The organism is Lutibacter oricola (assembly GCF_900106565.1).
Taxonomy (GTDB): Bacteria; Bacteroidota; Bacteroidia; order Flavobacteriales; family Flavobacteriaceae; genus Lutibacter; species Lutibacter oricola.
In genome coordinates this window covers 57,672-115,342 of sequence record NZ_FNNJ01000001.1, presented here as the reverse complement: position 1 = coordinate 115,342, position 57,671 = coordinate 57,672, and the positions used below count along the sequence as shown (strand labels likewise).

Annotated in this window: 54 protein-coding genes (1 of these 54 only partly in view); 19 read left to right on the top strand and 35 right to left on the bottom strand. The window is 28.5% G+C overall.

The features are described from left to right. The 5 genes from BLU40_RS00470 to dinB form a co-directional block, all read right to left on the bottom strand. On the bottom strand, positions 1 to 379 hold the 5' portion of the coding sequence (locus BLU40_RS00470) for a zinc-dependent alcohol dehydrogenase family protein (RefSeq protein WP_090118613.1). It extends 608 nt beyond the left edge of the window; 379 of the gene's 987 nt are visible here — the first part of the coding sequence; it begins with the start codon at positions 377 to 379; the stop codon falls past the left edge of the window. 170 nt (positions 380 to 549) lie between these two features. Beyond that, positions 550 to 1,398 (bottom strand): enoyl-CoA hydratase/isomerase family protein, encoded by an 849-nt coding sequence (locus tag BLU40_RS00465; RefSeq protein WP_090118611.1) that lies wholly within the window; start codon positions 1,396 to 1,398, stop codon positions 550 to 552. Between the two features lie 121 nt (positions 1,399 to 1,519). Then, positions 1,520 to 2,380: an AraC family transcriptional regulator gene (locus BLU40_RS00460; protein WP_090118609.1), complete on the bottom strand. Its 861-nt coding sequence runs from the start codon at positions 2,378 to 2,380 to the stop codon at positions 1,520 to 1,522. Between the two features lie 51 nt (positions 2,381 to 2,431). Next, a complete protein-coding gene (locus tag BLU40_RS00455; RefSeq protein WP_090118607.1) occupies positions 2,432 to 3,739 on the bottom strand; it encodes a hypothetical protein in 1,308 nt (435 codons plus the stop codon). A gap of 97 nt (positions 3,740 to 3,836) precedes the next feature. Next, positions 3,837 to 4,931, bottom strand: coding sequence for a DNA polymerase IV (dinB, locus tag BLU40_RS00450; protein ID WP_090118606.1), 1,095 nt, complete (start codon positions 4,929 to 4,931; stop codon positions 3,837 to 3,839). 77 nt (positions 4,932 to 5,008) lie between these two features. Between dinB and BLU40_RS00445 the strand changes: the two genes are divergently transcribed. Both BLU40_RS00445 and BLU40_RS00440 read left to right on the top strand, forming a co-directional pair. After that, positions 5,009 to 6,313 carry a M18 family aminopeptidase gene (locus BLU40_RS00445; RefSeq protein ID WP_090118604.1) on the top strand — a complete coding sequence of 435 codons (1,305 nt, stop codon included), beginning with the start codon at positions 5,009 to 5,011 and terminating at the stop codon, positions 6,311 to 6,313. A 91-nt stretch (positions 6,314 to 6,404) separates the two neighbouring features. Further along, the gene (locus BLU40_RS00440; RefSeq protein WP_090118602.1) at positions 6,405 to 8,294 is read left to right on the top strand and encodes a hypothetical protein; all 1,890 of its coding nucleotides are present in this window, start codon (positions 6,405 to 6,407) and stop codon (positions 8,292 to 8,294) included. A 95-nt stretch (positions 8,295 to 8,389) separates the two neighbouring features. Here BLU40_RS00440 and gdhA (BLU40_RS00435) read toward each other — a convergent pair whose 3' ends face one another. From gdhA (BLU40_RS00435) to gdhA (BLU40_RS00425), 3 genes are all read right to left on the bottom strand, one after another. Continuing rightward, the gene (gene gdhA, locus BLU40_RS00435; protein ID WP_090118600.1) at positions 8,390 to 9,727 is read right to left on the bottom strand and encodes an NADP-specific glutamate dehydrogenase; all 1,338 of its coding nucleotides are present in this window, start codon (positions 9,725 to 9,727) and stop codon (positions 8,390 to 8,392) included. Positions 9,728 to 9,855: 128 nt separating this feature from the next. Next, positions 9,856 to 12,888: a PEP/pyruvate-binding domain-containing protein gene (locus BLU40_RS00430; protein WP_090118598.1), complete on the bottom strand. Its 3,033-nt coding sequence runs from the start codon at positions 12,886 to 12,888 to the stop codon at positions 9,856 to 9,858. A 117-nt stretch (positions 12,889 to 13,005) separates the two neighbouring features. Continuing rightward, the gene (gene gdhA, locus BLU40_RS00425) at positions 13,006 to 14,349 is read right to left on the bottom strand and encodes an NADP-specific glutamate dehydrogenase (protein ID WP_090118596.1); all 1,344 of its coding nucleotides are present in this window, start codon (positions 14,347 to 14,349) and stop codon (positions 13,006 to 13,008) included. Positions 14,350 to 14,609: 260 nt separating this feature from the next. Here gdhA (BLU40_RS00425) and pheS point away from each other — a divergent pair, with 260 nt between their 5' ends. Next, positions 14,610 to 15,629 carry a phenylalanine--tRNA ligase subunit alpha gene (gene pheS, locus BLU40_RS00420; RefSeq protein WP_090118594.1) on the top strand — a complete coding sequence of 340 codons (1,020 nt, stop codon included), beginning with the start codon at positions 14,610 to 14,612 and terminating at the stop codon, positions 15,627 to 15,629. A 46-nt stretch (positions 15,630 to 15,675) separates the two neighbouring features. Then, on the top strand, positions 15,676 to 16,077 hold the full coding sequence (locus BLU40_RS00415; RefSeq protein ID WP_090118592.1) for a hypothetical protein: 402 nt from the start codon (positions 15,676 to 15,678) through the stop codon (positions 16,075 to 16,077). Positions 16,078 to 16,084: 7 nt separating this feature from the next. Here the strand turns inward: BLU40_RS00415 and BLU40_RS00410 are convergent, their stop codons facing one another. Then, entirely contained in the window at positions 16,085 to 19,837 is a 3,753-nt protein-coding gene (locus tag BLU40_RS00410) for a PAS domain S-box protein (protein ID WP_090118590.1), read from the bottom strand. Positions 19,838 to 19,971: 134 nt separating this feature from the next. Between BLU40_RS00410 and BLU40_RS00405 the strand changes: the two genes are divergently transcribed. Then, a complete protein-coding gene (locus BLU40_RS00405; RefSeq protein ID WP_090118588.1) occupies positions 19,972 to 21,033 on the top strand; it encodes a lactonase family protein in 1,062 nt (353 codons plus the stop codon). Here the strand turns inward: BLU40_RS00405 and hemG are convergent. The 4 genes from hemG to BLU40_RS00385 form a co-directional block, all read right to left on the bottom strand. Next, positions 21,022 to 21,549: a menaquinone-dependent protoporphyrinogen IX dehydrogenase gene (gene hemG, locus BLU40_RS00400; protein WP_090118586.1), complete on the bottom strand. Its 528-nt coding sequence runs from the start codon at positions 21,547 to 21,549 to the stop codon at positions 21,022 to 21,024. The two genes, BLU40_RS00405 and hemG, sit on opposite strands and share 12 nt — an antisense overlap. A 116-nt stretch (positions 21,550 to 21,665) precedes the next feature. Then, positions 21,666 to 21,857 (bottom strand): cold-shock protein, encoded by a 192-nt coding sequence (locus BLU40_RS00395; RefSeq protein ID WP_090118584.1) that lies wholly within the window; start codon positions 21,855 to 21,857, stop codon positions 21,666 to 21,668. Positions 21,858 to 21,921: 64 nt separating this feature from the next. Beyond that, complete coding sequence (locus tag BLU40_RS00390) at positions 21,922 to 22,917, bottom strand: NAD(P)H-dependent glycerol-3-phosphate dehydrogenase (RefSeq protein WP_090118582.1); 996 nt, start codon at positions 22,915 to 22,917, stop codon at positions 21,922 to 21,924. Between the two features lie 51 nt (positions 22,918 to 22,968). Beyond that, positions 22,969 to 23,838 (bottom strand): fructosamine kinase family protein, encoded by an 870-nt coding sequence (locus tag BLU40_RS00385; RefSeq protein ID WP_090118581.1) that lies wholly within the window; start codon positions 23,836 to 23,838, stop codon positions 22,969 to 22,971. 78 nt (positions 23,839 to 23,916) lie between these two features. On the opposite strand from BLU40_RS00385, the gene BLU40_RS00380 reads away from it, so the two are divergent. The 4 genes from BLU40_RS00380 to dut are packed head-to-tail and all read left to right on the top strand — an operon-like array spanning position 23,917 to position 26,643. Continuing rightward, entirely contained in the window at positions 23,917 to 25,374 is a 1,458-nt protein-coding gene (locus tag BLU40_RS00380; RefSeq protein WP_090118579.1) for a lipopolysaccharide biosynthesis protein, read from the top strand. Then, positions 25,334 to 25,753, top strand: coding sequence for a hypothetical protein (locus tag BLU40_RS00375; RefSeq protein ID WP_090118577.1), 420 nt, complete (start codon positions 25,334 to 25,336; stop codon positions 25,751 to 25,753). The genes BLU40_RS00380 and BLU40_RS00375 overlap by 41 nt, the downstream gene beginning before the upstream one ends. An 11-nt stretch (positions 25,754 to 25,764) precedes the next feature. After that, the gene (locus BLU40_RS00370) at positions 25,765 to 26,199 is read left to right on the top strand and encodes an SRPBCC family protein (protein ID WP_090118575.1); all 435 of its coding nucleotides are present in this window, start codon (positions 25,765 to 25,767) and stop codon (positions 26,197 to 26,199) included. 12 nt (positions 26,200 to 26,211) lie between these two features. Then, a complete protein-coding gene (dut, locus tag BLU40_RS00365) occupies positions 26,212 to 26,643 on the top strand; it encodes a dUTP diphosphatase (RefSeq protein ID WP_090118574.1) in 432 nt (143 codons plus the stop codon). Between the two features lie 47 nt (positions 26,644 to 26,690). Here dut and BLU40_RS00360 read toward each other — a convergent pair whose 3' ends face one another. After that, the gene (locus BLU40_RS00360; protein ID WP_090118572.1) at positions 26,691 to 28,070 is read right to left on the bottom strand and encodes a glycoside hydrolase family 30 protein; all 1,380 of its coding nucleotides are present in this window, start codon (positions 28,068 to 28,070) and stop codon (positions 26,691 to 26,693) included. Positions 28,071 to 28,252: 182 nt separating this feature from the next. On the opposite strand from BLU40_RS00360, the gene BLU40_RS00355 reads away from it, so the two are divergent. Continuing rightward, complete coding sequence (locus BLU40_RS00355; RefSeq protein WP_090118570.1) at positions 28,253 to 29,746, top strand: helix-turn-helix transcriptional regulator; 1,494 nt, start codon at positions 28,253 to 28,255, stop codon at positions 29,744 to 29,746. Here the strand turns inward: BLU40_RS00355 and BLU40_RS00350 are convergent. From BLU40_RS00350 to recA, 3 genes are all read right to left on the bottom strand, one after another. Next, positions 29,743 to 30,669, bottom strand: a complete 927-nt coding sequence (locus BLU40_RS00350; protein WP_090118568.1) for an ABC transporter ATP-binding protein — start codon at positions 30,667 to 30,669, stop codon at positions 29,743 to 29,745. The genes BLU40_RS00355 and BLU40_RS00350 overlap by 4 nt on opposite strands. Positions 30,670 to 30,733: 64 nt before the next feature. After that, a complete protein-coding gene (locus BLU40_RS00345; RefSeq protein ID WP_090118566.1) occupies positions 30,734 to 31,153 on the bottom strand; it encodes a hypothetical protein in 420 nt (139 codons plus the stop codon). Then, the gene (gene recA, locus BLU40_RS00340; protein WP_090118564.1) at positions 31,154 to 32,161 is read right to left on the bottom strand and encodes a recombinase RecA; all 1,008 of its coding nucleotides are present in this window, start codon (positions 32,159 to 32,161) and stop codon (positions 31,154 to 31,156) included. 94 nt (positions 32,162 to 32,255) lie between these two features. Here recA and BLU40_RS00335 point away from each other — a divergent pair, with 94 nt between their 5' ends. Both BLU40_RS00335 and BLU40_RS00330 read left to right on the top strand, forming a co-directional pair. Continuing rightward, complete coding sequence (locus BLU40_RS00335; protein ID WP_245729868.1) at positions 32,256 to 32,771, top strand: DinB family protein; 516 nt, start codon at positions 32,256 to 32,258, stop codon at positions 32,769 to 32,771. Positions 32,772 to 32,877: 106 nt separating this feature from the next. After that, complete coding sequence (locus tag BLU40_RS00330; protein ID WP_090118562.1) at positions 32,878 to 35,304, top strand: ATP-binding protein; 2,427 nt, start codon at positions 32,878 to 32,880, stop codon at positions 35,302 to 35,304. 75 nt (positions 35,305 to 35,379) lie between these two features. On the opposite strand, the gene BLU40_RS00325 is transcribed toward BLU40_RS00330, so the two are convergent. The 12 genes from BLU40_RS00325 to rpiB all read right to left on the bottom strand — a co-directional run bounded on the left by BLU40_RS00325 (position 35,380) and on the right by rpiB (position 43,201). After that, positions 35,380 to 36,093 (bottom strand): 3-ketoacyl-ACP reductase, encoded by a 714-nt coding sequence (locus BLU40_RS00325; protein WP_090118559.1) that lies wholly within the window; start codon positions 36,091 to 36,093, stop codon positions 35,380 to 35,382. Between the two features lie 131 nt (positions 36,094 to 36,224). Next, positions 36,225 to 36,893, bottom strand: a complete 669-nt coding sequence (locus BLU40_RS00320; RefSeq protein WP_090118558.1) for a haloacid dehalogenase type II — start codon at positions 36,891 to 36,893, stop codon at positions 36,225 to 36,227. A 10-nt stretch (positions 36,894 to 36,903) separates the two neighbouring features. Beyond that, positions 36,904 to 37,347: a DUF2798 domain-containing protein gene (locus BLU40_RS00315; protein ID WP_175454716.1), complete on the bottom strand. Its 444-nt coding sequence runs from the start codon at positions 37,345 to 37,347 to the stop codon at positions 36,904 to 36,906. A 6-nt stretch (positions 37,348 to 37,353) separates the two neighbouring features. Then, positions 37,354 to 38,007, bottom strand: a complete 654-nt coding sequence (locus tag BLU40_RS00310; RefSeq protein ID WP_090118554.1) for a DsbA family oxidoreductase — start codon at positions 38,005 to 38,007, stop codon at positions 37,354 to 37,356. An 81-nt stretch (positions 38,008 to 38,088) separates the two neighbouring features. Continuing rightward, a complete protein-coding gene (locus BLU40_RS00305; RefSeq protein ID WP_090118551.1) occupies positions 38,089 to 38,823 on the bottom strand; it encodes an SDR family oxidoreductase in 735 nt (244 codons plus the stop codon). A 19-nt stretch (positions 38,824 to 38,842) separates the two neighbouring features. Then, the gene (locus BLU40_RS00300) at positions 38,843 to 39,460 is read right to left on the bottom strand and encodes a carboxymuconolactone decarboxylase family protein (protein ID WP_090118550.1); all 618 of its coding nucleotides are present in this window, start codon (positions 39,458 to 39,460) and stop codon (positions 38,843 to 38,845) included. 64 nt (positions 39,461 to 39,524) lie between these two features. After that, positions 39,525 to 39,938: a hypothetical protein gene (locus BLU40_RS00295; protein ID WP_090118548.1), complete on the bottom strand. Its 414-nt coding sequence runs from the start codon at positions 39,936 to 39,938 to the stop codon at positions 39,525 to 39,527. A 54-nt stretch (positions 39,939 to 39,992) separates the two neighbouring features. Beyond that, entirely contained in the window at positions 39,993 to 40,556 is a 564-nt protein-coding gene (locus tag BLU40_RS00290; RefSeq protein ID WP_090118546.1) for a TetR/AcrR family transcriptional regulator, read from the bottom strand. Between the two features lie 110 nt (positions 40,557 to 40,666). Further along, positions 40,667 to 41,248, bottom strand: a complete 582-nt coding sequence (locus tag BLU40_RS00285) for an NUDIX domain-containing protein (RefSeq protein WP_090118544.1) — start codon at positions 41,246 to 41,248, stop codon at positions 40,667 to 40,669. Between the two features lie 68 nt (positions 41,249 to 41,316). After that, on the bottom strand, positions 41,317 to 41,760 hold the full coding sequence (locus BLU40_RS00280) for a GNAT family N-acetyltransferase (protein WP_090118542.1): 444 nt from the start codon (positions 41,758 to 41,760) through the stop codon (positions 41,317 to 41,319). Next, on the bottom strand, positions 41,761 to 42,669 hold the full coding sequence (locus tag BLU40_RS00275; RefSeq protein ID WP_090118540.1) for a cation diffusion facilitator family transporter: 909 nt from the start codon (positions 42,667 to 42,669) through the stop codon (positions 41,761 to 41,763). A 94-nt stretch (positions 42,670 to 42,763) separates the two neighbouring features. Continuing rightward, positions 42,764 to 43,201 carry a ribose 5-phosphate isomerase B gene (gene rpiB / locus BLU40_RS00270; protein ID WP_090118538.1) on the bottom strand — a complete coding sequence of 146 codons (438 nt, stop codon included), beginning with the start codon at positions 43,199 to 43,201 and terminating at the stop codon, positions 42,764 to 42,766. A 603-nt stretch (positions 43,202 to 43,804) separates the two neighbouring features. Here rpiB and BLU40_RS00265 point away from each other — a divergent pair. After that, positions 43,805 to 45,304 carry a T9SS type A sorting domain-containing protein gene (locus tag BLU40_RS00265; RefSeq protein ID WP_090118535.1) on the top strand — a complete coding sequence of 500 codons (1,500 nt, stop codon included), beginning with the start codon at positions 43,805 to 43,807 and terminating at the stop codon, positions 45,302 to 45,304. A 238-nt stretch (positions 45,305 to 45,542) separates the two neighbouring features. Here the strand turns inward: BLU40_RS00265 and BLU40_RS00260 are convergent, their stop codons facing one another. Then, a complete protein-coding gene (locus tag BLU40_RS00260) occupies positions 45,543 to 46,463 on the bottom strand; it encodes a diacylglycerol/lipid kinase family protein (RefSeq protein ID WP_090118533.1) in 921 nt (306 codons plus the stop codon). A gap of 100 nt (positions 46,464 to 46,563) precedes the next feature. Between BLU40_RS00260 and rnr the strand changes: the two genes are divergently transcribed. The 4 genes from rnr to BLU40_RS00240 all read left to right on the top strand — a co-directional run bounded on the left by rnr (position 46,564) and on the right by BLU40_RS00240 (position 52,613). Then, positions 46,564 to 48,777, top strand: coding sequence for a ribonuclease R (rnr, locus tag BLU40_RS00255; RefSeq protein ID WP_090118531.1), 2,214 nt, complete (start codon positions 46,564 to 46,566; stop codon positions 48,775 to 48,777). A gap of 63 nt (positions 48,778 to 48,840) precedes the next feature. After that, on the top strand, positions 48,841 to 49,515 hold the full coding sequence (locus BLU40_RS00250) for a head GIN domain-containing protein (protein WP_090118529.1): 675 nt from the start codon (positions 48,841 to 48,843) through the stop codon (positions 49,513 to 49,515). 42 nt (positions 49,516 to 49,557) lie between these two features. Beyond that, positions 49,558 to 49,752: a twin-arginine translocase TatA/TatE family subunit gene (tatA, locus tag BLU40_RS00245; protein ID WP_090118527.1), complete on the top strand. Its 195-nt coding sequence runs from the start codon at positions 49,558 to 49,560 to the stop codon at positions 49,750 to 49,752. Between the two features lie 287 nt (positions 49,753 to 50,039). Beyond that, entirely contained in the window at positions 50,040 to 52,613 is a 2,574-nt protein-coding gene (locus BLU40_RS00240; protein WP_090118525.1) for a TonB-dependent receptor, read from the top strand. 152 nt (positions 52,614 to 52,765) lie between these two features. Here the strand turns inward: BLU40_RS00240 and BLU40_RS00235 are convergent, their stop codons facing one another. Further along, positions 52,766 to 53,083 (bottom strand): heavy metal-binding domain-containing protein, encoded by a 318-nt coding sequence (locus BLU40_RS00235; protein ID WP_090118523.1) that lies wholly within the window; start codon positions 53,081 to 53,083, stop codon positions 52,766 to 52,768. A 1-nt stretch (position 53,084) separates the two neighbouring features. After that, positions 53,085 to 54,008 (bottom strand): SPFH domain-containing protein, encoded by a 924-nt coding sequence (locus tag BLU40_RS00230; RefSeq protein ID WP_090118521.1) that lies wholly within the window; start codon positions 54,006 to 54,008, stop codon positions 53,085 to 53,087. A 175-nt stretch (positions 54,009 to 54,183) separates the two neighbouring features. Between BLU40_RS00230 and BLU40_RS00225 the strand changes: the two genes are divergently transcribed. Together BLU40_RS00225 and BLU40_RS00220 are read left to right on the top strand one after the other, a co-directional pair. Further along, positions 54,184 to 54,531 (top strand): 6-phosphogluconate dehydrogenase, encoded by a 348-nt coding sequence (locus BLU40_RS00225; protein WP_090118519.1) that lies wholly within the window; start codon positions 54,184 to 54,186, stop codon positions 54,529 to 54,531. Between the two features lie 5 nt (positions 54,532 to 54,536). Further along, positions 54,537 to 55,082, top strand: a complete 546-nt coding sequence (locus tag BLU40_RS00220; protein ID WP_090118517.1) for an acyl-CoA thioesterase — start codon at positions 54,537 to 54,539, stop codon at positions 55,080 to 55,082. 133 nt (positions 55,083 to 55,215) lie between these two features. Here the strand turns inward: BLU40_RS00220 and BLU40_RS17500 are convergent, their stop codons facing one another. From BLU40_RS17500 to BLU40_RS17495, 3 genes are all read right to left on the bottom strand, one after another. Next, on the bottom strand, positions 55,216 to 55,392 hold the full coding sequence (locus BLU40_RS17500; protein WP_175454715.1) for a hypothetical protein: 177 nt from the start codon (positions 55,390 to 55,392) through the stop codon (positions 55,216 to 55,218). Between the two features lie 317 nt (positions 55,393 to 55,709). Then, positions 55,710 to 57,233 carry a glutamate--tRNA ligase gene (gltX, locus tag BLU40_RS00215; RefSeq protein WP_090118515.1) on the bottom strand — a complete coding sequence of 508 codons (1,524 nt, stop codon included), beginning with the start codon at positions 57,231 to 57,233 and terminating at the stop codon, positions 55,710 to 55,712. A gap of 188 nt (positions 57,234 to 57,421) precedes the next feature. After that, on the bottom strand, positions 57,422 to 57,577 hold the full coding sequence (locus BLU40_RS17495; RefSeq protein WP_175454714.1) for a hypothetical protein: 156 nt from the start codon (positions 57,575 to 57,577) through the stop codon (positions 57,422 to 57,424). Positions 57,578 to 57,671 lie beyond the last annotated feature (94 nt).

The following is a 57,671-nucleotide window of genomic DNA, read 5'->3' as shown; positions in this document are numbered from 1 at the left end:
ATGCTGCAGCTTCTTTTATAGAAAGGTTTTTTGGTTTGTGTGCAATTAATTGAACATCTGCAACCACATACTCAGCTAAAGTTCCTTGTAAATCTGCCAATCCACCAACACAACCATAAACATCATCGCCTACTGAAAAACCTTCAACAGTTTCATCTACAGACTCAATTGTTCCGGCAAAATCCATTCCTAGAATTGCTGGAGCGGCTGGTGATAATGGTAAATCCGAACCCATTTGTCTAATCATAGTATCTACTGTGTTAATACTTGATGCTGCTATTTTAATTAGTACGTGCCCTGGTTTTAGGGTTGGTTTTTCAACTTGGGTGTATTCGAATACTGAGTTTTCTCCGTATTCATTTAATATCATTGCTTTCATTTGTTTTTTATTTTATTGTTGTTGTGTTTTGCGTTAGGGATTGAAGCGGCATCCTTTTTTATTTTTTTTAAAAAAGATATAGCGAAAAGCCCGACCCTTGTGGTAACGCCCAAATAGTTGTTTTTTAAGAGAATACAATTACAATTTATAACCGTATTCTCTTTTAGGTTTTAATTTTGAATTTCTTGTAAATCGATTAACATGTTTTCCCAATTCTTTTGGTTGTTGTGATCGAATTGTGCTCCGTTTTCATCGGCAATTGTAAAACGCTTAATTGCTGGAGTTTTGCTTGTTGCTTGGAATAATTGATATGCTTCTTCTTTTAAAGCATCGGCAATTGGCAAGTCTATTGATGCATAAACGGCGCGTTTACAAGCTTCGATAGATTCTGCTGGGAATTTTGAAATACGCTCAGCTAAAGCATCTACATATGGTCCAATTTCATCGGCATCTAGAGCTTTGTTTATGGTTCCAAATTTTTCTGCCTCATCTGCATCCCAATCTCTTGCTCCTAAAATAATTTCTAGTGCTTTACCTAAACCTGCTTGGCGAGCCATACGCGATGCTCCACCACCACAAGGTAAAATTCCCATACCTACTTCCATTTGCATAAATTTGGCTTTTTCACGTGCTGCAAAACGCATATCTAAAGCCAATGCCATTTCGTGTCCTCCTCCGCGTGCAAAACCTTCTATTTTTGCAATTGTTGCTTGTGGCAGGTTACTTAATCTTTCTAAAACAGACTGTAAATCCAATAATTTAACTTCGTTTCTTGGTACTGCTTCTTGAGACATGTCTCTTAGTAAATTTGTATCGTAATGACATACCCAATAACCTGGATTTGATGATTCAAATACAACAACTTTTACGCTTCTGTCTCGTTCTAATCTTAATGCTAAACTGCTTAAATCTGCTAACATTTCTTGTCCTTGAACGTTTACTGGTCCAAAGTTGATATCAACTGTTAATACTCCACCGTTTTGTTTTGCTGTAAATGTTTGAAAATTTTTGTAATCCATAATATTTGATTTAATAATTTATTTATCGTTTTAATTATGGTACAAAGGTATATCCTCAACCAAGGTTAGGTTGAGTAAAAAACAAAGCTATAGTAGTAAAAAATGAAGTTTTGGGTACTTTTTAAGCTAAATTGGCTTTAAAGGAGCCTAAAGTAAGGCCTTTATACGCTAAAAAGGTTTTGTTTAAATGACTAGAATCGGTAAATCCAAATTCTGAAGCTATTTCAGAAAAATGTAAATCGGTGTATTTTAAGCGGTTTTCTACTAACTTTAATTTATAATTAAGCTTATACTTTTTAATACTCATATCTATATTTTTTTTAAAATATTGATTGAGATAGTTTTCTGAAATAAAAAACTTTTCGGCAATGGCTTTATTTGTTAGTAGCTCTGGTTGGTAAATATTTTGGTGTATGTAATTAATAATTTCTTGAATTTTAGAAGATTTAGATGCTGTTTCTTTTTCTGAAACTATTACACGCATATTTCTGGCAATAATTTGTAAAATTATAGAAAGTGTGTTTTCAATAATTAGTAAATTGTTAGATTGTTTGTTTGAGTATTCTTTTTGTACAATGCCAATTAATGAAGCTAGACTTATTTTATCTACATCTGATTGAAATTCTAAAGCTCTTAATTGATGATTTTCATTACAAAGTATTCCTTCAATATTTCTAAACCAATTATTTACCGGTAAATTACTGTTGTTTTTTGATGATCCATTAAAAAAACTTTTTAAAAACTTAATGGCTGTAGTTGTTGTTGGTGTTTTGGCTTCAACTATATAAATATCATCTGGTACAAAGATGAACAAACAATTTGGGCGATAATTTATTTCATTACCGTTTACTTTAATTGTTCCTTCTCCTTCTTCAAAATGAAGAATTTCAAAAAATCGAATACTTGTATATTGACAGAACTCAAAAGCAGTCATTTTTTCATAACGAAGAATTACTATGTTCTCTATAATGGTTCTTGCCATAGTTTTTAACTTTTAATGTAAAAATACGAATTTAAGAATTGTTGAATTTGCTTATTCTTCAAAATAATAAAAAGGAATTTCCCATTCAGTTGAATCGCTACTATTATAATCTTTTTTAACCGTTAAAGTGTTTACACCTTCTTTAAGGTTAGTTATTTTAAAATGAGTTATTAAGCCAAATTGCTTTGTTCTTGGATGGTTATATTTCATAAAAACAACTTCTTCCTTTTTTCCGTTTACTAATACTTTATGGTATTTACGATAACATTTTAACAATCTAACTCTTGCCTCTTTTTTAGATTCGTCTGAGTTTTTTAAATTTTCAGTATCACAAATTTCTTTCCTCATTTTTCTTTCGTGATTGAATACAGGAATAAACAGTTTTATTGATTTTTCTTTAATCTTATCCGAATTAATTTCTGGAGCTAATAAAAAGGTATTTGTTTTGTTTTCATTATTGTAATACTCTGAATATACACGACTTCCATCAAAATAATCATTATAGTTTATCATATATGGAATATTGGTTTTTAGCATTTGAGAAATAGAAATAAATGAACCTGAAATTAAAAATGCAAAAAGTAAATAAACAATAGATTTCTTTTTTTTGAAATTTGAACCAAAAATCATAGACACCTGTAAAATGGACTTATACAAAGGTCCATACGCTATTTTTGAAACTGTTTTAACTAATTTAAAGCTTAAAATTTGCAACCATTTTTTTTCTTTATTTACTTTTAAATTAGCGATTATTGAAACAATTGCTTGAAATGTAAACATTACTATAAACAGAACCAACGGAATTAAAAGTATTGTAGAATTTATATAATTAGAAAGTAAATTAAAAAGAAGTAAGTATATGCTTGACGAAATTGCCATATACATGTAGATAAGTAAAAAAGTAAAAGCAGCGGAAAAAATAACACTACACAATTCATCTACTTTATGAATAGAACTTTTTAGTTTAGGTAACATAGAAAGAATTTTTTCTGTATAAATTTTAGAATACACACTGTCTTTAACACTGTAATCCGGAAAAACAGAATTTAACCCTACTAAACCTACCCAATAAGCTCTAAGAAAAAAATGTATAACAAACATTCCTATTAAAATACTAATGGCTAAAAGCCCAAAAAAAACTATAAAATAGCCCACAAGATATTGGTTGGGAGGTAAAATATCAATAAAACTATTTGTTGCCCATTTAATTAAACCAAATAGTTGAAATGTACCAAAAATGGAAATTGTAGAAACTAATAATTCAGCTTCCCAACTTTCGTCTTTTAAACGTTGTAACCAACTTTTATTAGAGCTTGAAGTAGTATTTACATTTTTTTTAGTAGGAAAAGTTTTCTTCATAATTTCATAGCTTTACGAATAAATTCAAATATACAAAAACCAAAAATTAATAATTGTTTAAAGTTTATTCAACAATAAATATTACAAAATGAGCAATTTAAAACTCGAATTTTAATTGAATGTCTATAGGTTTTTCAACAGTTTTTTTTGAATGAATATTTAAATTAGTTACCGAAATACCCAGTAAACGTACAGAATTTAATACTTTTTCTTGGTATAACAACTCTTTTACGGTTTCTAACAATATTGCTTTTTCTTTAATAAAATAAGGCAAGGTTTTACTTCTGGTTTGTGTTTTAAAATCGCTATATTTTATTTTTAAGGTTACAGTTTTACCTGAAACCTTATTGCGCAATAATCGTTTTTCAAGTTCTTCCGAAATTTTCTCCAACTTCTCCATCATAAATATTTCTGAAGTTAAATTTTTAGAAAAAGTATGCTCGGCAGCAACAGATTTTCGTTCTCTATGTGGTTTTACTTTGCTATAATAATTACCTCGAACTAAATGGTAATAATGACTTCCAGATTTTTTAAAATGCGTTACTAAAAATTCTTCAGTTTTTGATTTTAAATCTAAGCCTGTAAATATGCCTAAATTAAACATTCTGGTAGCTGTTACTTTACCTATTCCAAAGAATTTCTGAATTGGTAATTCTTCTAAAAACGGAATAACCTCTTCTGGTGGAATTGTTTTTTGACCATTTGGTTTATTAATATCTGAAGCTATTTTAGCAACAAATTTACTATTAGATATTCCTGCGGAAGCATTTAAATTTAACTCATCGGCAATACGTTGTCTAATTTCTTTAGCAATCATACTTGCCGATGGATTTCCTTTTTTATTTTCGGTTACATCTAAGTATGCTTCATCTAAAGAAAGTGGTTCTACCAAATCTGTATAATCATAGAAAATAGCTCTAATTTTTTGTGAAATTTCTTTATAACGCTCAAACCTTGGTTTTACAAATATTAAGTGTGGACAGTTTTTACGTGCCAACACTCCACTCATTGCAGAGCGAACATTAAATTTACGAGCCTCGTAACTTGCAGCAGAAACTACACCACGCTCACTAGCACCACCAACAGCAATAGGTTTACCCCTTAACTCCGGATTATCCAACTGTTCTACAGATGCATAAAACGCATCCATATCTACGTGTATAATTTTTCTATTTACTAACTCTTCTTCCACGTTATAAAACTACAAATAACCTTTAATTAATTACTATATTTGTTTTTATAGTTAATATCTAAAATATAAGATTTTTTATGAATCAAAACCTAAAATACGCTCAAAATTTAATCGATTTTATATACGATAGTCCAAGTCCATATCACGTAGTTAAAAATGCTAAAAAAGTTCTTGTTGAAAAAGGCTTTTCTGAATTAAAACTTACAGATAAGTGGCAAATTTCAAAAGGCGAAAAATACTTTGTTTCTCAAAATAACACATCGCTTTTCGCTTTTATTGTTGGAACTGAGGAAATTGAAGAAAACGGTTTTAAAATTATCGCAGCACATACCGATTCTCCTTCATTTAAAATAAAACCTTCTCCAGAAATTTCTGTTGAAAATAAATATGTGAAGTTTAATACTGAAATGTATGGTGGAGCAATTTTAAATACTTGGCTAGACAGACCTTTATCTATTGCCGGTAGAGTTAGCGTAAAAAGCGATGATATTTTAAATCCGAAATCATATTTAGTAAACATCAACCAGCCAATTATTACCATTCCTAATTTACCTATTCATTTTAATAGAACAGTAAACGAAGGTATTGAACTAAACAATCAAATTGATATGTTGCCTGTTACTTCAATTATTAATGATGAAGTAAACAAAGATGACTTATTATTAAGCAAAATTTCAGAAGAAATTAAGGTACCAAAAGAAGACATTTTAGAAGTAGACTTAAACCTATACGATTTTACCAAAGGAAGTATTATTGGTATGAATAACGAGTTTATTTCATCGGGTAAATTAGATGATTTAGCTATGGTTCACGCTGGCTTAACAGCTTTTTCTAAAACTAAACCAAGTAAAGCAACCAATGTTTTAGCCTTGTTTGATAATGAAGAAGTTGGAAGCCGTTCTAAACAAGGTGCAGGTTCTCCTATTTTAAAAGATATTTTAACCAGAATTGTTTCTGTTCAAAATAAAAACGAAGAAGATATTCAACGTGCTATATACAACTCATTTATGATTAGTGCAGATATGGCGCACGCTTTACACCCAAACAGACCAGAAAAACACGATCCAGTTACTAGACCAATTATTAACAGCGGACCAGTAATTAAAATTGAAGGAAACCAAAAATATACAACCGATAGCGATTCTGGTGCTGTATTTGAAATGATTTGCAAAAAAGCGAATATTCCTTATCAAAAATTTGTGAATAGAAGCGATATGAGAGGTGGCGGAACACTTGGAAATGTTTCTGCAGGTCAACTTGCAATACGCTCTGTAGATGTTGGAAACCCAATGTGGGCAATGCATTCTATTAGAGAAACAAGTGGTGTTGATGATCACACTTTTATAACAGATGCTTTTAGCTGTTTTTATGAAATAAATTAGAATAAATTTATATTAACTATTTGTTACTAAAAAATACCCAAACCTCTTTATAAATATCATACTTAATCAGTATTTTTAAAGAAAAATTCAAATGAGCAAAATACACACGCTCCTTTTAATATTTCTAATTTTTAAAGGAGTTATAGTTACAAGTCAAAATATGTACGACATTGTAATGCCAGGTTATGATAGAGACACAAAATGTCAAAAATTCAAACAAATTTTTAAAAACAAACCCAAAGAAGTACTTTTTTCCGTTAAGGCTGATTCTTCTAATGATTTGTATTTTCACATTACCGATAAAAAATGGTTTAATGAGCTGTTTAAAACTTCTGGTGATGGAATAGCCATAGATATTGTTTCAAAAGATAGATATAATTGTAATATAGATGAAATTACTAAATCTCAAATAAAAGGAGACTTACAAAAACCTGTATATGCCGCACAACTTAAAAGAGGTTTAAAACCTTCTGGGGCTAATCGTTTTAAAGTTAAAATAGGAAAACTTCCTGAAGCTTTAATTGGTAAAGATGTGGAGTATAACATTCTGTTTTTAAGCAATAGAAACTTGTGCATGTATTACACTATTTTTGATTTAGAAGCATACCGCTGGGACCTACTTAATATGGGTGTTTACCTCGACTCGCTTGATTATAAGTCTAAATTAAATACTACTAAAGAAAAAGAAGGATATACACTTAAATATAAAACTCTAAAATTTAATATTCCTTTTCAGAAAAACAAATCTAACTACTCACAAGATGATATTAAGCCTCTGTATGACTCTTTACGCTTAACAGATTTCAATATAAAAAAAATAAATATTAGAGCTTATTCATCTGTAGAAGGTAATTTAGAACGAAATATAGAATTACAAGAACAAAGAGCTAATAGTATTGTTTCAGCTCTTCAATCTTTTCAAAAACCAACAATAATTACTGAAGTTTTTTCTTCGGAAAACTGGGTGGAATTTTTAAGCGACGTAACTAAAACAAACTATTCTAACTTAGCTGACTTAACAAAAAAACAAATAAAAAATAAACTTGTAGGAAAAGCTAGCATCGATCTCGAACCATATCTTAAAAATCATAGAAAAGCTATTATTACTTTAGACTTAGAGAAAAAGGATAAATACAAAGAAAAATCACCGAATGAACTTTTAGATTTATTTAATAGTTCTATAGCAAACAACAAAATAAATGAAGCTTTAGAAATTCAAAATTCCATTTTTGAAAAATTAAAAGATGAATTAGCCCCAGCTTCATTTCTTGATAAAATGATTGTACCTAAACAGGTTAAATATATTACCATTTTAAATAAAAATGCTGCTTTTAAATATTTACTCGATAAAGCTTATTTGTTAATTAGTTTTAGTGAATTAAAAAAGCTTGAAAAATTAGATCCAAAAAATGGAAAAATAAAATACAATATTGCAGCTTTAAAATTTAGAATTTGGAAACACAAGGCGCAACCTGTAAATGAAAATACCTTCAAAAAAGAAATACTTGCATTACAGCAATACGGTATATCACTTCCACTAATTAATAGGATGCTAGTTAATTTTCACATTATAAAGAGTGAACTTTTCTTAAGATCTGGAGATTATGCTAATAAGGATAAATCTGTTAGTTATATACTTAAAAACTATTCAAAATTTCCTTTATCTGATTCTGATTACTTGAGTCTTACACAATATCTATCTTATTATTCTAACTACAAAAAAGCAATAGGTATATTAGAAAATAAGGTGAAAAGTTTAAATGTTGACGAAGATTTACTTTTCTATTATTTAAATCTAACATTAATTGACAAAGAATTAACTCAAACATCAAACTACAGAACAACCATGTTAAATGCTGTTAATATGAATAAAGAAAGGTTTTGTAAACTTTTTAACGCTGTCGGAAAAGGAGGCGTTACATTTCAATTATTAAGAGATGAATATTTAAGAAAAACCTATTGTGAAAATTGTGAACAATAAAACTCAAATCAATATCATTTAAACAAAAAAGCCTGCTTTTCAGCAGGCTTTTTTGTTTAAATAGATTCTTCACTATTGTTCAGAATGACATTTTTTTAGATAACTCCTAAATCTAACATTGTATCTGCTACTTTAATAAAACCTGCAATATTAGCTCCTTTAACATAGTCTATATAACCATCTTCTTGTGTGCCATATTTTTCACAAGCTACGTGAATAGAGCTCATAATTTGTAATAATTTAGCATCTACTTCTTCATTAGTCCAATTAAGTTTTGTTGCATTTTGAGACATTTCTAATCCAGAAACTGCTACACCACCAGCATTTGCAGCTTTACCTGGTGCAAATGGTAATTGATTTTTATGAAAACATTCAATAGCTTCAGGAGTACATCCCATATTTGAAACCTCAACAATACACTCAACACCATTTTTAACTAGCATTTCCGCATCTTCTCCATTCAATTCATTTTGAATTGCTGAAGGCATTGCAATATCACATTTAACTTCCCAAGGTTTTTTACCTGCAATAAATTTAGCTTCTGGAAATTCTTCTACATACGGCGAAACAATATCATTATTTGAAGCACGTAATTCTAATAAGTAATCAATTTTTTCTTCATCTAAACCATCTTCATCGTAAATATAACCATCAGGTCCAGAAATTGTAACAACTTTACCTCCAAGCTCTGTTACTTTTAAAGCAACACCCCAAGCAACGTTTCCAAAACCAGAAACTGTTACTACTTTTCCTTTGAAGGAATCATTTTTAGTTTTCAACATTTCATCAGCAAAATATGTTGCTCCAAATCCAGTTGCTTCTGGGCGAATTAAACTTCCTCCCCAGTTTAAACCTTTACCTGTTAAAACTCCAGTATTTTCCATTTGAAGTTTTTTATACATACCATACATAAAGCCTATTTCACGTCCTCCAGTACCAATATCACCAGCAGGCACATCGGTATTTGGACCAATCATACGCCAAAGCTCTAACATAAACGCTTGGCAAAAACGCATAATTTCTGCATCAGATTTTCCTTTAGGGTTAAAGTCTGAGCCTCCTTTACCACCTCCCATTGGAAGTGTTGTTAATGCATTTTTAAATATTTGTTCAAAACCTAAAAATTTTAAAATACTCACATTTACACTTGGGTGTAAACGTATACCTCCTTTATATGGGCCAATTGCATTATTAAATTGTACTCTATGTCCAATATTAACATTTACATTTCCTGAGTCGTCTAACCAAGAAACTCTAAACGTTAAAATTCTATCTGGCTCTACTAAACGTTCAATAATTTTAGCAGCTTCGTATTGTGGATTTTGATTGTATATATCTTCTATAGATTCTAATACTTCTTGTACCGCTTGCAAGTACTCTTTTTCACCTGGATGCTTAGCTTCCAAGCCATTCATTATATCATTTACATTCATAATATTTTGGTATATGGAGGTGTTTTATTTTAATTTTTATGCAAATTTATGCTTTTATTCTTTTGCTATATTATATTTTAATCATAAAAATATGGTAATAATTATCACATTATTAAATTCAGCTTATATTACATAAATCCATCTGGTGGTAATTCATCAACAGACTCTTCTAAAGTATCTTTATGATTGTTAATTTCTATACCTGCTTTATAAATAGCAGCTTTATTTGTTTTACCATCAACTAAAATAGTAAGTGGTTCTTTAAATTTTATATGTCTTAAATATTCGTTTTCAAAATCAGCTTTAAGATTGTTTAAATAGTCTAAGTCGAAAAAACCATCGTTTATAAATGGATTAATAGTTAAATAACCTACTCTAAATGATGTTAAGTTTTGAAAGAAATGTGTTCCTTGACTTGGATCTATTCTAAAATCGTGCAAACCAGCTTCAACAATTATTTTTGCTGAAGAAATTTGAGGCCAAATAACAGGAATACCCAACCAAGGATCGCTAGAACCCCAACGTCCTGGGCCTACTAGAATATATTTCTCCTCTTTTTCTTCAAACTTTTTATTAATTTCTTCAACAGCTTTTGCTATTTCTCGAGTATTTGCCGAGTTAAAAGTATCTGGTTTTACGTACACAAAATCTGTTATTTCTTCATATTTACCATTTCCTAGAGCCGATTCTGAATAAATTATAGTGTCTTCTTCATTTACTTCTTCAGGTAAAATACTTGCAGACTCAACAGTTTCTACAATTGGCCTAATTTGTAAAAAACTAAACTCTTTAGGACTTCCTTTTTCAACATCTAGTTTTACTGCAAACTCAATTTCAATTGGATTACGCATTTCTCGCTGTCCTACTCGCAATAAATCTTTTAAAATTTCAGCTAACGGAAAGGTGTTAAACTTTAAAATATTATCGAAGGTTAATACACGAATTCCATCGTGCATTGTACCTGGTCTAATAATGTTGTTTTGTAGATCGTAGGTTGAAGCTACATATTTTAATGAGCCATGATTTTTGGCTTTACGTAAACTTATTTTCTTTTTATTAATACCTTCATTTGTGGATGCCTGGTAACTGTTTGGATCCATATCCAGCCCATAAAAATATTTTTGAGTTTCGCGTTGCGCAGTTCCGGGCGATGATAATTGCAATATTTTTTTAGGGTGATAAGGTGAAAAACGTAACGTTCTACCTCCACCAACTATAATTTCACCTAAACCAAGTGCTATTTTTGCAATACCTTCATGTGGTTTTTCTTCTCCAATTGGATAAAAATTTATAGAACGTGCTACTCCAGATATATTTGGGTAATAAACATCATCATAAACTTTACCTACAACTTCTTGTAAAATAACTGCCATTTTATCTTCTTCAACAGTTCTAGAAGTTGCTTTTAAATACGATTTACTATTTTGAAAAAATGAGGATGCAAATACAGATTTTATAGCATTTGAAATCATTTCTACCATTTTATCTTTTTCTGTACTCGGTATCATATATGTTGCAAAAACTCCAGCAAACGGCTGATAATGTGAGTCTTCCAACACACTAGAAGAACGAACAGCAATTGGTGACGTACAAACTTGAAGAAAAACTGCAATATCCTTAAGCACCCAACTAGGTAAAGGTTTCGATACAAATTTTTCTAAAATTTCTTCATCATTTTTACAATTTGCTGCAAAGTGTATTAAATCGTGTCGTTCAATAAACTCATCAAAAACCTCTGTACTAACAACTACGGTTCTTGGAATTGATATTGTAACATCTTTAAATTTATTAAATAGCTTATTTCGCTTTAAAAAAGAATCTATAAATGCTAGTCCTCTTCCTTTTCCACCTAATGCACCTTCTCCAATTCTTGAGAATCCTAAATACTCATCGTAATTATCAAGATCAAACTTTGCAATTACACCTCTTGAACGGTATACTCTATATTTTTTTATAGATCTAATTAAAAAATCTCTAATTTGATCTGGATCATCAAAATCTTCAAACTCTACATTACTAAACAAATCAGCTAATGGAAATAAAGCTCTTGATCTTAACCATTTAGAATACTCACTACGTATAGCATGGTAAACCAAACAATCGTCTGTAACAGTGGCAAGTGCCTTTTGAAACTCTTTTAAATCTTTAACCTTTGCTAATACTTTTTCTTGTTCTGGATCCCAAAATTCGAAATTTCCAAAGGCAAAATATTTTGCTATATAATGTTTAATATCTACTCCTAAGGTATCGGAATATTTGTGTAAAAATTTTCCTTTTAGTTCTAATGTTCTAACTTCATTTTTTTTATCTGATGATTGTATTAAAAATGGAAAATACCTATCTATACTTCTAACATGACTTAATAAATAAAAACCTGCTTGCGTGTTTGCTACGCCATTTTTAAAATACTTTACATCTGAAATTACACCTAACAAATTTTTTCTATAAAACTCAAACGCTTCTATTCCGTCTTCATAATTTGTGGTAAGTAATATTTTAGGTCTACCACGCATTAATAACATTCGTCTGTGTTCGTTTAAACCTTCAGACATTAATGCTCGGGTTTGTTTTAAAATAACTTTATAAATCATTGGAATGTAACGCGAATAGAATCTCAAAGAATCTTCAACCAACAAAATAGCCTTTACTCCAATTTGATTTATATCTTTTTCTGCATTCATTCTATCTTCAGCTAATTTAATAATTGCCAAAAATATTTCTACGTTTCCGTTCCATTGAAATACAACATCAATTACGCTTTCTCTATCTTTTTTTAAACGTTTTTTTAGTTCAGAAGAATAATAACTTAGGGCAGCAATTGGCACATTTGGAAATGCATTTTTTATTTGTTTTGAAGTTTCAAAAGTTTGATAATTCCCAACATCTAACCACGTAATAACTAGATCTATTTTTACAGTTTCCATTAATTTAATGGCACGTTTGGCAGAATGTGCATGAACAAAACTTGGTGGATGACGTAAACTTAATGATGTATACTCGTTAAATAAACGTTCATCTATTCTTCCGTCTTCTTCCAACATATAAAAATCGTAATTAGAACACACAATTAAAACTTTGTGTATACGATTTTGCATTAATTGGTTAAACTCAAATTCTTCAAATTCGTATGTTCTTAAATCAGGAAGTTCTTTTTTATCCATATATTAAATTGGTACTTGTACCTGCAAGTTACTGTTTTAAAAGTTTTTTTAAAAGTAGCATAAAAAAGGTTGTCAACTAAAATTGACAACCTTTTAAAGTAATAATTAAGCTATTAATTAAACAACTCCTTGAGCTAGCATTGCATCGGCTACTTTTACAAAGCCTGCTATATTTGCTCCACGTACATAATCTATATAACCATCATCTTGTTTACCATATTTAATACAAGAATTGTGGATTTTAGACATGATTCTTTGTAATCTTTCATCTACCTCTTCACGTGTCCAAACAATACGTAATGAGTTTTGAGACATTTCTAAACCAGAAGTAGCAACCCCACCGGCATTAGAAGCTTTACCCGGCGCATATAATATTTTAGCTTCTTGGAAAGCTTCAATTGCTCCAGGTTCTGAAGGCATATTTGCTCCTTCACTTATTGCAATACATCCATTTTTTAATAATGTTTTAGCTTCTTCAGTACTTACTTCATTTTGTGTAGCACAAGGCATAGCAACATCACATTTAACACTCCAAGGTCTTTGGCTTTTAAAGAATTTTGCTGAAGGATATTTAGTTAAGTACTCGCTAATTCTGGCTCTTTTTTCATTTTTAAGTTCCATTACATATGCTAATTTTTCAGCATCAATACCATCTTCATCATATATAAATCCTGAAGAATCAGATAATGTAACAACTTTAGCTCCCATTTGGAACGCTTTTTCACAAGCATATTGAGCAACATTACCAGAACCTGAAACTGCTACTGTTTTACCTTTTAAAGTATCTCCTTTTGTTTCAAGCATACTTTGTGCAAAATATACAGTACCATAACCTGTTGCTTCTGGACGAATTAAACTTCCACCCCAAGACATTCCTTTACCAGTTAATACACCAGTAAACTCGTTACGTAATTTTTTATACATACCAAATAAATACCCAATTTCTCTACCACCAACACCTATATCTCCTGCAGGAATATCGGTATTTGGACCAATATGACGGAATAATTCACTCATAAAACTTTGACAAAAACGCATAATTTCACGATCTGATTTTCCTTTAGGGTCAAAATCTGCTCCACCTTTTCCACCACCCATTGGTAATGTTGTTAAAGCATTTTTAAACACTTGTTCAAAAGCTAAAAATTTTAAAATACTTAGGTTAACTGATGGATGAAAACGTAAACCACCTTTATAAGGTCCAATAGCCGAGTTCATTTCAATTCTAAAACCTCTATTCACAACTATTTCACCAGTATCATCTATCCAAGGAACACGAAACATTAAAACCCTCTCAGGCTCAACCATTCGCAATAAAATGTTTTTGCCATTGTAAATTTCTTTACTAGCAATATAAGGAATAACCGTTTCTGCAACTTCTTGAACAGCTTGTAAAAATTCTGGCTCATTTTGGTTACGTTGCTTAACCAAGTCCATAAAACCTTTTATTTTTGATTCCATAATTTATGATGTATTATTTTATATATATTTTAATTTACTAAACAAATATACTTTTTTTTTAAGCTTTCCTCAAAAAAACAAATAAATTTAACGAAATTTTTTACGAAAACTAAAACGTTTTCGTAAAATTAAAATTCTAAGCTAATTATTAACTATTATCAATACTCAATTCTTGTTTAAATATTAAATATTTTAAGCCTTCTGTTTTACATTAAAAACAAAATAAAAATGTGTAAATTTGCAGCCTAATTTTATTGAAAATGTTAGATAAGGTAAAAGAATTAATTGGGGAAGTTGAAGCTTTTAATGCTGCAACAAAAGAAGAAATTGAAGTTTTTAGAATTAAGTATTTAGGTAGCAAAGGTTTATTAAAAGATTTATTTGCTGAATTTAAAAATGTTGATGCTGAATTACGTAAAGATTTTGGACAAGCATTAAATAACTTAAAAAAATCTGCTGAAGAAAAAGTATCTTCATTAAACGAAATTATTGATAATTCTGTTGAAGAAAAAGGATTTTATGGAGATTTAACAAGACCATCTGAACCAATAGAATTAGGCTCTCGACACCCAATATCAGTTGTTAGAAATAAAATTATTGATGTGTTTTCTAGAATTGGATTTACTGTATCTGAAGGTCCAGAAATTGAAGATGATTGGCATAACTTTACAGCATTAAACTTGCCAGAATATCATCCAGCAAGAGATATGCAGGATACATTTTTTATTGAAACTGATCCAGATATTTTATTACGTACACACACTTCATCAGTACAAGTACGTTATATGGAAAATCATAAACCACCTATTAGAACAATTTCTCCGGGTAGAGTTTTTAGAAACGAAGATATTTCGGCACGTGCACACTGTATATTTCACCAAGTTGAAGGTTTATATATAGATACTGATGTTTCTTTTGCAGATTTAAAACAAGCTTTATTGTACTTCACTAAAGAAATGTTTGGGAAATCTAAAATACGTTTACGTCCTTCTTATTTTCCATTTACTGAGCCTAGTGCAGAAGTAGATATTTATTGGGGATTAGAAACTGAAACCGATTATAAAATTACAAAAGGTACTGGTTGGTTAGAAATCATGGGATGTGGAATGGTAGACCCTAATGTACTTAAAAATGCAAATATAGACCCTGATGTTTACAGTGGTTATGCATTTGGAATGGGTATTGAACGTATTGCAATGTTATTGTATCAAATACCAGATATTAGAATGTTTTACGAAAACGATGTTCGTTTTTTAGAGCAATTTAAATCTGTAATATAATTTACTAAATTCCGCTCTAGAGCGGAATTTTTTATTTCAATTAATTATGAAAAAAGACATAGATTTACCTGAAGTTTCAAATGTATTTATGGCCGTTGTTAAAGAATATAACGAAGAATTTAAATGCGACGATTGGAACGCCTACATTATTAATAATAAAGATGTAGATTTAGAAATGATGCTTATTGTTTCTAAAGGTTATGATGAAGATAAATTACTCGAAACAGCTGTTTTAAGACATAAAATTGAAAAACTACCTGCAAACTCGTTTGCTAAGGTAGAGTTAATGCAACCAGAGGTTTTAAAGCTTACCAATTTTTTTAACGTAACATTTTTTGAAGGTTCTAAAATGTACGACAAGAAGTATGTTTTTGAAAAAAACACTATTAAAAATGGAAATTTAAGAACCATTGCTCAACTAAATAAACGTGGAATTCTTGTAAAGTAAAAAGCAATTAGCTTATTTGCTTCATATTCATTTTTTCAATTAAATAACTTTCAATCATTCTTTTTAACGATTTTTCGTTAATAGGTTTTGTAATAAAATTATTACAACCTGCATTTAACGCTTTTTCTTTATCCTCGTTTGTTGAGTAAGCTGTTTGAGCAATTATAGGCACATCTAAATTAAACGCTCTAATTTGTTTTGTTGCTTCATAGCCATTTAATAACGGCATATTAATATCCATTAAAACAAAATCTACTTTATCGTTAGATTTACAAATATCTACTGCTTCTTTACCATTTTTAGCATGAAGAATTTCGAAATTAAATGCTATTTTTTCAGTTAATAAAATTTCAATAAACATAAAATTAACTTCTTCATCTTCAACTATTAAAACTGTATACTTGTCAGATTTTACTTGTTCACTTTTACTTAAACTACTAATAGGAGTTACCATATTTACGGGGTTGTAAGGGATTAATATTTTAAAAGTAGATCCAACTCCTTTTTGAGATGTTACGGAGATTTTACCACTTAATAATTCTGTATTTTCTTTTGCTATAGACAAGCCTAAACCTAGACCGCCACTACTTTGAGTTAATTTTTTCTCTTCTTGTGAAAAACGTTCAAAAATAGATTCTTGTTTTGTTTTACATATTCCAATTCCTGTATCTGTTACAAATAATTCTAGAGAATTATCCTTATAGGTATAGCCAAATTTTATATCTCCTTTATTTGTAAACTTTAACGCGTTTTCTAGTAGGTTACTAAGTACTTTATTTAGCTTAGACCTATCGGTAAAAATTGTACTTTCTTGGTCCGATAATCCATTTTTTAAATACAAAGGAATACCATTTTCTTTTGCTTTTAAATCAAAAATTGAGAAAAGCTCTAATAACATATCATTTAAACAAACAGGTTTTTCAATTACCTTTACTTGTTTGGTCTCTAGCCTAGAAATTTCAAGAATATCATCAATAATTCTTAATAATTGGTTTCCACTATTTTGAATAATATTAATAAAGTAATCTCTTTTTTCGTTTGATAAACCTGGGTTACTTAAAAAATTAGAAAAACCTAAAATACCATTCATAGGTGTTCTAATTTCGTGAGACATATTATGTAAAAACTCTGTTTTAAGTTTGTTACTTTCTTCTGCTTTTTTCTTCGCTTTTATAAGCTCTGTATTTTGTTCTATAATTTTTGATAAGGCTTTTTTACGAATAGTAATATCTCTATGCGAACCAAACATTCTAATTACTTGGCCTTTTTCATTTTTAATAACTTCAGCAGTGGATAAAATCCATATATAAGATCCGTTTTTATGTCTAAATCTATATTCTGAAACAAATTGACCTTTAGGGTTTTTAAAATAATCTACAATTTTTTGTTCTTGAGAAGCTACATCTTCTGGGTGTAAGTGGTTTTTCCAGGTTAAAAATTCATTTTTAAACTCTTCTGGTTTATAACCTATTTGTTTTTTATAATAGTCTGAGTAATGAATTTTTTGAGCTTCAACATCCCAATCCCAAATACCTAAGCCAGAAGCCGCAACTGCCAACCTATAACGGTCATCACTTTTTTCTGCCTTTAATTTTTGTTTAACCAACTGTTTTTCAGCTTCTTTTTGTGCAGTTATATCTATAACTGAAACTATTGCTTTACCATTAGAACCAAATTCCGATTTAATAATAGCATATATAACTTCACCATTATGTTTTACAAACTTAGTTTGGCTATTTCCAATTTTACTATTTGAAACTATACCTAAAAACTGCTGTTTTAAACTTTCTAATAAAGTTACTTTATTCTTTTCTCGTAATAACTTTCTTAACTCTATAATACTAGAAACACCGAATAGATTTAATGTATGTTTATTTACTTTAACTATATCTACTTTAGAAATACATACTTTTAAAAACTCTTCATTTTTATTTAAATACTGCTCTAAATTATGTGTTTCAATATTTTTTGAATTGATATATTTTTTAACCTCAAAATAATCAACCTCCCAAGTAGATACAGGGCTGTATTCGAATAAACTTCTAAATTTTTGTTCACTTTCTAAAAGTTGCACATTCTTTTCGGATAACTCTAAACTAAGTTTTTTTAGTTCTGCATTTTTAAGTTTTAACTTAACATAAGCCTTTTTAATTCCAGATATATCTGTTACAAATGCTAAAGAACCTACTCTAACATTTTCTTCATTATATATTGGTGATGTATTAAAAATACAAGGTGTTAATACTCCTGAAGGTTTTAAAAGTTCAACCTGATAACTTGTAGATAAATTCTTTTCGCGCTTTTCTAATTGCTTTGTAATTATTTTCGAATTATTACTATCAACAAAATCGAAAACAGAGTAACCTACTATTTCATCCATATTACGACCTAAAATAGCACACATTTTTGCATTTACATCTAATGTATTCCCTGCGGTATCAATAATCCAAAAACCTTCATTTGCTGTACTTAATATTTTGCGTAAAAAGTTTTCTTTGTTTTCTATAGTTTTATAAGCGTTTTTTAACCTGTTTTTTGAAATTTTTTGAGCCGTTATATCTTCCTTTATGGCTAAAAAATTGGTAATATTACCTTCTCTATCTTTTACTGGAGTTACAGTAGCTTGTTCCCAAAAAATATTTCCGTTTTTACCTTTATTTTGAAATTCTCCTTTCCAAGTTTCGCCTCTAGTAATAGTATTCCAAAAAACTTTATAAAACTCTTTAGATTGCTTTCCTGAATTTAAAAATCTAGGATTTTTACCTAAAACTTCCTCTCCAGAATACCCAGTTAACTCGGTAAATTTTGGGTTGGTATACTCAATATACCCTAAATTATCTGTTATAATAATAATATTTGCACTTTGCTCTACCGCTTTAGATAGTTTAACTTTTTCTATTTCTGCTTTTTTTCTACTAGTAACATCTCTAAATACACATACTTTTAAATTTTTATTCTTTCTTGTTACTATACCTTTAAATTGAATTTCTAATGAAATTATTGAACCATCTTTTTTCAAAGCTTCAACTTCAAACAAAAAGCTTTCCGGATTCTCTGCTATACCCTTAGTAATAAATTCATGTTTTTCTTTTGGAAAAAAAGTATCTAATACATTTAAATCTACAAGCTCCTCGTTTTTATAGCCAAACATTTTTTCAAATGTTTTATTAACACTTAAAACATCTTTACCATTATGAATTAAAATTCCTTCAAAAACTAAATTAGAAAGCTCTTTAAATACTGTTTCAGATTCTTCAAAATTATCCATATGGATTCTTTTTTCAAGAATTTTTTCGGTTTTTATTGCTATTATTTTTAAAATTGATTCAAGTTTACCAATGTTAATTAGCGGCTTACTACCCATTATAGTAATTAAACCTATAGGCTCTTTTTTAGAACTCCAAAGCGGAATACCAGCATAACTTTCCACATTCATTTCTACAAGTCCTTTATCTAAAGGAAAGCGCTCTTGAACATTATTAGGATAGGAACAAAACTTTTTATTAATTATATCATCACAAGGACTATCTTGTAATTTATACGTGATATTTGGTTGAAGTTTTCCTTTAAAAAAATTGATGATTGAAGTTACTTCTTGCGGAGATTCTTTAGAGTATTTATTAATAAAAACATACTCTACGTTCAATAAATTCGTTAAAAATTCACATACACCTTCTAAAAATTCTTGAGGGGAAGATTTGTATCCATTTTTATAGACAAAATCTAATGTTTTTTCTATTGAACATTCGACATTATTCATGATGTAGGGAAAAGGGTTAGTCTAAAAACTATATTTTATACAGTTTCAATCAAATATAGTGAAAAACACTAAATTAGCCTATAATATTTGTCAATAAAATTTAAAAAGTATATTAGCTTACCTAATATTTTACCATGATTAAAAAAACTCTATTAGCAATAAGCTTACTTGTTTCTATTCAAGTATTTACTCAAAACAACACTCTTTATGTTGGTTCTTACACTAAAAATACTGAAAGTGAAGGAATTTACACCTATAGTTTTAATCAAAAAACAGGAGTGCTAAATAATAAAAAACTTATTGCTAAAACTGTAAATCCTTCATATTTAGCAATTTCAAAAAACAAAAAATTATTATATACTGTTAGTGAAAATGGAAAAGATGGAGTTGTAAAAGCTTATAATATTACTAAAAAAGGAAAATTAAATTTTATAAACGAAGTAAATAGTAACGGCGCAGGACCTTGCCATGTTGAAATTAATAAATCTACAAACAAAGTAGTAACGTCTAATTATGGCGGTGGAACTGTTTCAATATATAATGTAAATAAAAACGGAAGTTTAAACGAGGCGTTTCAAGTAATAGATCATAATATTAAAGAAGATAAAGCTAGAGCTCACTCAGCTCAATTTTTAAAAAACAACCTATTTATTGCAGATTTAGGTCGAGATTTTTTATCGCATTACATAAAAAAAAATAACAATTATGTACTTAAAAAACAGCATTTAATGAAAAATGGTGCAGGGCCTAGGCATTTTGAAATTTCAAAAAAAGGAAAATTTATTTATGTTATTAACGAGTTAAATTCTACTGTTACTGTTTTAAAAAATGATGGAGGAAATTATAAAAACGTACAAAGCATTGGTACTTTAAAACACGGTTATATAGGCAAAAACTCTTGTGCTGATATTCATTTATCTAAAAACGGAAAATACTTGTACGGCTCTAATAGAGGTGAAAATAGTATTGTTGTATTTAAGGTTGATAAAAAAACTGGAAAGCTTTTAAAAATTCAAAATATAAGTGTTGAAGGTAATTGGCCTAGAAATTTTAAGCTGTCTCCAAATGGTAAATTTATGCTTGTTGCTAACCAAAAGAGTAATAATATTTCTGTTTTTAAAGTAGATAAAACATCTGGTAAACTAACTTATAAAAATAGTTATAATACCCCTTCACCTGTTTGTTTAAAGTTTTAAAACTGTTTCTGCATATTGTTCAACTCGTTGCCAATTTGTATATTCAATTTTAGCATTTTTATTGGTTGGGCCTTTCGTAATCCACATAATAAATTGAATCATTAGTCTATCGAAATATTTATATTTTTTATAATCTAACATTCCTGCAAATACCTCAACATAAGTAGGTTTCCAGTCTATTTTTTTAAAAAATTTAATTACATAAGGGTTTGTAGTTGGTGTATTTTTTTCGGGTTTACGTGCAACCAAATTCACCGAAAAAAAGGAAGTTTTTATAGCGTCTAACTCTGTTTTATTATTATTTATAAACTCTATAATTTTTAGATGATGTAAGCCATACCTAATACTAGAACCAATAACTAGTTTATCAAAACTTAAAACATCTTCATTAAAATTTTCAATATTAAAAATCTCAATAGCTTGATTCTTCGACAAAAAATACTCTTGAATTTTAGTACAAATTTTTAATGTATGCCCATCTATTGAACCGTATAAAATTCCAACTCTGTTCGCCATTTTTAGTTCTTTTATTAAATATTAAAGTTACCCAAATTTTAGCTAATACTGCGGATAAATAAAAAAGCTTACCAACAAGGTAAGCTTTCAAATTCTTTTAAAAAGTTATAGAAATATTAAATTACTTTAACATTAACTGCGTTTAACCCTTTTTTGCCTTCTTTAAGTTCGAATTCTACGGTATCACCTTCTCTAACTTCGTCAATTAAGCCTGAAATGTGAACAAAATGATCATTACTTGAACCTTCTTCTGTAATAAATCCAAATCCTTTAGATTCATTAAAAAATTTTACTGTACCTGTTTTCATTATATAGTTTTAATAGCTATCAAAAGTACTACTTTTAGTATTCTTTAAAATTAAATAATTGTTATTAATCTAACTTTTCTGTTAGCTTAACAAATACTTTTTTTGGGTTTTTATTTTGATACAAAATTTGATAAACTGCATCAATTATTGGCGTATTTGCCTTGTTTTTTTCATTTAAAACATAAGCACTTTTTGCTGCGTAATAACCTTCGGCTATCATACTCATTTCCATTTGAGCACTTTTTACAGTGTAACCTTTACCTATCATATTACCAAACATTCTATTTCTACTAAAAGTAGAATAACCTGTTACTAGTAAATCGCCCAAATAAGCAGAGTTATTAATATTACGTTTCATTTTATGAACCTTTTTAATAAAACGTTTCATTTCTCTTATTGAGTTAGACATTAAAACAGATTGAAAGTTATCTCCATACCCCAAACCGTGTGCAACTCCAGCCGCTATTGCATATATGTTTTTTAGCATTGCTGCATACTCAGTACCAATAATATCATCAGAAATTTTAGTTTTTATATAGCGACTTTTTATACAATTACTAACAACAGTAGCTTTATCCATATCTCGACAAGCAATTGTTAAATATGATAAACGCTCCATTGCAACTTCTTCTGCATGACAAGGACCCGTAATTACACCAATATTTTCGAATGGGATATTTAGTTTTTGGTTGAAATGCTCGCCAACAATTAATCCACTTTCAGGAATAATTCCTTTAATAGCTGAAAAAACAATTTTTGAACTTAAACTCTCTGTAATTTTATCAAATTCTGCTTTTACAAAAGCCGAAGGAACTGCAAAAATTAAAATATCTGCATAATTAACTATTTCGTTAATATTACTTGAAATATTTAGTTGTTCCATTTTAAACTCCGCAGAGCTTAAATAATTTGGGTTATGATGGTTTTCTTTTATATAATCTACTGTAGATTGTTTTCTAATATACCAGCCAACTTCATTTAAGTTTTCGCACAACATTTTTACAATAGCTGTTGCCCAACTTCCGCTTCCTAAAACGGCAACTTTAGGTTTATCACTCATTTATAAGTTGTTTTAAAGGGTAAATGTAAATAAATTGAAACAATTGATTCCTTAAAATTCTGTTATTATGTTTTCAATACTTTCTAAATATGAGTCTCCAAAAATATTTAAATGTACTAACAGTGGGTACAAATGATAAAAATTATTTCGAAGATTAAAGCACGGTTTTAAAGGATACATTTCGTGATAAGCTTTATAAAATTTTTCTGAAAAGCCACCAAAAAGTTGTGTCATAGCAATATCTGCTTCTCTATGCCCAAAATATGCTGCAGGATCTATAAATACAGCATTTCCATTTTTTGAACACATAAAATTTCCGTGCCATAAATCGCCATGAACTGCAGAAGGTTTTTCTTTAGGAAAAATTTCAGAAATCTTTTTATATAAACCCTCAAACTGATTTACATGTTTTGTTTCAATTTTTTTTGAATCAAAAGCTAATTTAACTTGTGGTTTTAACCTGTTTTCAACATAAAAATCAGAAAAATTATCGAAAAAACTATTGTTTTGCGGTAATTGTCCCATAAAATTTGAAGCTGCTAATCCAAATTTATCACTTTTTTGCTGGTGCAAACTAACCAGTTGAGCTGCAAAATTCTCCCAAAACTTTGTTGTTTCTTTACCTGTCTCAATCCATTCTAATACTAAAAATGCAGTATTTTCAAAAATACCTTCAATAATAATTTCAGGAACCAAAGCAGTGTTATTCTTCAAAAATTGTAAACCTAAAACTTCTTCTTTAAAGCCGTTTTCAAATACTTGTGTTGAATTTATTTTTACAAAAAACAAATGTGTATTTGAAATTAATTGGTAAGTTTTATTAATAGAGCCACCTTCTACTTGTTTCCAATTATAACTCGACTCTGTCTGTAATTGTTTATTTAAACAACTCTCTATATATTCTTTTAACTTTAAATCCATTTTACATATTTAATGAAGCAAAATTAATACTAATAGCTTTAATTTTTTACTTTTATACATTAATTTATAAAACTCAATTTGAGCGCACTTAAAAGATTTTTTAAAGACACCATTATTTATGGAATTGCAGCAGTATTACCACGTGTAATTAATTTTATGCTTGTTCGAGTACATACCGATGCTTTACCAACAAATAACTATGCTGAAAACACCAATTTTTATATTTGGATTGCACTACTTTCTGTTCTTCTAACTTTTGGAATGGAAACTGCTTTTTTTAGGTTTTATAAAACCGAAGACAAAAAGGATGCTTTAATTTCAACAGCTTTTATAAGTGTATTTACAACAGCTTTGCTATTTGTAATTATTGCATTTAGTTTTTCAGGTTTTTTTACTTCAATATTCGATTTTGAAAACAACCCATTACAACTTAAATTATTAATTGGTATTATTGCTTTAGACACTTTAATGGTAGTACCTTTTGCTTATTTAAGAGCCTCAAATAGGCCAATAAAATATACAGCCATAAAATTGATTAATGTTGGTGTTATTGTAGCTATAAACTTATTATTTTTAAAATACATTCCAGAGTTTAAAGCGGCCCAAAAAAGTATTCCAAATTTTTTAAATGAAATTTCAAACAATACAACTAAAGTTAACTTTATTTTTATTGCAAATATTATAGGTAGTGCTATTTGTTTTCTATTACTTATACCCTATTTATTAAAGTTTAAATGGAGTTTTAACACGCAATTATTTAAAAAAATGGTTTCGTATAGCTGGCCTATCGCAGTTGCAGGTGTTGCCTATGTTATTAACGAAAATTTAGATAAAATATTAATTGGTAAAATAATTGATAAAGATGCAATGGGAATTTATTCAGCTTGTTATAAACTTGCCATTTTTATGAATTTATACATTATGGCTTTTAGGTTAGGTGCTGAACCTTTCTTTTTTAATCATTCCGACAAAAAAAATGCCAAAGAAACCTATGCTAAAATTTTAAACTATTTTATTATAGTTGGTGCTTTAGTGTTTGTAGGTATTGTTGTTTTTATAGATCTTTTAAAACGCCCTTTTATAAACGAAGCCTATTGGGAAGCTATAATTATTGTACCAATTGTATTGTTAGCTAACTTATTTTTAGGAGTTTATCACAATTTAGCTATTTGGTACAAACTAACGGATAAAACACGTTATGCTATGATATTTTCCATAATAGGAGCCGTTATTACTATTGTAGTTAATGTATTATTAATTCCAAAAATAGGTTTTATAGCATCTGCTTGGGCAACCTTATTAGCTTATGGAACTATGATGATTCTCTCTTATTTTATAGGTAAAAAATATTATCCTGTACCTTATAATTTAAAAAAGTCAGGAAGCTATTTAATAAGCTCAATAACAATAGCTTATATTTCATTTAATTATTATAGAGAAAATTATTTTGTATCTTTAGGTTTAGTATTTCTATTCGCGTTTCTAATTTTTTGGAATGAAAAGAAAGAATTACAAGCCATTTTTAAAAGAAAATAATTACGTTTTGGTTCAATACAACTTTAATAAAACTACAAATACTCTTGAAACTAAGTTTTCAGAAAAAGTAACTTTAAATGAAATTATTAATTATATACAATCCACTAAAAACAACAAGAAAAATCCAAGAACGCTAAAAATTCTTACAGATACATCAACTGCTATTTTTAATTTTTCTATTGAAAATTTGGGGAGAATTGTTGAAGAAAATAATAAATCTCTAGAAAAATACAATTGTATAATTGATGCCATTATTGTTGATAACCCTAAGAATACTGTACTTACCGTATTATATAAAGAACTTGCTAAAACACCCAAATATCAATTCAAAATATTTGCTACAAAAAATGCAGCTAAAAAATGGCTAAATATATTTTGAAATAACACACTATGAAATTAAATGACTCTATTATTGTTGAACAAAACTTTAATTCTTCACTAACAAAAGTTAGGAATGCCATTACTAAAATTGATTTAATGCGACAATGGTTTTTTAATAATATTCCAGATTTTAAAGCTGAAAAAGGGTTTAAAACTCAATTTAATGTAAGCTCTGGAGAACGAAATTTTTTACATTTGTGGGAAATAGTTGATGTTGAAAAACATAAAAAAATTGTATATAATTGGAAATATCAAGAATACACAGGAAACTCTTTTGTGTTTTTCGAGCTAATCGAAAAAAAACATAAAGTAAAATTAATAGTTACCTGTAAAATTACTGAAGATTTCCCTTCAAACATTCCAGAATTTACATCTGAAAGTTGTAAAAATGGATGGAATTATTTTATTAAAGACAGACTAAAAGAATTTATAGAAAAGAAATAAAAAAACAATCAAATGCAAATACAAATTATAAACAAATCTAAGCACGAATTACCAAACTACGAAACCATTGCTTCTGCAGGAATGGATTTAAGAGCTAATATAGATGCTGCTATTACCTTAAAACCATTAGAAAGAGCCATTATTAAAACCGGTTTATTTATTGCTTTGCCTGTTGGTACCGAAGCACAAGTACGTCCACGTAGTGGTTTGGCTGCTAAAAAAGGAATTACTGTTTTAAACGCTCCTGGAACTGTAGATGCAGATTATAGAGGTGAAATTGGTGTAATTTTAGTAAATATTTCTAACGAAGACTTTATTATTAACGACGGAGAACGCATAGCCCAATTAGTAATTGCAAAACACGAACGTGCAGAATGGGATGTAGTTGAAGTATTAAGCGAAACTGAACGTGGCGCTGGTGGATTTGGTTCTACAGGAGTATAAAAATATAATAAAAAGGACTTCAAATTTTGAAGCCCTTTTTATTATTTTTAATCAATTACTATGGCGGTAATTCCATTTGCTGGTATCATAAATTCTTGAACTTTAGCACCAATTGTAAGTCTATAAGGTGAATCTTTTTTATCTGTATTTTGAATCAAAATCTTAACTTTTCCATCAGGGCTTTTAACCGTAATCATAGGTTTTTTAGAAATTGATGAAATACGAACATCTCCAGGTTTTATAAACTTACTTACAATGTACATTGCGTTATAATCTGGATTATACTGTACTGTTTTGTTAGTTCTATCAATATTTATAAGCGAGTTCTGTGTCCATTCCCAACCACTTTCTGTAGTTTCGTTTAAAATCATATTCCAGTAACAATAGTTTGTTAAGCCGCTATTAATGTATTCTGAAATTTCTTCTAATCTATGGTTAGCTTGTTCTACACTATTTTTACCATTGTAACAATGCCCTTCTGTATGAAACATTTTTAGGTTTGGATTTATTTTAATAGCATCGGTAATAATTAATGGGTTGGTGTATTGTAAACCAACTCCTGCAAGTTGATTTGCTTTTTCCATTTTTAAAAACTCAATCAAATCTAATTGTTCTGCAGTTCTAAATGTTCCTGCATAAATTTTAGTATCAAGATTATTCTTTTCAAAAGCAGGAATCATATATTCAGTTGCAAATTTTAACATTTGAGCTGGAGGCATTGTACAACTTGGATATTTTGTATTGGCATCATTTTCATTTTGAATAGCAATTCTATCTATTTTAACGCCATTTTTTGCATATTCTTCAACATAATTTACAAAGTATTTTGCATAAGCTTTATACACTTTATCTTCATCTCTAAACATATTTGGCTTTTCAGTTAAGCCAGTCATTGAGTTGTTTATTTTCATCCACGCTGGAGGACTCCAAGGTGAACCAAAAACTAATAAATCTGGATTTACTTTTAAAGCACCTTTTATGTAAGGAAGCACATATTTTTTATCTCTTTTAATACTGAAGTGTTTCATTTTATAATCTTCAAAAACTTCTGAATAACTATAAGCATCTATACCAAAATCACTTGCACCAATTGCTGTTCTACAAAATGTAAATCCGGCATTATCTAGAGCAAATAAATTTTCTAAAACCTCTTTTTGTTTTGCGTTACCTAAACTTAATAATGCTTCACCTCCAATTTCATTAAATGCTCCTCCAATACCTTCTATAGTTTGAAATTCTATTTCTGGATAAACAGCAATTTCGTGCCCCCACCTAATTTTTTCTGTTGGAGAAGTTACTTGTTTTTCTTCCAGAGGATTTGCTTTACCTTCTTCTAGAGAAACATAATATAATTGAATATTTTTAGTATTCTGAGCTGTAATTTGAAGTGAAATAAATGAGATACATATTAATAATAAGTGCTTCATAATTAATTTTTAAAGGTTAAACTATTCTTAGTTATTAAAATAGATACATCAAATATATTAAGACTATCACATAGTTAACTGAAATCTATGTGGACAATATATGGACAAACTACTTTTTTATTTAGAAGATATAAGATATCTTTAACCATAAGCATACATTAGCTATTCCAAATTATTTATTAATGATTTTTAGATTAAAAAACACATTATTATTTCTACTTATTATTACTTGTTTTCAGTTTGAATTTCAAGCTCAAAATAAAGAAGTAGATTCATTAATTGGTGTAGCTGAACAACATTTAAAACAATCTAAACTATTAACAGGTACTGCAAATTACCCAGAAGCATACGATTTACTTTGGAATGTTTTAAGTGTAGCCGATTCTATTAAAAATTCTGAATTAAAATATAAATCGTACCAACAACTTTCTATTTTATATTCCATTTTTCATAATAAAACAAAAGCGGTAAATTGTTTAGATTCTATGTTTGTATATGCTAAACTTTCTAAATTTAATAACCGAAAATTAGAGTTAACTGGTGCACATTATACAACTGCAGTTACCTACCGAATGAATGAAAACTACCCGTTAGCAAAAAAACATTTGGCTATTTGTAATCAGTTATTCGATTCGTTAAACTATCCATTTAAAAAAAGAATATTTGTATTGTCTGAAACGGCTCATATACATACTTTAGAAGGTAATTTTAAAAATTCTGAAATTATTTTACGCACAATTTCAAACGAAATTTCATCTAAAAACAAGTTCAATTCAATTCTCTACTCTATGTGGGGAGATTTGTATTTTGAAAAAGGAAATAAACAGAAAGCGCTTGAATTTTATACCAAAAGTTTGGCCACCATTTCTAAGCAAAAAACTAGAATAGGTTTAAGGGTTGAATTGCTTGAAAAAATTTCATCTATAAATCAAGAATTGGGAAATTACAAAATGGCACTTGAACAAATAAATGAATCTAAAATACTGGGAGACAGTTTATTTGGTGGTAGAAGTGCTAGTAACCATAAACTATTTGAAATAAAAGATTCTTACAGAAAAGCTATAGAGAACCATCAAAAAATTCAACAAAAACAACAAGTAAAATTATTGCAAAACGATAAAGAAAAATTAAATCAAAAGTTGACATTTTCTACCTTGTTAATACTTGTTTGTTTAATAGCTGCAGCAATAGTAATTATTCTTTTACGAAAAAAACATGCCATTGAAAAAAAGCTAGAAAAAGAACGATCGTTAACTGCTATTGAAATTAAGAAAAAAGAGCTAGCTGTAACTGCTTTGCAATTAATTGAAAAAGATAATTTATTAGATGAAGTAAAAAAAGGATTGGATAAAGTTAAAACGGAAACAAAAAGTTCTGCCGTTGAAGATATTAAAAGTACCATTCGTGTTAACTCTGCAAAAAATTGGGAAGATTTTGAAACTAGGTTTGTTCAAATTAACAGTAATTTTTATACTGCTTTAGGTGAAAAGCATTCTAATTTAAGTGCTAGTGAACTAAAAATATGCGCGCTAATTAAGTTGAATTTTTCAAGTAAGGAAATGGCTAAACTTTTAGGAATTTCGCCTGAAAGCATAAATAAAGCACGTTATAGATTAAGAAAGAAATTAGGATTAAGTAGAGAAGATAATTTGGTAACCTATATTAATGGTTTTTAATTAAATTCTATAAAAACTACCTCATCATTTTCTATAGAACATTCACTTTCTATAAATAATGTTTTACCTTTAAATTCAACTTCAATTAAATAATAACTTCCTTTAAAATAAGATGAAGTTACCGTTACTTTTAACGCAGAATTTTCAACTATTTTAATCTCATTCGGATAAAAAAGTTGTTTGTTTTTAACTCCTGAAATTTTAGAAGGAACTTTATTAATTTCATTAAAAAATGAAGCTACATATGCATTTTTAGGTTTATTATAAATAGTTTCTGGTGTTCCTTGTGCTTCAATTTTAGCATCTTTTAAAACTATTATTTCATTAGCAAATGAAAGTGCATCAGTAGTATCGTGCGTGGCAACAATACACAGTATATTTTGAGATTTTAAGTATTTAAAAAGGCTTCTGCGTAACTTATTTTTTCTAAAATTATCTATATGGCTAAAAGGTTCATCTAACAACAAAACTTCTGGTTCTTTTGCCAAAACTTTTGCTATGGCAACTCGTTGTTTTTGACCTCCACTTAAATTTACAACCTTTGTTTTTAAAAAGTTGGACATATCAACAACCTCCAATAGTTCAGCTATTCTTTTACTTCTGTTTTTATCTAAATAAGATAAGTTTTTACCTACATTTTCTTCAACAGTAATGTATGGCATTAAATCGAAATCTTGCGGAAGGTATTTCATAAAACCTTCACCAGGAATTAAGTTAAATGTTGGCCCTAGCAATTTTGTATTGTTCCAAAATACAGTTCCTTTTTCAATATGCAATAAGCCATAAATAATTTCTAAAAGTGTACTTTTTCCGCATCCACTTTCTCCAACTACAGCAATATAATCGCCTTTATTTGCAGTAAAGGAAATATTATTTAAAACCTCATTGCTATAACTAAAAGATATGTTTTTGACTTTTAACATGGTGTAAAAATACAAAACGCCTTAAATGAATTAAGGCGTTCTAGGTTATATTTTAAGAATTAAATTAAAACGTATGTTCTAAATTTTCTAATGTATTGGTTAAATCTTTTACATTGAAGTTTATATCTAACAATTCAATTGCCTTATTTACGGTACTACAATACTCTGTAGTTAAATCGTAATTACTAAACTCTGTTTGTAAAAGATGCGATAAAGCAGTAATCATAGGTTTATCTACTAACTGAACTGAAAGATGCTCTTTTTTAATGATATTTTTTTTAATATCTACTAATGTCTGAATATCTTCTAATTCAAATTCTACTTCAACACTTCTTAAATCTACCAAAATTTTGTGAATAGAATTCCACTCTGGTTTAGCTACAATATCTAGCACCTGAGCTTTGTATTTATCTATACAAAAATCACCTTCATACCTAATAATTAATAGGTTTTTTTCGGTAAAAGTTTGGTAGTTAATTATCATTTATTCCTCTGCGTTTATAGCTTCTGTAATTTTAGTTTCTAATTCTTCAGCTAATTCTGGATTGTCTAAAATTAAACCTTTTACAGCATCTCTACCTTGACCTAATTTTGTATCTCCATAACTAAACCAAGATCCACTTTTTTTAACAATTCCAAATTCAACACCTAAATCTAAAATTTCACCTGTTTTAGAAATTCCTTTTCCGTACATAATATCAAATTCTGCAATTTGAAAAGGTGGAGCCACTTTATTTTTAACAACTTTTACTTTAGTGCTGTTACCAATAACTTTATCTCCGTCTTTAATTTGAGTTCTTCTTCTAATATCTAAACGAACAGACGCATAAAACTTAAGTGCATTACCACCAGTTGTAGTTTCTGGATTACCGAACATTACTCCAATTTTTTCACGTAATTGGTTAATAAAGAAAACTGTACAGTTTGTTTTATGAATTGTACCTGTTAATTTACGTAAGGCTTGAGACATTAAACGAGCGTGTAATCCCATTTTAGAATCTCCCATTTCTCCTTCAATTTCACTTTTTGGAGTTAAAGCTGCTACAGAATCGACAACAACAATATCAATAGCTCCAGAGCTAATTAAATTATCTGCAATTTCCAATGCTTGCTCACCGTGATCTGGTTGAGAAATAATTAAATTATCTACATCTACGCCTAATTTTTCAGCATAAAAACGGTCAAATGCGTGTTCTGCATCAATAAATGCAGCAATTCCACCAGCTTTTTGAGCTTCAGCAATTGCGTGTAAAGTTAACGTTGTTTTACCCGAAGATTCTGGTCCGTAAATTTCAATAACTCTACCACGAGGATATCCACCCACACCTAAAGCTAAATCTAAACCTAATGATCCTGATGAAATTGAATCTATATCTTCAATAGCAACATCACCCATTTTCATTACGGTACCTTTTCCATAAGCTTTATCTAATTTATCTAAAGTAAGTTGTAATGCTTTTAATTTTGCTGCTTTTTCTTTGTCTTCTGCCATAATCTATAAAAATGCGTTATTTATTTATCGCTAAAATATAAAAAAGTATTGAGTATATTTAGCGTTTATATATAATTTATTAACCGTTTTTAATATGAAATTAAAAGTAGTATTTTTTATAATTACATTTATGATATTCAATAATTTACAATCTCAAAATACCGTTAAATCTGCTTTTTTATTGAAGTGGGAAAATTCAAAAAATTATTTATTAAAAATTGCTGAATCTATGCCCGAAGAATACTATAGCTTTAAACCTACAGAAAGGCAAATGAATTTTGAAGATCAATTACTTCATATTAGACAAAATATGCTTTGGTTAAGCACTACTTATTTTACTAAAAATAATAAAGAAAAACCTTCTAAAATTAATCCAAAAACCAAACAAGAAACTATAAATGCTTTAACAACATCTTTTAACGAAGTTTCAAAAATAATTAGCACAATTTCAGAAAAAGATTTAACTATTGAAGTTGATTTTTTTGCAGGACCTAAAAGTAAACTACAAATTTTGAACTTATTACAAGATCACGTTACTCATCATCGCGGACAATTAATAGTATATTTAAACTTAAACAATATTGAACCTCCTAAATTCTCTGGTTGGTAAATTTAATAACTTAAAGTAATCCATAAAAAACTATTAATCCATTAAAAAAACTAATCTTAATAATAACGCAGTTTTTTGTATATTTACTTAACTCAATCCCTATAAAATGAATGAATTAGATACTAACTATAAACCCTTTACACCAGCTAAAATTCTTAAGCCATTTTACGTGTTTACAGTATGTATTATGCTAATTTTTATAGCTACTCTAATTTACCTTTTTAGTACTGGTCCAAATAAATTTATAAAATACCAAGTTCAAGAGTTTGAAAATTTACTAATTCAATCAAAAAAAGATTATATACAAACTGCAGTTAATGGTGTTGTACAAGATATTGAAATAAAGGAAAAAATACTTTTAGCAAAACTAGAAAAAGAAAACCCTTCACTTTTAAAAAACGAATCTGTACTTGATAGTATTATTAAAAAGGAAATGTACTTTCATATTAGCAACAAAAAGCTAATTAACAATGGTTATGTATGGGTAAATGAAGTGCTTAACTATAATGGAGGCGATAATTATGCTATTAGGCTAGTACATCCTAATTTAAAAAATACAGAAGGCGAATATTTATCTACTAATACAAAAGATATTAAAGGAAATAAACCCTATTTAACAGAATTAAATGGAGTTAAAAAAGATGGTCAATTATTTTTTAAATATTGGTTTAAAAAACCTAATAGTAACAAAATTGAACAAAAACTTACCTATGCTAAATTGTACAAAAAATATAATTGGATTATAGCTACGGGAGTTTACCTAGATGATATAGAAGAACTTACTGCTGCTGAAATAAGTAAAAGTAAAAGTATTATTCAAAATCAGTATTTAGTTACAATTTCAATTATTTTTATATCGTTTATTTTAATTTTAATAACAACAAATTATTTTAAAAAACGCATTTCAAATACCATCTTTTATTATACAAAAGAAGTTGAAGAAAGAGAACTGTTACTTAAAGAATTTAATTCAAATTTAGAACAACTTGTAGAAGAGAGAACAGATCAATTAAATGAAAGTGAATTACGTTACGCAGCTTTATTCAAAAAAAATCAATCGGTAATGTTATTATTAAATCCAGAAACAGGTTTAATTATTGACGCCAACCAAGCTGCTATAAATTTTTATGGTTATACTTTTAAAGAGTTAACTTCTATGAAAATTAGCGAAATTAATACACTTCCGGTTGAAGAAACAAAATCAAAAATAAAAGATGTACTTGTAAATAGTTCAAAACATTTTTATTTTAAACATAAACTAGCCAACAATACAATTAAAGATGTTGAAGTACATGTAGAAAAAATTATTGTTGAAGGTGAAGAACAACTCTATTCGATTATTTATGATTTATCCGAACTTAAAAAAACAAAAAAAGAACTAATAAAAGCTAAAGAAAAAGCGGAAGAAAGCGATAGATTAAAATCTGCATTTTTAGCAAATATGAGTCACGAAATTAGAACACCAATGAATGGTATTCTAGGTTTTTCTGAGTTATTAAAAAACCCAAAACTATCAGGTAATTTACAACAAGAGTACATTAAAATTATTGAAAAAAGTGGACATAGAATGTTAAATATCATTAATAATATTATTGATATTTCTAGAATAGAATCTGGTTTAATGAAAGTTAAATTAGAAGATTCAAACATTAATAAACAAGTAGAATACATTTATAAATTTTTTAGTCCAGAAGCAGAAGCTAAAGGAATAAAACTGGCAATAAATAACCAACTTCCTGCTGCAAAATCGATTATTAATACTGATTCTGAAAAAGTATATGCAATATTAACTAACCTTGTTAAAAACGCAATTAAATATACCAATAAAGGAACTATAGTTTTTGGATATACTAAAAAAGATAATTACCTAGAGTTTTATGTGCAAGATACTGGTATTGGAATTCCAGAAAATAGAAAAAAAGCAGTTTTTGAACGTTTTATTCAAGCAGATATTGCAGATAAAATGGCTCGTCAAGGTGCTGGTTTAGGGCTTTCTATTTCTAAAGCTTTTGTAAAAATTTTAGGAGGTGATATTTGGGTTGAAAGCGAAGAAAATGTTGGTTCTACATTCTACTTTACACTGCCTTATAACAATAAAACAACAAAAGAAAAGCTAGTTAATACTACACCTATTTCTAATAATGTAGGTACTAAAACAAATGGATTAAAAGTTTTAATAGCTGAAGATGATGAAATTTCAGAAACTTTATTATCTATTGCTTTAAAAGATATAAGTAGCGAAATAATTAGAGTTAAAAATGGAATTGAAGCTATTAAAAAAGTTAAAAATACACCAGACATTGATTTAGTGCTAATGGATATTCAAATGCCTAGAATGAGTGGATATGAAGCAACATTAGAAATTAGAAAGTTTAATAAAAACATTAAAATAATAGCTCAAACAGCCTTTGGTTTATCTGGCGACCGAGAAAAAGCTATTAATGTTGGGTGTAACGATTATATTTCTAAACCTATAAATAAAAATGAGTTGTTAAAACTAATTCAATCTTTATTTAAAGCTACAGTAGTTTAAACTTTAAAACATAATTAAAAAGCCTCTAATTAATAATTTAATCAGAGGCTTTTTTATTGAACTATAAATCACTTTTTAAGGATTTGTAGACCATAAAGATGCATTTGCTAACATAGCTCTTCTAGGTAATTTTAAACCACCTACAATTAATTCTGCAAAATCTTCTGGCTGTAATACTTTTTCAGGGTTTCCGTCAGTAATTCCTATATCTAAAGTCATATCTGTAGCAATAGTACTAGGTGTTAATGTAGTAACTCTAACATTATTTTTACGTACCTCTTTCATTAAAGATTCAGAAAAACCAATAACTGCAAATTTTGAAGCTGAATAAGCAGTTAGGTTAGCATTTCCGTTTAAACCAGCAGTTGATGCAACATTAATAATATCTCCTTGATTATTCTCTAATATATGCGGTAAAACTTCTTTAGTAACATAATACATTCCTAAAACATTTACCTGAATCATACTTTCAAAAACGCTCACTTCCATTTCGCTAAAAGGTCCAAAAGCAGCAATCCCAGCATTGTTTATTAAAATATCTACACCTCCTAAATTAGAAATAATGTTTTTAATGCCTGTTTTTACTTCTTCATAATTTCCAACATTAAAAACTTCGTAAACCGCATTTACACCCAAAGCTTTTATTTCTTCAGTAGTTTTAATTAAACTTTCTTCATTTCTTCCGGTAATGGCTACATCAATTCCTTCTTTTGCAAACGCAATTGCTGTTGCTCTACCTAAACCTCTACTTCCACCAGTAATAATGGCCTTTTTATTTTTTAACTCCATTTTTTATATAATTTTTTTCAATATTATTTCTAATTAATTTCAATACCCAAAGTTGCAATTTTATTACTTCAATTTTTAGTTTGAATATTAATTTTTCAAAATTATTCATTCTATTCAACTTAACTATTGAACTATTTCAATTTTGAAGATAATTCTGAAATATTTTTTATTTCAGCTGTTGGTTCAATTCCCCAAGGATCAAATATTGCATCCGGTGAACGTTGTACCCAAGCAGTTTTCATACCATAAGAAGTTGCTCCAATAACATCAAACGGATTGCTTGAAATTAACCAAGAATCTGATTTATTAGATTTTGTTTGTTTATTGAAATACTCATACACTTTTGGACTCGGTTTAAACATTTTTACATCTTCTACACTTACAACTCCATCAAAATAATTTATTATTTCTGCATTAATTAACAAGTTTGAAACTGCATTGGCACTTCCGTTTGAAAAAGCATACAATTTATGTCCGTCTTCCTTTAATTTTTGAAGTCCTTTTTTAACATCAGGAAAACTAGGTAGCACTTTATACTCATCCATCAAAGCACTTTTTTGAGCATCAGATAAATTCACTTTAAACGTTTTACAACTATACTCTAAAGCATCTTTTGTACATACAGAAAAATCGACAAATTTGTTCATTAAACCTCTTCTAAAGGAATACTCTAATTGTTTATTTCGCCAAGATTCCATTACTGGTTTTGCTTTGTCTCCAATCATTTTTTCTAGTGAATTGAAAATTCCTGATGTGTTTATTAATGTTCCATAAACATCAAATGCTAAAGTGTATTTCATAATGGCTTATTTAATTTTTTACTGCTAGTTTTCGTTTTGTAACTATTGGTTTTACAATTCCACCAACCACTAGAACCATAACCATAAATATTGGTAGGTTATTAATTAGTTCACTTGAATACAATTGAAAAAACTGATTGGAATTTTGATAGTTACGCAAGACTACAACCGATAAACCTGTCATTAAAGTTCCAATAATACTAATCATTGGAATTACATAAGCAAAACCTTGAATTACCAAATGTTTATTGCCTAATAATTTTTCAATTAACTTATTTAAAGTAGGAATTAATACAGCTGCAATTGGAAAAATAACCAATAATGCCAGAGCATAAAGTGTTAACCAATTTTCTAAAAATAACTGTTCTTGTGCTAATTTTCGATACGTTAACAAAGCCGTAATAATTGCCAATAGTATTACTATTGGTATAAATTTTTTAATTTTTTCGCTCAAACCTATTTAATTTTCTTTTTCACTTAATAATTGAGTTAATACTTGCTTATAAACATCAACTGGTTGTGCTCCTCTTAAAGCGCTTGTTGAATTAAAAACCATTGTTGGCACCGATGAAATACCTCTACTTTGCCAAAATTGTTCTTTAGCTATTATTTTATCTAGTGCTTCTTTGTTTTCTAATCTTTTTAATGCTTCAGTTTTATCTAATCCAACGCTTTCAATTTCTTGTAGTAAAATTTCTCTTTTTGAAATATCTTTTCGTTCACTAAAAAATGCTGTTACAAAATGTACATTTAATTCAGTTTGCTTACCTTCTTCTTGCGCATAATCCAATAAAATATGAGCCTCTCTGGTGTTTACAATTCTCATTTCATCAAAATAATCAAATTTGAAACCTAACTCTGCTCCAAACTCAGTCAATCTTTCCTGAGATTGCTTTTGTTCTTCTATACTTGAACCATATTTTTCAGCAATATGTTCAATTACATTTTGACCTTTAGCAGGCATTTGTGGATTCAATTCAAAAGGTTGCCATTCAATCTCTATTTTATCTTCTACTCCCAACTCTTCAATTGCTTTTTCTAATCGTTTATAACCAATTGTGCACCAAGGATAAACAACATCTGAAACAATATCTATTTTTAATTTTTTTTTCATTTTGTAACATTATTCAATCTGAATATAACCATTAAGAAATGACTTCAAAAATGAAATCACTTCTTTTATATTTCTAAATAATTATTCTTCAGCTTCAGCTAAAACTACATTATCTGAAAAACTTTGATAAGCTGCTTCAAACTGTTTTGCCATTTCATCAGGAAATAAGTGAAAATCTCCTTTATCTAAGGCATCAACAATTCCTTCTGAAACTACAGTTGTTGGAAATGCTTCTGTAAAACCAGCTCTAGCTGACATATCAGTATCAATTGGTCCTGGATGAACACTTAATACTTGCACTCCTTTTGCTCCTAACTCAACTCGTAATCCCTGAGTTAAAGAATAAGCTGCAGCTTTTGATGCAGAATATGTTGAAAGTGGTGTGAAATTTTTAATGGAAGCTACTGAATTTAATTGCACAATGGCTCCTTTATTTTTTTCTAAGGTATTAGCAAAAGCGTTCGCTACTCTCAACAAACCAAATGCATTTACATTTAACTGATTTTTAAAATCTTCAACTGAATTTTTACCAATTGTTGATTGAGGTGTTCCAACTCCAGCATTGTTTACTACTATATCAACATCAGTTGTTTTTGCAGCTAGATTTATTATTGATTTATCATCTGAAACATCTCCTTGAATTGTTTCCACTTTATCTCCATATTCTTCCTCTAACTCTTTTGTTGAAGCAATATTACGAACAGCTAAATACACCTTTTTAGCTCCTTTTTCTATAAACGTTTCAACAATTTGTTTGCCAATTCCTCTATTTGCACCCGTTACTAACGCTACTTTGTTTTCTATTTTAATACTCATAATTTTATTTTTTAGTTAGTTATACGTTTCCATTTTTTTTCTTCCAAGTAAATTTATCAAACGCGTTATCTACTGGCGTTTCTGCTAAATGGTTTGTGTAATTACTAATTACTTTTTGTGAAAGACCCAAAACAATGTCTAATATCTGTCTGTTAGTATATCCTACAGTAAAAAACTTCTCTTTTTGCTCTTTTGAAAGATGACCACGCTCTCTAACAATTTCTAATGTAGTTTCACGTAATACTTCTAATTTTTCAGTTGGTAATGGTTCTTCGTTTCTTAATGCTTCAGTAATTGCTGAATCTACTTTCATCATATTTGCAATTCCTGTATGTGCAGGAACACAATACGTACATTCGTGTTCTACATTAATTGTTTGCCATACAACCGTTAATTCATCGGCATTGAATGATGATTCAGAAAATAATTTATGTAATGTTTGGTATGCTTCATAAATTTGAGGAGATTCAGCTAACGTACCGTGTAAATTAGCTATAAATCCGTATGCTTTTTTTGAAGCTTCCAACATTGGTTTACTTCCTTCTGGTGCTGTTTCTACTGTGTGAATTTTAAATGTGTTACTCACCCAATTTCTATTTGCATTTTGGTGTTCGTGATTTTTCTCTGAAAAGTTCATAATTATTTGTTTTAATTTTATTTGATTATTTTATCTAAGCTTTTGCTTAGTTTTAAGTTAAATTTTAATTACTATTTCTGTTTAAAAATAAGTTTACAGCTACTAAAAATATATACCCAATTGGCATATATGGAGGTTTTGTTTCCATAGGTAAAATTTCGGCCGGTACATCTAGATGCAAATGCGTATATACCGCAACAATCATAATACCCACAACGGTTATATTTCCTAAATAGAATAATTTATTTCTAAATGAAGGATTTAATTTATTGGCTCTAAATGCAACATAAATTAATAGTAATCCTACTCCTACTTCGCTAAATTTTACAACGTATTGCATAAAATCTGGAAATGGAAATCCAATAATTGTAAGGTGTTTATAAATAAATGTTTTAAAAGGTTCTCCAAATTTTGCCAATCCTGGAACTAACATTATAAATCCTAATATTCCTGTTACTATTTTTACTAATTTTCTCATTTTATAATTATTTTATTTACTAAGCGACCGCTTAGTTATTGATTAAAAAAAAGGTTATATGCTTTTAAAGATCATTTCAATATAATCTTCCATTTCCTTTTTAGAATTTACTCTTGTTGCAGCCGCTAATCCGTGTTTTGCTAATAATAAATAGTTAGCTTGTTTTAAAACGGTTTCTTCATCTTTAGAAGAATCTGATTTTATTTTTTCAATAAATATTTCTTTCAAATTATCCATAAAATTGCTCATCTGCTCTTTAATCATTTCATCTTCACTTTGAGCAAACTCATTATATGTATTGGTAACAAAACAACCTTTATTATTTCCTTTCAATTCAGAAACTTTTATAGAATTATAAAAGAATTCTTTAATATCTTCTATTCCATTGTTTGACTTTCTCAATTTATCAAACATCAATTTTGTTTTTCTTTTATAAGTTTTTAAACTTTCAAGAAAAACACCTTGCTTACTTCCAAAACTAGCATACATAGAAAATTGGTTAATACCCATTTCCTTTTCCAACATACGAACTGAAGTATTCTCATACCCATTTCTCCAAAACAAATGCATTGCTTTTTCAATTACTTCTTCTTCGTTATATTGTTTTTTACGTGCCATTGTTTATAATTACAATGCAAAACTAAGCAATTGTTTAGATATACACAAATTTTTACTAAGCATTTGCTTAGATTAAGTATATAAAATATTAATAATCAGACATTTTATTTTTATAATAACTTATTAATTTGGGCGTATTGCAATAAAATAACCGTTTTAGCATCGCAAATTTCTCCTGTTGAAACAAGTTGAATTGCTTTTTTAAAGTCCATTTCTAACACTTCAATTTCTTCGGTTTCTTCTTCTAAACCACCTCCATCACTAATTTTCATATCGCTTGAATATTCAGCAATAAAATAATGAATTTTTTCGGTAACTGCTCCAGGAGTTGAAAACAATTCGAATAGCTTTTTAGGTTCTGAAATTTTATAACCAACCTCTTCTTCAGCTTCTTTTTTTATACAAGTAACAGGATCATCTTTATCTAACATACCAGCACATACTTCTATCATCATTCCATCTTCATTTTCATTTAAATAACATGGCATTCTAAATTGTTTTGTTAAAATTACTTTCTTTTCTGAAGCATTGTACAATAAAATACAAGCTCCATCTCCTCTATTGTAACTTTCGCGTGTTTGATTTTGCCATTCTCCATTTTTAGTTTGGTAATCAAAATCTACTTTATCTAATTTATACCAATCGTTCGAAAGGTTTTCTATTTTATTTATTTTTACTTTTGGGTTTTTCATTTATGCATTTAATTTTTTCAAAAGTAACATTCGACTCTGCTCAGTTACCAAAATAATTTTTATTTATTTTACTCATTTAACATTTCTATATGTGGAATTCCATCTTCTAAATATTCTTGTCCTTTTTGAATAAAACCGTGAGATTCGTAAAATTTTTTTAAATATTTTTGAGCCGAAATTTTGATAATTTTTTCATTAAAATAATCTTTTACTGCTTTTATGGAAGCTTCAAAAATTATATGCCCAAAACCATTAATTCTTTCCTTTTCAGCAACTACTACTCTGCCAATACTAGCTTTATTAAAATAATCTCCTGGTTTAAAAATACGTGTATAAGCTACTATTTTTTCATTTTTATAACCTAAAATATGTACTGCTTTTTGATCTTTAAAATCAATATCCTGATATACACAATCTTGCTCAACTACAAATACTTCACTTCGTAATTGAAGTATTTCATAGAGTTCATCCTTAGTTAATTCAGAATACTTTTTAATTTTTATTTGGAGCATTTAATCTTGTTTTATCAATTCTTTTAAATCGTCTCTATTAATTTCTGGTTGTAAATTAGAGTGATTTATATGAAATTTTTCTAATAGTATTTTTTCAACTTTTTCACAAACTTCATCAAATTGAGATAGTTTAATATCTTTTTTAAACTGCATATGCGCTTCAAAATGACAATCGTGATCGTTTAATTGCCAAATATGTACGTGATGAATATTTTTAATTTCTTCAACCTTTAAAACTTCATTTACAACTTCATCTATATTAATATGTTTTGGTGCAAATAACATTAATATTTTTGTTGAATCTAATAAAATACTCCAACTCATATATATTAAATAAACAGAAATTATTAAGGTTAATACGGCATCTATCCAATAAACTTGGTAATATTTCATTAATAATCCACCAATTAAAACAGCAACTGAAGTTAACATATCTGTTAATAAATGAAGGTATGCCGATTTCATATTTAAGTTATGTTCAGCATCTTTTTTAAGTAATAATACACTAAATCCGTTTGCTGCAATACCTAAAATAGCTAACCAAATAACTAAATTACTTTCTATTTCTTGAGGATTATTAAATCGTTCAAAAGCTTCTTTAGCTAAAAAAATAGCAACTACTATTAAGGTAGAAGAATTTATAAATGCAGCTATAATTTCTGCACGTTTATAACCAAAAGTATATTGCTTTGTTTGTTTCTTTTTTTTTGTTAAAATATTTGCTATATAACTAATTATTAAAGAAATAACATCTGAAAAATTATGAACAGCATCAGAAATTAAAGCTAAACTACCAGAAATAAATCCACCTATTAATTGAGCTACAGTAATTACTACATTTAATACTATAGAAATTAATAAGTTTCTGCCTGATAAAGTTGGATGATGGTGTGAATGATGATGACCCATTATTTATAAATAAAAAATACCAATCAAATTTACATAACATTATATAATGATTGCAATTTAATTGGTATTAAAATTTATACGTTACTAATTTAGTTTAACAACAACTTGTAGGTATTTTATCTATTCTTGTTTGGTGGCGTCCACCTTCAAATTCAGTATTTAAAAATATATCTACAAAACCTAATGCTTGTTGTAAAGAAACAAATCTAGCAGGAATTGTTAAAACATTAGCATCATTATGTAATCTTATTAATTCTACAATTTCATTATTCCAAACTAAACCAGCTCTAATACCTTGGTGTTTATTAGCTGTCATTTGAGCTCCATTTCCACTACCACACAAAATAATTCCATATTTAGCTTCACCTTTTTCAACAGCATCAGCTACTGGATGAATAGCATCAGAATAATCCATACTTTCATTAGTATCGGTTCCAAAGTTTAAAACTTTTATACCTTTGTTTTCTAATTGTTTAATAATTTCGAATTTGTACTCAGTACCAGCGTGATCATTACCAATTGCAATTACCATTTTTTTAGTTTTGTTAATAAGTTAGATTGCAAAAGTACAAATTCACGGTTATTAACAGTAAAAAAATTGATTGTTAATAGTTATTTTTAATTTACTGATTAACAATAGATTTACATTTAATTAACAATGTGGATAAGTTTACACTTAAAAAAGACAAGTATTTTTTGTTTTTATAATTGAAATAACTAATACAGAAACTGACATTAGAATACCAAATTTATTTTTTATTTTTTTAGAGTAGGTTATCAACATTTAGAAATACGTTATTAACATTTTTCAACTGATTTTTTATTAAAAAAATAAGTTAATTGACATTATAAATAGATTGTTAATAACCTAGCTAACATTATTGAAGTTTAAGCTTTTAAATTTTAATTAAATGTTAATATGTATCGATAACTCATATATCAAAATTAAAAATCAACTAGTTATTGTACATATTAACACTCTATAATAACAGAAAATATTTTTTTAAAATTTTTAAAACTTCTTTTATTATATATATATATGTTAATAACATCTACTTATAAGTAAAATTTAAAAATCAATTAATAGTTTATAAATAACTAATTTTATAAAAAAATAATATTTAAATTAAAAATTATGAAAAGAAAATTACTCATTTTAAGTTTATTAATCCCTTATCTTTTTTATGGTCAAGTACTCTTAGGAAATGATATTGATGGTGAATTATCTAATGATCGTTCAGGTCATAGTGTTAGTTTATCTAATAACGGTCAAACTGTTGCTATTGGTGCTTATTTAAATGATGGAAATGGATCAAATTCTGGTCATGTACGTGTTTACAGATATAATAACTCTAGTTGGAGTTTATTAGGAAATGATATTGATGGTCCTGTTGCTGGTGATCAATCGGGATGGAGTGTAAGTTTAGCTGGAGATGGAAATAGTGTTGCAGTTGGAGCTCCTGAAAATGATGGAGTATTTAATGGAGGTGAAGTTCGAGTATATAAGTATAATACTACTTCAAGTTTATGGGATCAAGTAGGTAATGATATTATTGGTCAAAGTGCTGGTAATAAATCTGGTTGGAGTGTAAGTTTATCTACTGATGGTGGTATAGTTGGAATTGGATCGTATTTAAACAGTACTAATGGTTTTAATAGTGGTCACGTACGTATTTTTAAATTTAATAGTGCTAATAATTTATGGGAACAACTAGGTAATGATATTAATGGATCTTTTAATATTGATTATTTTGGTAGAAGTCTTAGTTTATCAAATGATGGCAAAACAATAGCTGTTGGTGCAAATGGAAATGATGGAAATGGCTCAAATTCTGGTCATGTACGTATTTTTAAATTTGATGAATCAAATTGGAATCAAGTTGGAAATGCCATAGAAGGTGAAGTTATGGATGATAACTCTGGTTGGAGTGTTAGTTTATCCGATAGTGGAAATGAAGTTGCAATAGGTTCTTATTTAAACGATGAAAATGGATTAAGTTCTGGACAAGCTAGAGTATTTAAAATTAATACAAGCACTAATTTATGGGAAAAATTAGGTAATAATATTAATGGTGAAGCGAATTCAGATCAGGCTGGTTGGAGTGTAAGTTTATCTGGTGATGCTAGTATTGTTGCAGTAGGATCTACTTTAAATGATGATAATGGAACTGATTCTGGACATGTTCGAATTTTTAAATATACAGCCAGCGGAAATTTATGGAATCAAGTAGGTGAAACAATTGAAGGTGAAGCAGTAGATGATAATTCTGGTGGTAGTGTAAGTTTATCTGGTGATGGTAGTATTGTAGCTATAGGAGCATCTGGAAATGATGGAAATGGTTCTAATTCTGGTCATGTTCGTGTTTATGATTTATCTGCTGAAGTTTTAAGCACAAAAGATACTTTTTTAGAAGAAAGTTTAAGCGTATACCCTAATCCAGCTACTTCTCAATTTCATATAAAAATTACAAATCAATTAGAATTAAAATCAATTAGTTTAATTAATAATATAGGCCAACAAGTACTTGTTACTTCAAAAAATAATATTGATGTAACTAATTTAAATAGTGGGGTTTACTTTGTAAAAATTGAAACAGATAAAGGAAATACTGTTAAAAAATTAGTGATTAAATAGATACTAAAGTTTTGTAGATAAGTTTAATAAGCGAGGTTGAGACGAAACAGTTTCAACCTCGTTTGTTGTAGTAAACGAGTTGTTTATACTTTTAACTGTGAAGTAGATTCCTACTCCAAATATGATTAAAAATAGTATAATAATTTTGTATAAACGTTTCATTGCTAATTGTTTCCTTTTCTATATAGACGAAACAATTTAACTTTTGTTACACTTTTTTTAAGAAAATTTTAACTTTTTACAATTTTGGTACAATAAATTGAAGTGCTCTTGGTATAATTGAAGCCGTAAAATTATCAGTTTCAATTAACTCTCCATCGGCTTGAATATAAATATTTTCGTTATTTTTTATTGAAACTTTTATAACTGAAGTTTTATAAGTATTAAAAATTGGTAATTGTGTGGCTTTACCATTAAATATTTTTGAAATATGTTTTATAACTGTAAAAAATGAAACTTTTTTTACATAAGAAATATCAAATAATCCATCGTTAGTTTTTACGTTTTCAGTTAGTTGCATTCCACCACCAGAGTATTTACCAATACCAATTAATAACATTAAACTTTTACCAGAAATAGTAGTTTCATTAAATTCTATATGTAAATTTTTACGTTTAAAACCTATTAAACTTACTAAAGCACCAATTATGTAAGCTAAAAAACCTAAATATTTATATTTATGAACCTTGTTAACAACATGACCATCAAAACCAATACCAGCTAAATTATTAAAATAGAAGTCTTTTTTAAGTGTAGTTAAACTTAGTTTTCCAATATCTTGTTGGTAAATATATTCTTCTTTTATAATTTCAATTGCTTTTTTATAGTTGATAGGAATTTGATAACTTTTTACCCAATCGTTACCTGTTCCAATAGGAATTACACCTAACTTAATAGATTTATAATTAGTTATATTAGAGTTAAAAATACCATTTATAATATTATGTAAACTACCATCGCCACCAACGCTTATTATTTTTAAAAAATTATTATTTATTGCATTTTGAACCAGTTCTGTAGAGTGTTCTTCGTGTTCGGTAAAAGCAACTTCAAAATTAAATTGTTGTGCTATTAATTCTTGTTTAATTTTTGGCCATAACTTTTTTGAAATTCCATTACCCGAAGTTGGATTAACAATAACAAACCATTTTAAATTCATAAAAACTATTTAATTGGCTGCCTAAATTACAAATAATCGTTTAATAACATATTAAAGTTTAAATAGTTGTACTTTTGGTTGAATTAAAAAATGAAAATGAATGTCAAAAAGAAAACAAATCTATAAAAAGAAAGGAAATATAATTAAAGATTTAACTAGAAAAATTCTGAAAGTTTTAAATCAAAATTCTGAAAAAAGCTTTAATTACAAACAAATAGCAGCTAAATTAGAAATAACAGATGCGAACGGCCGTAATCAAATAATTCAAAAATTAGAAGCTTTAAAAGGTCAACAAAAGGTAGAAGAAGTAGATAGAGGAAAATATAAAGTTGTTCCTAGAGATAAATATTATATTGGTACTATAGATGCAACTTCTAATGGAAACGCTTATTTTATTTGCGAAGAATTAGAAAATGATGTTTACATACCTAGTCGAAATTTAAACAAAGCATTAGATAACGATACCGTTAAAATTTACTTATATCAAAGAAAAAATAGTAAAAAAGAAGAGGGTGATGTTGTTGAAATAATTCAAAGAGCAAAAACTGAGTTTGTTGGAGTTTTACAATTAAATAAAAACTTTGGTTTTGTGGTTCCTGATGATCAAAAAATGTACGCCGATATTTTTATACCTCAAAATAAATTGAGAGATGCAGAACATGGTATGAAAGTATTAGCTAAAATGACAGATTGGCCTGCAAACTCTAAAAATCCTTTCGGAAAAATTAAAGAAGTTTTAGGAAAACCAGGAGATCATAACACCGAAATTCATTCTATACTTTTAGAATATGGATTGCCTTATAAATTTCCAGAAAAAGTAGAAGCTGATGCAGCTACAATTCCATTAGAAATTTCAGAAGAAGAAATTGCAAAACGTAGAGATATGCGTAAAGATTTAACCTTTACCATAGATCCAAAAGATGCAAAAGATTTTGATGATGCTTTATCTTTTGAAGTATTAGAAAATGGTAATTATGAAATTGGAATTCATATTGCTGATGTATCTCATTATTTACAAGAAGATACTGTTTTAGATGCTGAAGCTTATGATCGTGCAACATCGGTTTATTTAGTAGATAGAGTAGTGCCAATGTTACCAGAAGTTTTATCGAACGGAGTGTGTTCACTGCGTCCAAATGAAGAAAAATTAACGTTTTCAGCGGTTTTTGAAATTGATGAAAAAGCGCATATAATAAATCAATGGTTTGGTAGAACTGTAACTTATTCCGACAAGCGTTTTGCCTATGAAGAAGCCCAAGAAATTATAGAAACAAAAGGCAATGTTGTTTCAAAAGAAATTTCAATAACAGGAGAATCTTATACCGTTGATGATAAAATTGTTGAAGCAACTTTAAAACTAGATGAACTAGCTAAAAAACTTCGTAAAAGACGTTTAAAGCAAGGTGCAATTACTTTTGATAGAATAGAGGTTAAATTTAATTTAAATGAAAAAGCGGAGCCAATTGGTGTGTTCTTTAAAGAATCTAAAGACGCTAATAAACTTATTGAAGAGTTTATGTTGTTGGCTAACCGTAATGTAGCTAAATTTATTGGAGCTAAAAAAGGCGGAGGAGCAAGTAATAATACTTTTGTGTATCGTGTGCACGATGAGCCTGACTTAGAAAAATTAGCATCATTACAAACCATTGTTAGTAAGTTTGGTTATACAAATAAAATAGATACTAAAAACAAGAAAACTACATCTGCTTCATTAAATCAATTATTACAAGATGTGCACGGAAAAGGTGAATCTAATATGATTGAAACCTTAGCTGTTAGATCTATGAGTAAAGCAGTTTATACTACTCAAAATATTGGGCATTATGGCTTGGCTTTTGATTATTATAGTCATTTTACTTCACCAATTAGAAGATATCCAGATGTTATGACACACAGGTTGTTACAACATTATTTAGATGGTGGTAAATCTCCAAAAGCAGAAGCTTATGAAGAGAAATGTAAACATTCTTCAGAAAGAGAGTATTTAGCTTCTAAAGCAGAACGTGATTCTATAAAATATATGCAAGTAAAATATATGGCCGATCATAAAGATCAGGAATTTGAAGGTGTAATTTCTGGTGTTACTGAATGGGGAATTTATGTAGAAATTATTGAAAATAAATGTGAAGGAATGGTAAGAATTCGTGATATAAAAGACGATTATTATATTTACGATGAAAAACAATATGCATTAGTTGGACAATCTACTCAAAATATGTATCAATTAGGTGAGCAGGTTAAAATTAAAGTAAAAAATACAGATTTAGAACGTAAACATTTAGATTTCACTTTGCTAGAAAAGATTAGTAATTAATTAACATTTTTAGGCACAATTATTGTTTAATTACTGTGTTATAATTTTATAAAAAGTATAAAAATGAAAAAACTAATCTTAGTATTCGTATTAATAAGTACAATAGGTTTTGCACAAGAATCAATTACAAAAAACTTAGGAGATTTTAATCAACTTAAAGTTTATAATGGTTTAGATGTTGAACTTAAAAAAGGTAGTGAATCTAAAATTGAAATAACAGGTTCACAAGCAGAAGATGTTACTATTAAAAATTCTAATGGAACATTAAAAATTAGATTAAAATTTCCTGAAAGATTCACTTCTGATGATGTAAATATTGTTGTTTACTATTCAAAAGATATAGATATTTTAGATGCTAATGAAGGAGCCGAAATTTTTTCAGAAGAGAAAATTAAACAATCTCATTTAGAAGTAAAAGTACAAGAAGGTGCTAAAATAGATTTAGATATTAAAGTAAAACATTTAGAAGTAAAATGTGTTACAGGTGGTATTATAAATTTAGAAGGTAAAGCAACAAACCAAACTATAGAAGCTACTACTGGTGGTGTTTATGATGGTTATAATTTACAAAGTATTACAGTTATGGTTACAGCGGCATCGGGCGCTAAAGCCGAAGTTGATGCTAAAGAATTATTAGATGCTAAAGTACGTTTTGGAGGAAATATTTATTATAAAGGAACACCAGAAACTATAAAATCTAAAAAGATTATTGGAGGTACAATAAAGCATGTAGATTAAGTTATTTTAATTGTTATCTTTGTAATTCTAAAATTAAATTAAATGAACGCATTACATATATTTTTAGGAATGGTTGGTCCGTGGCAATGGATTATTATCGGGTTAGCTATTTTATTATTATTTGGTGGTAAAAAACTACCTGAATTAATGAAAGGTCTTGGTGGCGGAATTAAAGAATTTAAGAAAGCTACAAAGGAAGATGGTGAAGAGGATGAAAAAATTGATGAAAAGAAATAATTTAATGTTCAAAATTATTATTTAAAACCGATGCTTTTAGCATCGGTTTTTTTATGATTTAGTTTTAAATAACTTCATTTTTAAGTAGGATGTTAACCTAATGCACTATACAAATTATATATTAAATGTATTATTTTCTATCACTTTTTTAAATCTATTGTTTGTATTTCAAATATATATATATTTTTGCGCTCAATTATAATGTAACTTAAGTTATATATAATTATTTATTTTATTGAACTTCAACAAGTTTAATTAATACTATTAATAATAAATAAAAGACAATTATGTTAAAAAAAATCTTACTTGTATTAAGTGTATCAATTTTTACCGTTTTAGGTATTGAAGCACAAAATGGTACAGTGTCAGGATCTATTGTAGATGCAACTTCAAAAGAAAACATTCCTTTTGCAACATTAGTTTTAAAATCTAGTAAAACAACCAAAGGTGTAAGTTCAGATTTTGATGGAAACTTTATTTTTGAAAAAATCCCTGCAGGAAACTATCAATTAAAAATATCTTATATCGGTTTTACAGATAAAGTAATTGAAAACATAAACGTTTCAAAAAATAAACCAACTATTAGTTTGGGCAAAATTTTATTAGCTGTTGGCACAGAAGCTTTAAAAGAAGTTGAAATTACTGGTGTTAATAAAACACAAGTAACTAAAATTGATAGAAAATCATACAAAGCTTCAGATTTTGCTACTGCTAAAGGTGGAACAGCTAGTGATGTTTTAAATAAATTACCTTCAGTAAATGTTGCTTCAGACGGAAAAGTTTCTGTTCGTGGTACTGAGGATTTTATGGTGTATTTAAACGGAAAACCAACCAATATTGAACCTTCAGTTTTACTAGCTCAAATTGCGAGTAATAATATTGATAAAGTGGATATTATTTCGGTTCCAACAGCTCGTTATGATGCACAAGGAAAAGGTGGTATTGTAAATATTACTACAAAAAAAAATGTAGCATCTGGTTTATCAGTTTCTGTTAACGGTTTATTAGGTGGTGCACCTTGGAATAATTTAACTGATGTTTATAGCAAGCACGATTTAAAAGACGACCGTTATGGTGGTGGTTTTAACTTAAGTTACGGAACAGAAAATGTAGTTTTATATGGTGGTTTTAACTACAATATGAAAAATGTAAATGGTAGACGTTCTGGTGAAGCAAGAGTGTTAACAACTCCAGGAATTGGTGAATTTTTTCATATGAATGCAAAAAATGGTGAACGTCCAGAGTGGTACGAAAACTATTCTGCAAATGCCGGAATTGATTTCAATTTAAGTGATACTAAACAACTATCGCTGTCTTATTTCTACGGAAATAGAAACGAAGGTAGAGCTGCTTATTATATTTACAATACATTTTTTGCTACTGCCGATCAATCTGGTAAGCATACAGAGCGTTTTATGTATAATCCTAATGTAGATAACAGAGATGGAAAATACAATACCTTTAACGTAGATTATACTTCTAAATTAGAGAACAATGCAACTTTTAAAATGGCTGCAGCTTATGAAACTTCAAAATTAAGTAGAGAGTTAAATAATAAAAACTATTTCTATACTTCTAGAGAGGATGTTGATAATGATGTGGTTAATAACTACGCAAACGCTTACCAAGCTAACGATTATTCATTATCTGACGAAACACCTTTAAAAGGTGCTCGTTTTGCCACAGATTACGAGAAAGAGTTTGATAACGGAAATTCTTTTGGAACAGGTTTACAAGTTCAATACACAAATATTGATGGTGATTTTAAATTTAACAACGATTTGGTTACTAAAGATTTAGATAACTCTATAGATTTAACAAGAACTGTGTACGCAGCATATGTAGATTATTCTGGAAAAGCAGGAGATTTAAGCTATATTTTTGGTGTAAGAGCTGAGTACCAAGATCAATCTATGGATATTGCAAGAACAGATTATGTTCCAATTTTTGGATCTAATTTACAATCTAACTATTCTCAAAACGATTTTGATTTATTTCCATCGGCACATTTAAGTTATAAATTAAATGACAATAACAAGTTAACTTTAGCTGGAAGTAGAAGAATTAACAGAGCTTCTGTTACTAAATTAGCACCGTTTTTATATAGAAGACACTTTGAAGTTTATGTAGTTGGAGATCCAGAATTAGAAGCAGAATATTTAAACAATGTTGAATTAAGTTTTAATAAATCTGTTGGCAAACACACATTTAATTTAACTGGTTTTTATCGTGGAACTGATAATACAGTATTTAGAGTAAACACTGTAACTACACAAGTAGAAAATGCTCCGTTATACAATATTTTAGGTGAAGATGTTTTAATTAGATCTTATACAAATGCAGGTAATTCAACAAGTTTGGGAGCAGAGTTTGATGCTAATATTATGGTTAATTCTTTTGCTAAATTATTTGTTGGAGCTTCGTTATACAACTATCAAATAGATGGTGAAGTATTTGGTTATGATGTTGATCAAAACAGTACAAACTGGTCTGTAAAAGGGAATGTAGTATTTACATTATCTGACGAGTTTAAATTCAACTACGACTTTAGTAGAAAATCTAATACAGTAACTTCTCAAGGTCAAAACGATGCTTTTTCAGTATCTAATGTAGCGTTAAACTATCAACCTAAAGATGCTAAAGAATGGAATTTCTCATTTAGAGGTTTAGATATTTTTGCACAAAATGATCAAGGTTTAGATACCAATGCTTTCAATGCTGTTAATGATCAAATTTTTTATCAAGAAACATTGTATGAGCGTATGGGACCAGTTTTTGAATTAGGTGTAACATATTCATTCAATGCAAAAGGAAAGAAAAAGAAATCAAAATCATTCCAAGCTAATAAACACTTTAAATAGAATAAATTGTCATTTTTAAATAAAGTGATAACGAAATGAAGAATCTTTTTATTAAGAAAATGAGATTCTTCGCTTAGGCTTAGAATGACATTAAAAACAAAAAAATCCTCGCAATTGCGAGGATTTTTTTCGTTATAAATTAATAAATACTTTTAGTATTTAACAGCAGTTCCTGATGCAGTAACCATAAGCATTCCACCGTTTTTTCCAACAGTTTCATAATCTAAATCAATACCAATTACGGCATTTGCACCAAGTCTTTGAGCTTGTTCTTGCATTTCTTTTAAAGCAGTGTCTTTGGCTTCTCTAAGCACTTTTTCATAAGAACCTGATCGTCCACCAACAATATCTCTAATGCTTGCAAAAAGATCTTTAAAAAGGTTAGCTCCAATAATGGTTTCTCCAGTTACAATACCTAAATATTCTTTTACTGGTTTTGTTTCAATAGTTGTAGTAGTAGTTAAAATCATTTTATTTTTTGTCTAGTTTTTTCTTATCAATATTTGAAGATTCGTTTATTTTGTTAGCTGCAACCAAACTAGTAACCATATCGTTTAACATAGAACTAGCTGCGTTAGGGTTATTTGGTAACAATATTAAGTTAGAGTTGGTGTCTTGTCCAATACTTTGTAATGTATCATAATGTTGTGTAATTACAATTAATGCAGAGGCTTCTTGGCTGTTAATTCCTGCACCATTTAAAACATCTACACTTTCTTCTAAACCACGTGCAATTTCTCTACGTTGGTCTGCAATACCTTTACCTTGTAAGCGTTTACTTTCTGCTTCTGCTTTTGCACGTTCTACAATTAAAATACGTTGAGCATCACCTTCGTGTTGTGCAGCAATTTTTTCTCTATCTGCTGCATTAATTCGGTTCATGGCAATTTTTACTTTTTCATCTGGATCAATATCTGTTACTAAAGCTTTAATAATATCATAACCATATTCAAGCATTGCATGCTTTAAATCACGTTGAATAGCTATGGCTATTTCCTCTTTCTTTTCGAATACGTCATCTAATATCATTTTAGGTACTTCGGCACGTACAACATCAAAAATAAAGGCTGTAATTTGTTCATGCGGATTTTGAAGCTTGTAAAAAGCATCGTAAACGTGATCTGGTCTAATTAAAAACTGTACAGAAATTTTTAAGTGAACAAAAACATCATCTTGTGTTTTTGTTTCAACAATAACATCTAATTGTTGAATACGTAAACTAACACGTCCGGCAACTCTATCAATTAAAGGTATTTTTAGGTTTAAACCTGGTCTTCTAATACTTGTAAATTTACCAAAGCGTTCAATAACTGCATTGGTTTGTTGCTTCACAATAAATAGTCCTGAAGCAATAAGAACTACAATAATAAAAATAATAATGTAAGTTGGTATCATTTGAATTTTTTTAAAGGTTAATTAAGTATTAAATATACAATGTTTTAAGTATTAATTAAAAGCGAATTGTATCTATTTGTATGTAAATTATTCAAAATGTTACAGTTTGTAAAAAATTTGGTTAAAATTATACATGAATATTCGATTGGTTATATTTGCTTTTTAAAATTATATTATGAAAAAAGTTTTAGCAAGTTTTATAACTATTGTATTTTTAGGTTTAGCACTTTATTTTACAGCTATTTATTATTTTACCTATAGTGAAGGTTATAGAGCAGGAGAACTAGTTAAATTTAGTAATAAAGGTATTTTATTTAAAACTTGGGAAGGAGAAATAAGTCAAGGAGTATCTGAAGCTCAAATTTTTACTTTTTCTGTTGAAGATAATGAAAAAGAAGTAATTAAATTATTGCAAGATTTACAAGGTAAAGATGTAAAACTAACTTATAAAGAGCGTTTTTCAACGTTTCCTTGGTTAGGAGATACTAAGTATTTTGTAATTAAAGTGGAAAAAACAGAATAGATTTTATGGAGAACGTATTTAAAAAACCTGAAGATTCAGAAATTATTTTAACAGAGTTAATGTTACCATCGCATTCCAATTTTAGTGGAAAAATACATGGTGGCTATATTTTATCTATTATGGATAAAGCAGCTTTTGCTTCGGCCTCAAAATTTTCGGGTGAGTACTGTGTAACAGCATCTGTAAATAGGGTAGATTTTTTAAATGCAATTGAAGTTGGTGAGTTATTAACATTAAGAGCTCAGGTTAATTATGTGGGTAGATCGTCTATGGTTGTTGGTATTAGAGTAGAATCTCAAAATATTAGAACAGGTGTTGTTAAACACTGTAATTCATCTTATTTCTCTATGGTTGCAAGAGATGAAAACGGAAAAGGTGTGCAAGTTCCTGGTTTAATTATATCTAATGAAACTGATATGCGTAGGTATTTACGATCTATAAAGCATATAAAAATGAGACATGAACGTAAAATAGAATTTAGTGCAGAGAACTTTCAACCAGAAAAGTATAAAGATGCTTTGAAAGACTACAATGTTAAAATAGAGATATAAAAAAAGGAGCTGAAAAGCTCCTTTTTTGTTTTATATAATTGTTATTCTGAACGATAGTGAAGAATCTTTAGGTTGTTAGATAGATTCTTCTTTTCGTTATCACTTCATTCAGAATGACAAATGTTTATTTTTATTAAGTAATACTTTTTTTATTTTTTTTATTGAAAATTGTCTTACCAGAAATTAATATTATCATACCAGCTGCTATAAGTAGCCCAGTAATAAAATCGGTAAAGTCATTTTCTAAAGTAGAATGGATTGTTATTCCAGCTATCATTATTAATAATCCTATAACTCTCGTTTTATTCATAGTTGTATCTTTTTTATTTTGTTATACCTACTGCAGTAATACATACTTTTTTTTTTAATCTAAAAAACATAGCGTTATGCTGAACCTAAAACAAGTTTAGTTTTATAATACTTTTAATTTATACTTGTCATTCTGAACGATAGTGAAGAATCTCACATAGTATCGAATAAGAAATTCTTAATTCCACTTTGTTTCATTTAGAATAACAAATAGTATTTTTTTAAGTTGTTATAACTGCGGAGGCAGGTATCTATTTTTTATATTTAAAACTAAATTATCGAGAACTTGAAACAAGTTCAGCATGACGAGTTTTAGTTCTACAACGTATCAATAGCATTTTTAATTCTATCTATTGTTGCTTGTTTTCCAATCATTTCAGCAATATCAAATAGGTGAGGACCTTTCATAGCACCTACCAAACTTAAACGGAAAGGTTGCATAATTTTTCCAAAACCAATTTCTTTACCAGTAATCCATTCTTTTACAATAGTTTCAATATTTGTTGAATTGAAATTTTCAATACCTTCTAGTACAGCAATTAATTCGTTCATTAAAACTGGCGTATCTTCTTTCCATTGTTTACGTGATGCTTTTGCATCGTATTCAGTTGGAGCTTCAAAAAAGAAGTTACTTAAATCCCAAAAATCATTTACAAAAACGGCTCTTTCTTTTATTAATGAAACTACTTTTTCAATAGTTTTTTCTTCGGAAGAAATCCCTTTTTCTTTTAGAATTTCAGCAAATAAAATAGCTAAATCTGCATTTGATTTTTGCTGCATATATTGTTGATTAAACCACTTTGTTTTGTCTGGATCAAAACGAGCTCCTGATTTATTTACACGCGCTAAATCAAAAGTTTTTACTAATTCTTCTAACTCAAATAATTCTTGCTCAGTACCTGGATTCCAACCTAATAATGCTAAAAAGTTTACAACAGTTTCCGAAAAATATCCATCTTCTTTATAACCTCTAGAAACTTCACCTTCAGCATTTGTATACGCTAATGGAAATACTGGGAAACCTAATTTATCACCATCACGTTTGCTTAACTTTCCTTTACCAACTGGTTTTAAAATAAGTGGTAAATGTGCAAATTGTGGTGCTTGCCAATCAAAAGCTTCATACAAAGCAATATGAAGTGGAAGTGAAGGCAACCATTCTTCACCACGAATAACGTGCGAGATTTCCATTAAATGATCATCTACAATATTTGCTAAATGGTAGGTTGGCATTCCATCACTTTTAAACAAAATTTTATCGTCTAAAATTTCTTTTTTAAATGAAACATGACCTCGTACAATATCATCAGCTTCAATAGTTTCAGCAGTATTATTTTCTGGTTCGTACATTTTAAAACGTACCACATATTTATCGCCGTTAGCAATGCGTTGCTCTACTTCTTCTTTAGAAAGCGAAACCGAATTGGTTAGTTTAGCACGGTTATGCCAGTTATAAATAAAGGTTTTACCTTTAGTTTCGTGGTTTTTTCTATGCGCATCTAATTCTTCAGCAGTATCAAAACAATAATATGCGTTTCCGTTTGCTATAAGCTCTTCAGCATATTTTTTATAAATATCTTTACGTTCAGATTGACGGTAAGGTCCAAATTTTTCATTTTTTCCTGGTCCTTCATCATAAGGAATATTTAACCAATTAAGCGAATCTATAATATATTGTTCGGCATTTGCTACGTACCTAGTTTGGTCGGTATCTTCAATACGTAACACAAAAGTTCCGTTATTTTTTTTAGCAAATAAGTAATTAAAAAGCGCTGTTCTAACACCTCCAATATGTAAAGGTCCTGTTGGACTAGGAGCAAATCGTACTCTAACGTTGTTCATTTCTTGAGTTTTAAAGTGCAAAGATAATTTATAAGAATAAATATTAGAATTTAAAAAGAAAAAAAGGTTACTTGAAAACAAGTAACCTTCTAAAATCAGCCCAATAAATGATTTTAAACCCTTTGATTAGCATCAAAGAAAAAGTTTCGTGGGGAGAGTGTGGATTAATTCTTACTATTAATTCTTAACTATTTAATGATAGAATGTTCAACATTAGTATTTTGAACGTGTTTTGAAATTACTTTATTTAACATAAAAAAGTTAAGAATAACTACAATAACAACAAATAATGTTATCATACTCACTTTACCTATTTTATACATTAAAAATTTTTCTAATTTCATTTTATTTCCCTTTTTCTTTAATGCTATTACAAAAGTATAATAAGTAATTGTTTAAAAATTGGGGTATTTTACTGTTTTATTTAGGGTAAAAACA

Excerpts from the sequence above, each read along its gene's own strand:
- BLU40_RS00465 (WP_090118611.1), bottom strand. The coding sequence starts at position 1,398 with ATGGATTACAAAAATTTTCAAACATTTACAGCAAAACAAAACGGTGGA.
- BLU40_RS00460 (WP_090118609.1), bottom strand. The coding sequence starts at position 2,380 with ATGGCAAGAACCATTATAGAGAACATAGTAATTCTTCGTTATGAAAAA.
- BLU40_RS00455 (WP_090118607.1), bottom strand. The coding sequence starts at position 3,739 with ATGAAGAAAACTTTTCCTACTAAAAAAAATGTAAATACTACTTCAAGC.
- BLU40_RS00445 (WP_090118604.1), top strand. The coding sequence starts at position 5,009 with ATGAATCAAAACCTAAAATACGCTCAAAATTTAATCGATTTTATATAC.
- BLU40_RS00440 (WP_090118602.1), top strand. The coding sequence starts at position 6,405 with ATGAGCAAAATACACACGCTCCTTTTAATATTTCTAATTTTTAAAGGA.
- gdhA (WP_090118600.1), bottom strand. The coding sequence starts at position 9,727 with ATGAATGTAAATGATATAATGAATGGCTTGGAAGCTAAGCATCCAGGT.
- BLU40_RS00430 (WP_090118598.1), bottom strand. The coding sequence starts at position 12,888 with ATGGATAAAAAAGAACTTCCTGATTTAAGAACATACGAATTTGAAGAA.
- gdhA (WP_090118596.1), bottom strand. The coding sequence starts at position 14,349 with ATGGAATCAAAAATAAAAGGTTTTATGGACTTGGTTAAGCAACGTAAC.
- pheS (WP_090118594.1), top strand. The coding sequence starts at position 14,610 with ATGTTAGATAAGGTAAAAGAATTAATTGGGGAAGTTGAAGCTTTTAAT.
- BLU40_RS00415 (WP_090118592.1), top strand. The coding sequence starts at position 15,676 with ATGAAAAAAGACATAGATTTACCTGAAGTTTCAAATGTATTTATGGCC.
- BLU40_RS00410 (WP_090118590.1), bottom strand. The coding sequence starts at position 19,837 with ATGAATAATGTCGAATGTTCAATAGAAAAAACATTAGATTTTGTCTAT.
- BLU40_RS00405 (WP_090118588.1), top strand. The coding sequence starts at position 19,972 with ATGATTAAAAAAACTCTATTAGCAATAAGCTTACTTGTTTCTATTCAA.
- hemG (WP_090118586.1), bottom strand. The coding sequence starts at position 21,549 with ATGGCGAACAGAGTTGGAATTTTATACGGTTCAATAGATGGGCATACA.
- BLU40_RS00395 (WP_090118584.1), bottom strand. The coding sequence starts at position 21,857 with ATGAAAACAGGTACAGTAAAATTTTTTAATGAATCTAAAGGATTTGGA.
- BLU40_RS00390 (WP_090118582.1), bottom strand. The coding sequence starts at position 22,917 with ATGAGTGATAAACCTAAAGTTGCCGTTTTAGGAAGCGGAAGTTGGGCA.
- BLU40_RS00385 (WP_090118581.1), bottom strand. The coding sequence starts at position 23,838 with ATGGATTTAAAGTTAAAAGAATATATAGAGAGTTGTTTAAATAAACAA.
- BLU40_RS00375 (WP_090118577.1), top strand. The coding sequence starts at position 25,334 with ATGAAAAGAAAGAATTACAAGCCATTTTTAAAAGAAAATAATTACGTT.
- BLU40_RS00370 (WP_090118575.1), top strand. The coding sequence starts at position 25,765 with ATGAAATTAAATGACTCTATTATTGTTGAACAAAACTTTAATTCTTCA.
- dut (WP_090118574.1), top strand. The coding sequence starts at position 26,212 with ATGCAAATACAAATTATAAACAAATCTAAGCACGAATTACCAAACTAC.
- BLU40_RS00360 (WP_090118572.1), bottom strand. The coding sequence starts at position 28,070 with ATGAAGCACTTATTATTAATATGTATCTCATTTATTTCACTTCAAATT.
- BLU40_RS00355 (WP_090118570.1), top strand. The coding sequence starts at position 28,253 with ATGATTTTTAGATTAAAAAACACATTATTATTTCTACTTATTATTACT.
- BLU40_RS00350 (WP_090118568.1), bottom strand. The coding sequence starts at position 30,669 with ATGTTAAAAGTCAAAAACATATCTTTTAGTTATAGCAATGAGGTTTTA.
- BLU40_RS00345 (WP_090118566.1), bottom strand. The coding sequence starts at position 31,153 with ATGATAATTAACTACCAAACTTTTACCGAAAAAAACCTATTAATTATT.
- recA (WP_090118564.1), bottom strand. The coding sequence starts at position 32,161 with ATGGCAGAAGACAAAGAAAAAGCAGCAAAATTAAAAGCATTACAACTT.
- BLU40_RS00335 (WP_245729868.1), top strand. The coding sequence starts at position 32,256 with ATGAAATTAAAAGTAGTATTTTTTATAATTACATTTATGATATTCAAT.
- BLU40_RS00330 (WP_090118562.1), top strand. The coding sequence starts at position 32,878 with ATGAATGAATTAGATACTAACTATAAACCCTTTACACCAGCTAAAATT.
- BLU40_RS00325 (WP_090118559.1), bottom strand. The coding sequence starts at position 36,093 with ATGGAGTTAAAAAATAAAAAGGCCATTATTACTGGTGGAAGTAGAGGT.
- BLU40_RS00320 (WP_090118558.1), bottom strand. The coding sequence starts at position 36,893 with ATGAAATACACTTTAGCATTTGATGTTTATGGAACATTAATAAACACA.
- BLU40_RS00310 (WP_090118554.1), bottom strand. The coding sequence starts at position 38,007 with ATGAAAAAAAAATTAAAAATAGATATTGTTTCAGATGTTGTTTATCCT.
- BLU40_RS00305 (WP_090118551.1), bottom strand. The coding sequence starts at position 38,823 with ATGAGTATTAAAATAGAAAACAAAGTAGCGTTAGTAACGGGTGCAAAT.
- BLU40_RS00300 (WP_090118550.1), bottom strand. The coding sequence starts at position 39,460 with ATGAACTTTTCAGAGAAAAATCACGAACACCAAAATGCAAATAGAAAT.
- BLU40_RS00295 (WP_090118548.1), bottom strand. The coding sequence starts at position 39,938 with ATGAGAAAATTAGTAAAAATAGTAACAGGAATATTAGGATTTATAATG.
- BLU40_RS00290 (WP_090118546.1), bottom strand. The coding sequence starts at position 40,556 with ATGGCACGTAAAAAACAATATAACGAAGAAGAAGTAATTGAAAAAGCA.
- BLU40_RS00285 (WP_090118544.1), bottom strand. The coding sequence starts at position 41,248 with ATGAAAAACCCAAAAGTAAAAATAAATAAAATAGAAAACCTTTCGAAC.
- BLU40_RS00280 (WP_090118542.1), bottom strand. The coding sequence starts at position 41,760 with ATGCTCCAAATAAAAATTAAAAAGTATTCTGAATTAACTAAGGATGAA.
- BLU40_RS00275 (WP_090118540.1), bottom strand. The coding sequence starts at position 42,669 with ATGGGTCATCATCATTCACACCATCATCCAACTTTATCAGGCAGAAAC.
- rpiB (WP_090118538.1), bottom strand. The coding sequence starts at position 43,201 with ATGGTAATTGCAATTGGTAATGATCACGCTGGTACTGAGTACAAATTC.
- BLU40_RS00265 (WP_090118535.1), top strand. The coding sequence starts at position 43,805 with ATGAAAAGAAAATTACTCATTTTAAGTTTATTAATCCCTTATCTTTTT.
- BLU40_RS00260 (WP_090118533.1), bottom strand. The coding sequence starts at position 46,463 with ATGAATTTAAAATGGTTTGTTATTGTTAATCCAACTTCGGGTAATGGA.
- rnr (WP_090118531.1), top strand. The coding sequence starts at position 46,564 with ATGTCAAAAAGAAAACAAATCTATAAAAAGAAAGGAAATATAATTAAA.
- BLU40_RS00250 (WP_090118529.1), top strand. The coding sequence starts at position 48,841 with ATGAAAAAACTAATCTTAGTATTCGTATTAATAAGTACAATAGGTTTT.
- tatA (WP_090118527.1), top strand. The coding sequence starts at position 49,558 with ATGAACGCATTACATATATTTTTAGGAATGGTTGGTCCGTGGCAATGG.
- BLU40_RS00240 (WP_090118525.1), top strand. The coding sequence starts at position 50,040 with ATGTTAAAAAAAATCTTACTTGTATTAAGTGTATCAATTTTTACCGTT.
- BLU40_RS00235 (WP_090118523.1), bottom strand. The coding sequence starts at position 53,083 with ATGATTTTAACTACTACTACAACTATTGAAACAAAACCAGTAAAAGAA.
- BLU40_RS00230 (WP_090118521.1), bottom strand. The coding sequence starts at position 54,008 with ATGATACCAACTTACATTATTATTTTTATTATTGTAGTTCTTATTGCT.
- BLU40_RS00225 (WP_090118519.1), top strand. The coding sequence starts at position 54,184 with ATGAAAAAAGTTTTAGCAAGTTTTATAACTATTGTATTTTTAGGTTTA.
- BLU40_RS00220 (WP_090118517.1), top strand. The coding sequence starts at position 54,537 with ATGGAGAACGTATTTAAAAAACCTGAAGATTCAGAAATTATTTTAACA.
- BLU40_RS17500 (WP_175454715.1), bottom strand. The coding sequence starts at position 55,392 with ATGAATAAAACGAGAGTTATAGGATTATTAATAATGATAGCTGGAATA.
- gltX (WP_090118515.1), bottom strand. The coding sequence starts at position 57,233 with ATGAACAACGTTAGAGTACGATTTGCTCCTAGTCCAACAGGACCTTTA.
- BLU40_RS17495 (WP_175454714.1), bottom strand. The coding sequence starts at position 57,577 with ATGAAATTAGAAAAATTTTTAATGTATAAAATAGGTAAAGTGAGTATG.